General features: G+C 28.9%; 44 protein-coding genes, 1 tRNA gene, 2 rRNA genes, 1 pseudogene and 2 riboswitches (1 of these 50 running past the window's edge). Of the genes and pseudogenes, 40 read left to right on the top strand and 8 right to left on the bottom strand.

From position 1 onward, the window contains the following. Both T483_RS0103185 and rrf read left to right on the top strand, forming a co-directional pair. Positions 1 to 136: ribosomal RNA gene (locus T483_RS0103185) — 23S ribosomal RNA — on the top strand; the annotation flags it as partial. A 135-nt stretch (positions 137 to 271) separates the two neighbouring features. Next, positions 272 to 388 (top strand): 5S ribosomal RNA (gene rrf, locus T483_RS0103180). A gap of 68 nt (positions 389 to 456) precedes the next feature. Here the strand turns inward: rrf and T483_RS0103175 are convergent. Then, a complete protein-coding gene (locus tag T483_RS0103175) occupies positions 457 to 924 on the bottom strand; it encodes a peroxiredoxin (protein ID WP_026885532.1) in 468 nt (155 codons plus the stop codon). A gap of 232 nt (positions 925 to 1156) precedes the next feature. Further along, positions 1157 to 1271, top strand: a riboswitch (SAM riboswitch). A gap of 196 nt (positions 1272 to 1467) precedes the next feature. Between T483_RS0103175 and T483_RS0103170 the strand changes: the two genes are divergently transcribed. Beyond that, complete coding sequence (locus tag T483_RS0103170) at positions 1468 to 2757, top strand: O-acetylhomoserine aminocarboxypropyltransferase/cysteine synthase family protein (RefSeq protein WP_026885531.1); 1290 nt, start codon at positions 1468 to 1470, stop codon at positions 2755 to 2757. Between the two features lie 201 nt (positions 2758 to 2958). On the opposite strand, the gene T483_RS0103165 is transcribed toward T483_RS0103170, so the two are convergent. Beyond that, on the bottom strand, positions 2959 to 3729 hold the full coding sequence (locus T483_RS0103165) for a response regulator transcription factor (RefSeq protein ID WP_026885530.1): 771 nt from the start codon (positions 3727 to 3729) through the stop codon (positions 2959 to 2961). After that, positions 3707 to 5584 carry a cache domain-containing sensor histidine kinase gene (locus T483_RS0103160; protein ID WP_026885529.1) on the bottom strand — a complete coding sequence of 626 codons (1878 nt, stop codon included), beginning with the start codon at positions 5582 to 5584 and terminating at the stop codon, positions 3707 to 3709. Before T483_RS0103160 ends, T483_RS0103165 begins: the two co-directional genes overlap by 23 nt. Before the next feature lie 171 nt (positions 5585 to 5755). On the opposite strand from T483_RS0103160, the gene T483_RS0103155 reads away from it, so the two are divergent. The 19 genes from T483_RS0103155 (at position 5756) to T483_RS0103060 (ending at position 27604) form a co-directional block, all read left to right on the top strand. After that, positions 5756 to 7084, top strand: coding sequence for an ABC transporter substrate-binding protein (locus T483_RS0103155; protein WP_026885528.1), 1329 nt, complete (start codon positions 5756 to 5758; stop codon positions 7082 to 7084). A 66-nt stretch (positions 7085 to 7150) separates the two neighbouring features. After that, positions 7151 to 8029: a carbohydrate ABC transporter permease gene (locus T483_RS0103150; protein ID WP_026885527.1), complete on the top strand. Its 879-nt coding sequence runs from the start codon at positions 7151 to 7153 to the stop codon at positions 8027 to 8029. Continuing rightward, positions 8029 to 8856 (top strand): carbohydrate ABC transporter permease, encoded by an 828-nt coding sequence (locus T483_RS0103145; protein WP_011968115.1) that lies wholly within the window; start codon positions 8029 to 8031, stop codon positions 8854 to 8856. Before T483_RS0103150 ends, T483_RS0103145 begins: the two co-directional genes overlap by 1 nt. 129 nt (positions 8857 to 8985) lie before the next feature. After that, on the top strand, positions 8986 to 11343 hold the full coding sequence (gene yicI / locus T483_RS0103140; protein ID WP_026885526.1) for an alpha-xylosidase: 2358 nt from the start codon (positions 8986 to 8988) through the stop codon (positions 11341 to 11343). A 178-nt stretch (positions 11344 to 11521) separates the two neighbouring features. After that, positions 11522 to 13297, top strand: a complete 1776-nt coding sequence (locus T483_RS0103135) for a M3 family oligoendopeptidase (RefSeq protein WP_026885525.1) — start codon at positions 11522 to 11524, stop codon at positions 13295 to 13297. Between the two features lie 88 nt (positions 13298 to 13385). Then, positions 13386 to 14144: an EFR1 family ferrodoxin gene (locus T483_RS0103130; RefSeq protein WP_026885524.1), complete on the top strand. Its 759-nt coding sequence runs from the start codon at positions 13386 to 13388 to the stop codon at positions 14142 to 14144. Positions 14145 to 14342: 198 nt separating this feature from the next. Further along, a complete protein-coding gene (locus T483_RS0103125) occupies positions 14343 to 15110 on the top strand; it encodes a hypothetical protein (RefSeq protein ID WP_026885523.1) in 768 nt (255 codons plus the stop codon). A 272-nt stretch (positions 15111 to 15382) separates the two neighbouring features. After that, positions 15383 to 15691, top strand: a complete 309-nt coding sequence (gene trxA / locus T483_RS0103120; protein ID WP_026885522.1) for a thioredoxin — start codon at positions 15383 to 15385, stop codon at positions 15689 to 15691. Positions 15692 to 15822: 131 nt separating this feature from the next. Further along, positions 15823 to 16302, top strand: a complete 480-nt coding sequence (locus tag T483_RS0103115) for a glutathione peroxidase (protein WP_026885521.1) — start codon at positions 15823 to 15825, stop codon at positions 16300 to 16302. A gap of 126 nt (positions 16303 to 16428) precedes the next feature. Next, the gene (locus tag T483_RS0103110; protein ID WP_026885520.1) at positions 16429 to 17295 is read left to right on the top strand and encodes an NAD(P)/FAD-dependent oxidoreductase; all 867 of its coding nucleotides are present in this window, start codon (positions 16429 to 16431) and stop codon (positions 17293 to 17295) included. A 173-nt stretch (positions 17296 to 17468) separates the two neighbouring features. Further along, positions 17469 to 17909 carry a MarR family winged helix-turn-helix transcriptional regulator gene (locus T483_RS0103105; protein ID WP_026885519.1) on the top strand — a complete coding sequence of 147 codons (441 nt, stop codon included), beginning with the start codon at positions 17469 to 17471 and terminating at the stop codon, positions 17907 to 17909. 54 nt (positions 17910 to 17963) lie between these two features. Further along, entirely contained in the window at positions 17964 to 18644 is a 681-nt protein-coding gene (locus T483_RS0103100) for a Crp/Fnr family transcriptional regulator (protein WP_026885518.1), read from the top strand. Between the two features lie 147 nt (positions 18645 to 18791). Beyond that, positions 18792 to 19484: a Crp/Fnr family transcriptional regulator gene (locus T483_RS0103095; protein ID WP_026885517.1), complete on the top strand. Its 693-nt coding sequence runs from the start codon at positions 18792 to 18794 to the stop codon at positions 19482 to 19484. A gap of 80 nt (positions 19485 to 19564) precedes the next feature. Beyond that, complete coding sequence (locus T483_RS0103090; RefSeq protein WP_026885516.1) at positions 19565 to 20332, top strand: formate/nitrite transporter family protein; 768 nt, start codon at positions 19565 to 19567, stop codon at positions 20330 to 20332. A 12-nt stretch (positions 20333 to 20344) separates the two neighbouring features. Beyond that, positions 20345 to 21355, top strand: a complete 1011-nt coding sequence (asrA, locus tag T483_RS0103085) for an anaerobic sulfite reductase subunit AsrA (RefSeq protein ID WP_026885515.1) — start codon at positions 20345 to 20347, stop codon at positions 21353 to 21355. Further along, complete coding sequence (asrB, locus tag T483_RS0103080) at positions 21348 to 22142, top strand: anaerobic sulfite reductase subunit AsrB (RefSeq protein WP_026885514.1); 795 nt, start codon at positions 21348 to 21350, stop codon at positions 22140 to 22142. The genes asrA and asrB overlap by 8 nt, the downstream gene beginning before the upstream one ends. Before the next feature lie 12 nt (positions 22143 to 22154). Continuing rightward, the gene (gene asrC / locus T483_RS0103075) at positions 22155 to 23120 is read left to right on the top strand and encodes a sulfite reductase subunit C (RefSeq protein ID WP_026885513.1); all 966 of its coding nucleotides are present in this window, start codon (positions 22155 to 22157) and stop codon (positions 23118 to 23120) included. A gap of 712 nt (positions 23121 to 23832) precedes the next feature. Then, positions 23833 to 25470 (top strand): hydroxylamine reductase, encoded by a 1638-nt coding sequence (gene hcp / locus T483_RS0103065; RefSeq protein ID WP_026885511.1) that lies wholly within the window; start codon positions 23833 to 23835, stop codon positions 25468 to 25470. Positions 25471 to 25765: 295 nt separating this feature from the next. Next, a complete protein-coding gene (locus T483_RS0103060; protein WP_026885510.1) occupies positions 25766 to 27604 on the top strand; it encodes an APC family permease in 1839 nt (612 codons plus the stop codon). 137 nt (positions 27605 to 27741) lie between these two features. Here the strand turns inward: T483_RS0103060 and T483_RS0103055 are convergent, their stop codons facing one another. From T483_RS0103055 to T483_RS0103040, 4 genes are all read right to left on the bottom strand, one after another. After that, positions 27742 to 29166 (bottom strand): amino acid permease, encoded by a 1425-nt coding sequence (locus T483_RS0103055; RefSeq protein WP_035789953.1) that lies wholly within the window; start codon positions 29164 to 29166, stop codon positions 27742 to 27744. 150 nt (positions 29167 to 29316) lie between these two features. Then, positions 29317 to 29490: riboswitch (Lysine riboswitch) on the bottom strand. Between the two features lie 256 nt (positions 29491 to 29746). Beyond that, positions 29747 to 30550: a hypothetical protein gene (locus T483_RS0103050; RefSeq protein WP_026885508.1), complete on the bottom strand. Its 804-nt coding sequence runs from the start codon at positions 30548 to 30550 to the stop codon at positions 29747 to 29749. Then, positions 30544 to 31323, bottom strand: coding sequence for an ABC transporter ATP-binding protein (locus tag T483_RS0103045; protein WP_035789950.1), 780 nt, complete (start codon positions 31321 to 31323; stop codon positions 30544 to 30546). The genes T483_RS0103050 and T483_RS0103045 overlap by 7 nt, the downstream gene beginning before the upstream one ends. Beyond that, positions 31323 to 31691: a GntR family transcriptional regulator gene (locus T483_RS0103040; protein WP_026885506.1), complete on the bottom strand. Its 369-nt coding sequence runs from the start codon at positions 31689 to 31691 to the stop codon at positions 31323 to 31325. The genes T483_RS0103045 and T483_RS0103040 overlap by 1 nt, the downstream gene beginning before the upstream one ends. 217 nt (positions 31692 to 31908) lie before the next feature. Between T483_RS0103040 and nadA the strand changes: the two genes are divergently transcribed. From nadA to T483_RS0103000, 8 genes are all read left to right on the top strand, one after another. After that, entirely contained in the window at positions 31909 to 32853 is a 945-nt protein-coding gene (gene nadA / locus T483_RS0103035) for a quinolinate synthase NadA (RefSeq protein WP_026885505.1), read from the top strand. After that, positions 32846 to 34153, top strand: a complete 1308-nt coding sequence (locus tag T483_RS0103030; protein WP_026885504.1) for an L-aspartate oxidase — start codon at positions 32846 to 32848, stop codon at positions 34151 to 34153. Before nadA ends, T483_RS0103030 begins: the two co-directional genes overlap by 8 nt. Continuing rightward, positions 34131 to 34973: a carboxylating nicotinate-nucleotide diphosphorylase gene (gene nadC, locus T483_RS0103025; RefSeq protein ID WP_026885503.1), complete on the top strand. Its 843-nt coding sequence runs from the start codon at positions 34131 to 34133 to the stop codon at positions 34971 to 34973. Before T483_RS0103030 ends, nadC begins: the two co-directional genes overlap by 23 nt. A 362-nt stretch (positions 34974 to 35335) precedes the next feature. Continuing rightward, complete coding sequence (locus T483_RS0103020; RefSeq protein ID WP_026885502.1) at positions 35336 to 36070, top strand: ATP-binding protein; 735 nt, start codon at positions 35336 to 35338, stop codon at positions 36068 to 36070. Between the two features lie 214 nt (positions 36071 to 36284). Then, a complete protein-coding gene (locus T483_RS0103015; RefSeq protein WP_026885501.1) occupies positions 36285 to 36719 on the top strand; it encodes a universal stress protein in 435 nt (144 codons plus the stop codon). A gap of 312 nt (positions 36720 to 37031) precedes the next feature. Continuing rightward, a complete protein-coding gene (locus T483_RS0103010) occupies positions 37032 to 37280 on the top strand; it encodes a TIGR04540 family protein (RefSeq protein WP_026885500.1) in 249 nt (82 codons plus the stop codon). A 30-nt stretch (positions 37281 to 37310) separates the two neighbouring features. Then, positions 37311 to 38330 carry a tryptophan--tRNA ligase gene (gene trpS, locus T483_RS0103005; RefSeq protein ID WP_026885499.1) on the top strand — a complete coding sequence of 340 codons (1020 nt, stop codon included), beginning with the start codon at positions 37311 to 37313 and terminating at the stop codon, positions 38328 to 38330. 31 nt (positions 38331 to 38361) lie between these two features. Further along, entirely contained in the window at positions 38362 to 38817 is a 456-nt protein-coding gene (locus T483_RS0103000; protein ID WP_026885498.1) for a DUF3284 domain-containing protein, read from the top strand. 40 nt (positions 38818 to 38857) lie between these two features. Here the strand turns inward: T483_RS0103000 and T483_RS28675 are convergent. Further along, positions 38858 to 40096, bottom strand: a pseudogene (locus tag T483_RS28675) (aminopeptidase). 311 nt (positions 40097 to 40407) lie between these two features. Here T483_RS28675 and polA point away from each other — a divergent pair. From polA to T483_RS0102945, 10 genes are all read left to right on the top strand, one after another. Then, complete coding sequence (gene polA, locus T483_RS0102990) at positions 40408 to 43011, top strand: DNA polymerase I (protein WP_026885497.1); 2604 nt, start codon at positions 40408 to 40410, stop codon at positions 43009 to 43011. A 35-nt stretch (positions 43012 to 43046) separates the two neighbouring features. After that, positions 43047 to 43646, top strand: a complete 600-nt coding sequence (gene coaE / locus T483_RS0102985) for a dephospho-CoA kinase (protein WP_026885496.1) — start codon at positions 43047 to 43049, stop codon at positions 43644 to 43646. Positions 43647 to 43660: 14 nt separating this feature from the next. Next, a complete protein-coding gene (locus T483_RS0102980) occupies positions 43661 to 44296 on the top strand; it encodes a lytic transglycosylase domain-containing protein (protein WP_026885495.1) in 636 nt (211 codons plus the stop codon). Between the two features lie 97 nt (positions 44297 to 44393). Beyond that, a tRNA-Leu gene (locus tag T483_RS0102975) sits at positions 44394 to 44479 on the top strand. Positions 44480 to 44820: 341 nt separating this feature from the next. Continuing rightward, complete coding sequence (locus tag T483_RS0102970; RefSeq protein WP_026885494.1) at positions 44821 to 47118, top strand: YhgE/Pip domain-containing protein; 2298 nt, start codon at positions 44821 to 44823, stop codon at positions 47116 to 47118. Between the two features lie 34 nt (positions 47119 to 47152). Further along, positions 47153 to 49444, top strand: coding sequence for a YhgE/Pip domain-containing protein (locus T483_RS0102965; RefSeq protein ID WP_026885493.1), 2292 nt, complete (start codon positions 47153 to 47155; stop codon positions 49442 to 49444). A 171-nt stretch (positions 49445 to 49615) separates the two neighbouring features. Beyond that, a complete protein-coding gene (locus T483_RS0102960) occupies positions 49616 to 51541 on the top strand; it encodes a sensor histidine kinase (protein WP_026885492.1) in 1926 nt (641 codons plus the stop codon). A 118-nt stretch (positions 51542 to 51659) separates the two neighbouring features. After that, on the top strand, positions 51660 to 53546 hold the full coding sequence (locus T483_RS0102955) for a sensor histidine kinase (RefSeq protein ID WP_242841790.1): 1887 nt from the start codon (positions 51660 to 51662) through the stop codon (positions 53544 to 53546). 140 nt (positions 53547 to 53686) lie between these two features. Next, complete coding sequence (locus T483_RS0102950; protein ID WP_026885490.1) at positions 53687 to 54187, top strand: TspO/MBR family protein; 501 nt, start codon at positions 53687 to 53689, stop codon at positions 54185 to 54187. A 412-nt stretch (positions 54188 to 54599) separates the two neighbouring features. Further along, on the top strand, positions 54600 to 55688 hold the 5' portion of the coding sequence (locus T483_RS0102945; protein ID WP_026885489.1) for an AAA family ATPase. Its footprint extends 1218 nt past the window's final position; the window shows 1089 of its 2307 coding nt (coding positions 1-1089); its start codon is at positions 54600 to 54602; the stop codon falls past the right edge of the window.

Raw genomic sequence — 55688 nt, 5'->3', positions numbered from 1 at the left:
AAGCCCACCTCAAGATGAGATTTCCCATAGCATAAGCTAGTAAGACCCCTTGAAGACTACAAGGTTGATAGGTCAGAGGTGTAAGTATGGTAACATATTTAGCTGACTGATACTAATAGGTCGAGGGCTTGACCAATATAGTCAAGTTGTAATACATTAAAAAAACTGTGTGCAATTTTGAAAGAACAAAGTTTTTTCAAAGGAAACTCGCTCAACGAAGTTGAGGAGTACAGTTCATGAGGCCAAATCAAAGATTTGGAATGAACTAGCATCTCGTGATGATGGCATAGAGGTAACACTCCTTCCCATTCCGAACAGGAAAGTTAAGGTCTATAGCGCCGATGGTACTGCATGGGAGACTGTGTGGCAGAGTAGGACGTTGCGAGGTAAGCAAAAAAGATAGTTGTAATAACTATCTTTTTTATTTATTATCATAAAATATTTTAAATAATTAAATTATTGTATAGAACATTTTAATTGCTCTATATGTCCTGCAACTTTAACTTTCCTATAAATCTTTGATATAATCCCATTTTCATCTATTACGAATGTACTTCTTTCAATACCTATGGATTTTTTCCCAAACATATTTTTTTCCTTTAATACGCCGTAGAGATTACATACCTCCTCTTTTTCATCTGAAAGAAGAATGAAGGGCAATTCATATTTGGCAATAAATTTATCATGAGATGCTAGAGAATCTCTGCTTATACCTAAAATAACAGCATTTTTCATTTCAAAATCATCCAAACCATCTTTAAAATCTTGTGCTTCTTGTGAACAGCCAGGAGTATTATCTTTAGGGTAAAAGTACAAGATGACTTTTTTATTTAAATAATCACTTAATTTATGTTCTTTTTTATCAGATCCTACTAATGTAAAATCAGGAGCTTTCATTCCTTCTTCTAAAGTTAAACTTTCCATTTTATTACCTCCATGTCTTTTATAATAATTATTATCTATCAAGATTAAATATTTGTAAAGTAGAAAAGAAATATTGCGACTGGGTTTATTTAGAATATATGACTGTGAATTCTAGATAAAATAACTAATTGATAAAAAATACACATAAAATTTAAAATACTGTTGACATATATGGCAATAAAATGTATACTTTATATCATAGTAAACAACTAAGAATAATATAATATAATAATTTTTATCAAGAAAGGCGGAGGGACTGGCCCTATGATGCCTAGCAACCTGAATTAAAAGTTCTATTTTAATTTAAGGTGCTAATTCCTGCAGATATTTTATCTGAAAGATAAGAATGTACATATTTTTTGCTACTTTCTTATCTAGAAAGTAGCTTTTTTATTCTCTAAACGTCTAATTATTTGTATATTTCTCTAGGATTATGATAAAATTCAAAGCTAAGTATTGATATCTAAAAAATTAGGGTAACGTACAAATCATAGTAAATATATTAGAAAAAATAAAAATTATATAAAATGGGGGCAACAAATTATGAGTAATCAAGAAAGAAAATTAAAATTTGAAACACTTCAACTTCATGTAGGGCAAGAACAACCAGATTCAGCAACAGATTCTAGAGCAGTGCCAATTTATCAAACAACTTCATATGTATTTAAAAATTCTGCACATGCAGCAGCAAGATTTGGACTAGCTGATGCTGGAAATATATATGGCCGTTTAACAAACTCTACACAAGATGTTTTTGAAAAACGTGTTGCAGCGTTAGAAGGTGGAGTAGCAGCTCTTGCAGTAGCATCTGGAGCAGCGGCAATAACATATTCATTGCAAAATATAACTAAAGCTGGTGATCACATAGTTGCAGAAAAAACTATATATGGAGGATCTTATAATTTGTTAGCACATACATTTCCTACAAACGGTGTTACAACAACATTTGTAGATCCATCTGACCTATCAAATTTTGAAAATGCAATTCAAGATAATACGAAAGCAATTTTAATTGAATCACTTGGAAATCCAAACTCAAATATTTTAGATGTTCAAGCATTAGCAGAAATTGCACATAAGCATAAAATACCACTAATAGTGGACAACACATTTGGAACACCATACTTATTTAGACCAATTGAACATGGGGCAGATATAGTTGTTCATTCAGCAACTAAATTTATAGGTGGACATGGTACATCATTAGGTGGAGTTATCGTAGATTCGGGAAAATTTGATTGGATAGGTTCAGGAAAGTTTTCACAATTATCAGAAGCAGACCCAAGTTATCATGGAATTAAGTTTGCAGAAGCAGTTGGAGCTGCAGCATATGTGACAAGAATTCGTGCTATTTTATTAAGAGATACAGGTGCATGCATAAGTCCATTTAATGCATTTATATTATTACAAGGTTTAGAAACTCTTTCACTTAGAGTTGAACGTCATGTTGAGAATGCTCTAAAAGTTGTAGAATTTTTAAAGAATCATCCGAAGGTTGAAAGTGTTAATCACCCATCACTACCAGAGAGTGCTGATAATGCTTTATATAAAAAGTATTTTCCTAAAGGAGCAGGTTCTATATTTACTTTTGAAATTAAGGGTGGAGCAAAAGAAGCACAGGAATTTATTGATAAACTACAAATATTCTCACTACTTGCAAATGTAGCTGATGTTAAATCATTAGTAATTCACCCAGCGAGTACAACACATTCACAAATGAATGAAACTGAATTAGCTGAATCAGGAATTAAACCAAATACAATCCGTCTTTCCATTGGAACAGAACATATTGATGATATAATTTATGATTTATCTCAAGCATTTGAAAGTTAGAAGTTATAATGAAGAAAATATGAACGTAATTTAATTCTAGGAAAAGTTTTTGATAGATTAAGAGTATAGTTCAATTACTTAAGAATAGAAGGTAAACAATTAATATAATAGTTTGCCTTCTATTTTTTATTTGGAGTGATAAATTCATGATAGTAATTAATATGGTGTAAAACAAAATATTATGAAAAAAATATGGAATTATTAATTAGAATTTAAATGTTTTATTCTGTAATCACTAGGATACACACCTACATTAGATTTAAATACTCTACTAAAATAAAAGGCATCTCTATAGCCAATTAATTCGCCAACTTTTTTTATTTCCAAGTCAGGTTGATTAATTAAAAGTTGTTTGGCTTCATTAATACGAATCCTAGTTATATATTTTATAGGAGTTACTCCAGTATATTTCTTAAAAATTTTACTTATATATTCATTTGTGAATCCAAATTTCTCAGAAATTTCAGTTATAGATGTTACAGAAGCATAGTTATTAAGTAAATAATTCTCAAGCAGTTGGCTTAAGCTTTCGGGCTTTAGGCTGTGGTGATCAATTGAAAATGAAGAGAATTCTTTATTTTCAGATTCAAGCATAACAAGAATACTTTGTAAAGCAGTGCTAAGTTCCTCAATTTTCACTGGTTTTAATAAAAAATCCTTAACACCATATTTTAATGCAGTCTGAGCATATTTAAAATCATTGTATCCGCTTAATACTATAGTCTTTATATGAGGATGATTTTTGTAGAGATATTTAATTAATTCTAATCCATCATATTGAGGCATTCTTATGTCGGTAATAACTAGAGAGGGACATAGTTGCTCTATGAGGGGAAGGGCAATTTCTCCATTGCTAGCTTCGCCCACTAATTCAAAAGGAATAGATAAAGAATTAATTTTTTTTATTATATTTTGTCGTATAAGATGCTCATCTTCAACGACAATAAGTTTATATGTGTGTGTATTGCTCATAAAAATCCTCCTTATTTAGATGTATGGGCCCACCGATTATAAAAATTGTTTTATTTTTTTGAGAATTATCAATCGAAAATATAGCTTCATTACCATATAAAAGTTGTAATCTTAGATATACATTTTTAAGTCCCATTCCACCAATTCTTAATGATTTTAGTTCTTTAGTTCTGTTTAAATTATAGAGATTAGATAATAATTTCTTTTTATCTTCATCACTTAAACAACCACCATTATCTTCGATATATATAAGCCACTTTTTATCATTTGCTATAGAAGATTTGATATCTAAAATCCAAGGTGGTGAGGAGCTAAAGCCATATTTAAAAGCATTTTCTACTATAGGTTGTATTATTAGTTTAGGAATTAAAATGTTCTTTGTTGATTCATCAATATTTGAAGTATATATAAAATCACTTCCATATCGCATCTTCATACATTCAATATACTTTTCTGTATATGATATTTCTAAAGATAAAGGAACAGCAGTTTCATCGCATGTTGTAATATAACGGAAATAATCACACAATGCATGACATATATTAATTATTTCGCTATTCATATCTTCTTCAGCCATGATACTTATATTTGTTAAACTGTTATATAAAAAGTGTGGATTAATAAGAGATTGGGTCGCTTGTAGTTTTGCACGAGTTTCTTCTGATTTTAATAATAAAATTTCATGAGAAGAATCTCTTAATTTTTCATACATATCACAAAACGATTGATAGAGCTCAGAAATTTCAAGTATATTACTATTAATTGGAACTAATAGAGTTTCATTTTCATTTAATACTCTGTCTATAGTGACCATCTTCGTAGAATTGGTTAAAGTACTTAAAGGTTGTGTTAATCTACTTGAAATTATAAAACATAAAAATAATGTAAAAGCGATTGAAATTATAGCTATAATAATAAAACTTTCTTTAAACGAGTGTAATGACCTAAAAACAACATCCTTAGGTTCAACGGCAATGATTGTCCAATTGTATGAATCAATTTTTTGATAAGACATTAGTACATCATGTTTATCATCTATGTTAATAAAATATCCAACTGATGGACTTAAACTATGTTCTTGTATAGTGGTGGTATAGTTTATATTATCTTCTGGAACAGTTGAATAAGGGTAAACCAATTCATTATGTTCATTGTATATATAGAACGATGTTGAAGGATTTTTTTTCTTTAACTCTGAGATTAGAGAGAATACAGTATTGCAATCCTGTACTACTTCAACAATACCTTCTGGTTCATTATTCCTATTAAAGAATACACGTGAAAGTGAAAGATAGTGGTGGTTTGACATATTTTCAATCTTAGTAGGGGAGTACGATAATTTATCAGTAAGGAAAATATTTTTTTCACCATTCTTATCCAATGTATCCTTATACCATGGTACAGTATTCAAATCTACATTTATTACTCCTTGAAAGAAACCTGATCCTATACATATTCCATTTTGTGTATAAAGATTAACTTGACTGGCTGATTGAAAGGGACCGATTATAGCAGTAATAATATCATATATAGCTAAAACGTTTTCTCTAGATTGAGTAAAATGTTCGAGATTTATTGTATCTGTGTTATTATGTGTAAAACTAGTAAAATTCTTTTTTATAGCATTTGAGTAAACAATATTCATGGATATTGTGGACATATTATTTAATTCGGTTGATACTGATTTATGAATAGAGGCACTAATAGTTTCAGATTTCGTTTTGGCTGTTTTGTAAATATTATCACTATAAAAGTAATAAAAACAAAGAAAGAATAAAAACAATAATAAGGCTACTAGTAACCCATAAATAGAAAATAAGTATGTCTTTTGAGAATAACGTAATTTATAATTCATTATAATCCTCCTCTCCAAAACACATTATATAATAATGTTCAAAAAAGTGCAAAACGGAGTTCTTTTTTATCTATGTCTAATTAATATACTTAGTGATATTATAAGCATGTAGCCAATGTAAAGCATATCAGAAATATGCACCAAATATTTATATTAATGGGGGTATAGTTAATGAGTAAACGTTTATTAAAATTAGTCAGTACGGTTTGTATGACAGTACTGATAGGGAGTGCTTTTGTAGGGTGTGGAAGCAGCAGTGGAGATGGAAGTAAAAGTGCATCGGGAAGTGGAGATTCAGTTACATTAACATTTGGATCTCATCAATCAGGGCTTCCAACATCTGGTGTTGTACAAGACTTGGCAAAAGATTTTGAAAAAGAAACAGGAATTAAAATTGATTTTCAAATTTCTCCGGATGCTCAATGGCGTGATTTACTTAAAGTAAAATTGGATTCTGGTGAGGCTCCAGATATTTTCTGCGCGGATGCCGATCCTTTAAATCTAGTAACAAGAGTTAATCCTGAAAAATATGTATTAGATGTATCAAGTGAAGAATGGGTAAAGAGAATGGACCCTAATGTTCTTCCTTCAATCTCATACAATAGCAAAGTTTATGGTATTACCTTCCCAGGTAAAAAAATGTATTTCTATGTTTACAATAAAGAGATATTTGAAAAATTAGGTTTGAAAATACCAACTAATTATCAAGAATTCAAAAATGTATGTCAAAAAATAAAAGACTCAGGAGTTACCCCAATTTATGAAGGAACTCAAAATGGATGGCATCAAGTACTTCCATTATTTGAAACAGGAGCAATGTATCAACAAAAGCATCCAGACTTATATAATAAGCTTAATAAGAATGAAGTTGATTTAGATTCTATACCTGAATTACAAACTATAATCAATGAATTAAAAGAATGTGCTGATTTAGGTTTTTATGGAGATAATTACTTAAGTAATTCAGTAGAAAATGCAAAAGAAGCAATGGCAAAAGGAAAAGCTGCAATGTTTATAGCAGAATCAGCATGGAGAAATGAAGTGAAATCGGATTTCCCTGATTTTGACGTTAATAAGTTAGGTATATTTGCAATGCCTTGGGGAGATAACCAAACAATTGGTGTGAATCCTGCAAGTAATGCATATTTTATAAATAAAAATGGAAAGCATGTAGAAGAAGCAAAGAAATTCTTTGATTTCCTAGCAAGACCTGAGAATTTACAAAAGCGTTTAGATGGACAACCAGGATTATCAGAATTATGCTGGCCTGAAGTAAAATCAAAATATTCAAAAGAGGACCAAGCATACATTGATTCATTGCAAAAAGGAATGGTTATGCAAGCTGGCGTTAAATATATTGACAGCCAATGGATGGATATTGGAAAAGACTTAGAGGCTATGTATAGTGGTTCATCAACTCCAAAGCAAGTATTAGAAACAATTATGAATAGAAGAACAGAACAAGCTAAATTACAAAAAGATCCTGATTGGGATAAATAATTACGGTTATATGAAAATAAGGTTTCTCCTTTTGAAACCTTATTTTATTAAAATGGAGGGATTTGAATGGACAGAAAAAAATTATATCCGTGGTACTTTACAAGCGGGGCTCTATTAATATTTTTCTTACTTTGCTTTTTACCAGGAATTATAGGTATATTTTATTCATTTACAGATTGGAACAATTTTACGGACAAGATCAATTTTATAGGATTCAAAAATTATGCTGAAGTATTTAAGGGGAAACCGGAATACCGTGCATATTTGTGGAATACGGTATTATTTACTACAGTTACAACAATCATGAAAACTGTAGTTGGCCTAGCTTTAGCTCTACTATTAACACAAAAATTTATCAAACTAAAAAACTTTCATAGAATGGTTATCTTTTCTCCTCAAGTAATGTCTTATTTAGTAGTAGGACTTGTTTTCAAAAGTATGCTACATCCAGATACAGGATTTGTAAATATTTTTCTTAAATCTGTAGGAATGGATTTCTTGGCTATGAACTGGCTGACTGATTTAAAAATTGTTTTTGCAACTGTCATGTCTGTAGATACTTGGAAGGGTATGGGGTACATAATGGTTGTAATTATTGCAGGATTGATGTCTATTTCTCCTGATTATTATGAAGCGGCAAATATTGATGGTGCTAGTTTCTGGCAAAAGTTCCGTTTAATAACCTTGCCATTATTAAAACCAATTATTATAAATGTAACAATATTAAATGTAACATATGGATTTAGAGTATTTGATATGATTTATTCATTAACAAATGGAGGGCCAGGTAATGCAACAGGGGTAATTAACACAGCAGTGTATAAGGAATTTTCTAAAGGAAATTATGCAATGGGTACTACATTATCGAGTATATTATTCTTTGGATTATTGCTATTAGTATATTTCATTATTAAATCCATGGAAAATAAGGAGGTAGATGCATAATGGTCACTTTAAAGAAGTCAATTGGAAGTGTAGCAGCCAATATAGTAACAATTTTTATAAGTTTATTAGTACTAATACCAATGGTAGTTTTATTCCTTAATTCTTTTAAGACTCAAGGTGAATCCAATAAAATGTCCCTTTCTCTGCCTAAAGAATGGGTATTTGCAAACTATAAAACAGTAATCGAACAGGGAAAATTGGTCTCATCGTTTTTAAACAGCCTTTTATATGCTACTTGTAGTGTTTTAATAATTGTAATTGTAGTAGCAGCAGCAGCGTTTGTTATTGCAAGAAATCGTAAAGGTATTAATAATTTTATATATTACTTTATCCTTTCTGGTATAGCTATACCTATTAACAACGTTGCGTTAATGAAAGTTTTGCAAGCATTAAATCTTGTAAATACTAGGTTAGGTATTATTCTTGTTTATGCAGCAATTAATATTCCTCTTAGCTTGTTTTTATCATATGGATTTATCTCAACAATTCCTAGAGAGATTGATGAAGCAGCTGTTATTGATGGGTGTGGACCAATTAGATTATTTATAAAAATAATACTTCCATTATTAAAACCGATTATTTCAACTTTATTTGTTTTGAATTTTATGGTTGTTTGGAATGACTTTACAATGCCTTTATATTATTTAAATAATTCTGCAAAATGGCCGATGACATTAGCTGTTTATAATTTCTTCGGAGCATTTGAAAATTCATGGAATTTAGTTAGTGCTGATATAATATTAACATTGTTACCTGTATTAATTATATTTATATTAGGGCAAAAATATATAGTTGGTGGTGTTTCAGCAGGATCTGTAAAAGGCTAATAGAACAGGAATGTTATAGTTAGATAATTTAGCATAGTTTAAATAGAAAGAATAAATAAAATAATAGAATTTATAAAGTTCCTAAAGACAAAAGCTTATTTAGGAAACAGAGTAGGAGCGTGTATTAATATGAAATTTAGCAATGGCTGCTGGCTAGACAAGCCGGGATATCAGATATTTAGCCCTCAAGAAGTTTATAGTACTAAAATAGAAGAGGATGTTTTAACTCTTTATACACCATGCAATAAGATAAACCAACGAGGAGATACATTAAAAGGGCCAGTTATAACATATAAAATCTCTTCGCCAATGAAAAATGTAATAAGAGTTAGGGCATATCATTTTATGGGACAACAAAAAAAGTCTCCAAACTTTGAAATTTATAAAGATGAAGAGGTTAATAGTTTAATAGAAGAAAATGAAAAAAATATAATATTTAAATCAGGAGATCTTAAAGCTGTAATAGATAAAGATGTATTTCAAATGAGCTTTTATAAAAGGGATAAAAAGCTAACGTCTAGTATGCCAAGAGGACTAGCATATGTTAATACTGCTGAAGAAAGAGTCTTTATGAAGGTTCCAGAAGAAGGAGTCTTCATGAAGGAAGAATTACAATTATCCGTAGGGGAATTGGTTTATGGACTTGGAGAAAGGTTTACCCCTCTAGTAAAGAATGGTCAAAGCATAGATATATGGAATGAAGATGGAGGAACAAGTACAGAGCAGTCATATAAAAACATACCATTTTATATGACTAATAAAGGATATGGGGTATTTGTAAATCATCCTGAAAGGGTATCTTTTGAAGTTGGTTCAGAAAAAGTCACTAAAGTTCAATTTAGCGTTCCTGGAGAATATCTAGATTACTTCATAATTGGTGGAGAATCAATGAAAGAAGTAGTTGAAAATTATACAACACTAACAGGTAAACCAGCACTTCCACCAGCGTGGTCATTTGGATTATGGTTAACAACATCTTTCACTACAAATTATGATGAAGAAACGGTTAATAGTTTTGTTGATGGCATGGCAGATAGAGATCTGCCACTTAGAGTATTTCATTTTGATTGCTTTTGGATGAAAGATTTTAATTGGTGTAATTTTGAATGGGATAGCAGAGTATTCCCAGATCCAAAGGGAATGCTTACAAGATTAAAGGAAAAAGGATTAAAAATATGTGTTTGGATAAATCCATATATTGCTCAAGAGTCAAAGTTATTTGATGAAGGCATGGAACACGGATATTTGATAAAGAAACCTAATGGTGACGTGTGGCAATGGGATTTATGGCAGCCTGCAATGGGAATTGTAGATTTTACAAATCCAGATGCATGCAAATGGTATTCAGGTAAGCTTAAAGAATTAATCGATATGGGAGTAGACTGCTTTAAGACTGATTTTGGTGAACGTATACCAACAGAGGTTGAATATTTCGATGGATCAGATCCATATAAAATGCACAATTATTATACTCAAATATATAATAAGGTGGTATTTGAGACTTTAAAAGAAAATTTAGGAGACGATGAGGCAGCAGTATTTGCAAGATCAGCTACTGTTGGAGGACAACAATTTCCAGTACATTGGGGAGGAGATTGTGAAGCAAATTATGAATCAATGGCAGAAAGCTTAAGAGGTGGATTATCACTTTGCCTGTCTGGTTTTGGATTTTGGAGTCATGATATAGGAGGCTTTGAGAGTACTGCAACAGCTGATGTTTATAAGAGATGGGTTGCATTTGGATTGCTATCTTCCCATAGTAGATTACATGGAAGCAGTTCTTATAGAGTACCATGGCTTTATGATGAGGAAGCTTGCGATGTAGTTAGATTTTTTACTAAACTTAAATGCAGCATAATGCCTTATTTATATAATATATCATATAATGCATCAAAAAAAGGAATTCCAGTTATGAGAGCTATGGTGTTAGAATTCCAAGACGATTTATCTTGCAATTACTTAGATAAACAATATATGCTTGGAGATTCTATTTTAGTTGCACCGATATTTAATGATGAAGGAGAAGCAAATTACTATTTACCAGAAGGAATTTGGACTAACTTCATAAGCGGAAAGAAATATAAGGGTGGAAGATGGATTAGAGAAAGACATGATTACTTAAGTGTACCTATGATGGTTAAAGAAAATAGTTTGATTGCTGTTGGAAATGAAAGTTCTAAGCCGGACTACAATTATAGAGAGTGTGTATCAATTTTGGCCTATGAATTGAAAGAAAATAAGAAAACAGCCACAAGTGTCATAGACATGAAAGGTAACAAAGTTCTTGAAGTGGAAGTCACCAAAAATGAAAAAAGTATTATTATTGAATCTATAGGCACTGAAGGAGAATGGTCTTTAGTACTTAAGAAACTTTCTAATATAGAAAATGTTGATAATGGAGTACTTATTCATCAAGGAGAGGATACAATAATTAAATTTACAGATGGAAATTGCAAATGTAATTGTAAATTAGAATTTACCATATAACAATTTCAATATAAAGCACATATAGTATCAGTGAAAATCTAGAGGGTAAACTAAAATTATTATTAGTTAACTTCTAGATTTTTATTATATAATGAATATTTTATAGCCTATAATTGATATTATAATGGTATATAATAAAATTAGGAAAAATATAAATACAGACTTGGAGTGAATATTTATGGAATTAAATTGGAGTTTAAAAGAAGTATATCCATCTTTTGATAGTGATGAATTTAAACAAGACTTAAATAAATTAACAGATATTATTGAAGAAATCAATAAATGGGCATCAGAAGTAACTAAAAATAAAGATAACTTAGTAGAAAAATTAGAAGACTATATAAATAAATTTACAAAAGTAACAGACTTATCTAGTAGAATTAGCATTTTTATCAATCTAAGCTTAAGTGTAAATACAAAAGATAAGAATGCATTGAGGTATTCAGATATTTTAGAAAAGAAATTAACAAATCTAATTGGAAGTTCAGTTAAGTTTGAAAGATATATTAGTAGTATAGATAGCTTGGAGGAAATAATAAGTAAATCTAAACTGCTTAAAGAACATGAATTTATGTTAAAAAATATAGTTGAACAAAGTCAATATTTGCTCAGCGATAAGGAAGAAAGTATAATTGCTAATATGAAAAATACAGGTTCAAATGCATGGGTGAAACTTAAGGATAATTTGATTTCCACATTATTAGTAGAAATTGAAGAAGATAATGAAATTAAGCATATACCATTAACAATGGTTTTAAATATGGCCTATGATAAGGATGCAACTGTAAGAAAAAAAGCATATGAAGCAGAAATAAAATCTTATAAAAAAATAGAAGAAGGTGTAGCTGCAGCATTAAATGGAATAAAGGGTGAAGTGTTAACAGTTTGTGATTTTAGGGGATATAAATCTCCACTTGAAAAAACACTTATAGACTCAAGAATGAGTGAAGAGTCTTTAGAGGCAATGTTTTTAGCTATGAAAGAAAGTCTTCCGGTATTTAGAAAATACTTGAGAAGAAAAGGTGAAATGTTAGGTCATAAAAACGGACTACCATTTTATGATTTATATGCACCTGTTTGCGAAGCAGATATGAAGTTTACATACGAAGAAGGTACTAAATTTGTTGAAAAAAACTTCAGAACATTTAGTGACAACCTAGGAGATTTTGCAAGGAAAGCAATTGATAATCATTGGATAGATGTGAAACCAAAGGAAGGAAAAGTAGGTGGAGCTTTTTGCGAGAATCTACATTTCAATGGAGAGAGTAGAATACTCCTAAACTATGGCGATAATTTTGGAGATGTAGTAACTCTTGCCCATGAATTAGGTCATGGTTTTCACGGAGAGTGTTTAAATAATGAGACTACGTTAAATTCAGATTATCCAATGCCGATAGCAGAAACCGCATCTACATTTTGTGAAACAATAATAAAAAAGGCAGCAATAAAAGATGCTTCTAAGAATGAAGCCTTAGCAATCCTTGAAACTGAAATTAGCGATTGCACTCAAGTTATTGTTGATATATACTCTAGATTCCTATTTGAAAAATCACTTTTTGAAGCTAGAAAAGAGAGTTCATTAAGTGTTGATGAAATAAAGGGTCTTATGCTGAATGCTCAAAGAGAAGCATATGGAGATGGATTAGATCCTGATTTTTTACATCCATACATGTGGACTTGGAAACCTCATTATTATGATGCGGAGTATAATTATTATAATTTTCCTTATGCGTTTGGATTATTATTTGCAAAAGGATTATATGCTGAATATTTAAAAAAGGGAAAAACTTTTTCAAAAGATTATGAAAAATTGCTTTCAATTACAGGAAAAAATAAAATAGCCGATGTAGCAAAAGTTATGGGCATAGATATAAATGATACAGAATTCTGGAGAAATTCTTTAAAAACTATAGAAGAGGATATAGAAGAATTTATAGATCTTAGTAATAAATAAGAAAAGTTTTCATGGAATTATTCATCAAATAAATATATTTTTATTTGATGAACAATAGATATAGTAGGGGTTAGAGGAGTAATATTAAATGAAGATATTTTATAATACATCTACTGGTAATTCGTTGTATGTAGCAAAAATAATAAAAGAAAGTTTTGAAAATTGCGAATTGGTGTCTATGAGTAAGGCATTAAAAGAAAACAAGCTTGAAATTTGCGAAGATATTATTGGATTTATATATCCAATCCACTGTTCAGGACTACCGATTGTTGTTAATGAATTTATCTCAAAGTTAAAGATAAATCAAGATGCATATATTTTTGCAATTGGAGTTACAGGAGGAGGCGGAGCAAATACTAGCTTTATTCAAATTAATAAATTATTAAAAAGTAATGTTAAAATAAGTAGTTATTGCACACTTAGGTACATTTCTAATTATATACGAGCAGGTAGAAATCCTACTAAAGTTAGAGCTGAGGAAACTATAAAAGAAAATGAAAGTAAGATAGCCGATTTTATAGAGTCAATCAAGAGAAGAGATACTAAAGAAATTAACTTTAAAGCTGGAATTGGAAATTTGACATATAAGATATGGAAAGATTTTTATAGAAATAAAGACAAAAACTTTAATGTAAATGAGAAATGCATTAGCTGTAATATGTGTAAAAAAGTCTGCCCAGTAGATAATATTTTGATGGAAGATAATAGACCAAAATGGTTAGGTAAATGCACAGATTGTATGGCATGTATAAATATATGTCCTAAAGAAGCGATAAATATAGGAAAATCTACAATTAAAAAGAACAGATATTTAAATCCATATATAAAGAAGGAAGAATTAATATAAATATATGATATTAAAAGAATATAGTGTAAGGAAAGGTGAGTTGATTATAACACCAGTATAATATACTATACTCTTTAAATTATATCGAATAGTAGAAATTACAAAAAAATAATATAAAAGAATCCTAAAATTGATACATAAATGTAATAATATGGTAAAATATTTATATAAATAATATATGAATGGGGTTGTCAAGTAATGGGTTTTTTTAAAAAAGATGATATTCAAGAAAAAGAAGTTCAAGTGACTAGTGAAACTAAAATTGAGAATTTAGGAATTGATAAAAGAATTTCTAAAAAGAAAAATTTATCACTTTTTGATGTAGACACGATTCAGTATTTAATTAAAAACTTTCCATCTATGTCCATTGAAATTCAAAGTGGTCTGAGTAACTTGGCAAGCATATTAGAAAATACAATAGATCACATTGAAGATAAATCAAGTGAAATCATTAAAAAAGATAGAGATTTTAAATTAAGTAAAGCTCATAGAGATACATCTATAGCTATATATGGTGTTGTTGAAAATATAAATGAATATATTAAATGGATGCAAGATGAGTATGAGAAAAACATGCAATCTAGTGAAGAAAGTATTTGCAAAGTAAGCAAAGAATTCATAGAGATTAAGAAAGAAGCATCTATAGATGAAGAAAAAAAAGAATTAAAAGATATTTTAATTAATGAAGATGCAATAGAAATATATAAGGATTTTTCATTAAAGGAACCAAAAGCAATAAAATTAGATAATAATATTATAGAAGTTGAAAATTGGGATGACTTACTTGTAAAAACAGCTGAAGTTCTAACAAAAAAATATAAAAAAAATAAAAATATTAATAAGGTAATGAAAGAAATTAAACCAGTTGAAAAAAAGTCTCCACAAAATTCTTTTAGGGATACTGTTATAGATATGTTAACAGAATATAAGATAAACTTTGATGAATTTAAAGTTATAGTGAAATAGAGTATTTAGATTAATCTTCATATTTTAAATAAGTCGGCTTAAATGTAAAGAAATATTTGCATTTTAAGCCGATTTTTTATATAGTTAAATAATAATAAAAATATTGACAATGAATATTATAAAAAGTACAATATGATTATAAAAGGTTGAGTTAAATTTAATTTATATAAATTAAATTTGTGTGATGAATAGTAAATATAAAAAAAGTTTAAAATAGCTAAAGATATGTTTTAGAAAACTTTAGTTTAATTTATAAGATGGAGGAATAGAATATGAAAATAGTAGATACTAATGAATTTAAAAATGAAATAGAGAGTGGAGTTACAGTTGTAGATTTTTTTGCAACTTGGTGTGGACCTTGTAAAATGTTATCTCCAGTGCTTGAAGGATTATCAAGCGAAATGGAAGGAAAGGCTAAATTTATTAAAGTTGACATAGATCAAAGTTTAGATTTAGCAAATGAGTTTCAAATTTCAAGTGTTCCAACAATGATAATATTCAAAGATGGGCAAAAAGTAGAACAACTTATAGGATTTCTACCAAAAGAAAAAATTCAAGAAGCAATTACAAGTAATCTATAAAAAAATTTTTATATTAAAAACATAGTGCAGCAGCAAAATGTACTATGTTTTAATTTTAAGAATATAAGTTGTATAAAATTTAATTTTGTAAAGTTTATTTTAACATTATAATTATATAAGGAGAGATAAGTATGGAGTTTTATAATTTTTTTGCAAATAAAATGAATGGTCAAGAAGTAAAAATGGAAGAATATAAAGGAAAAGTAGTTTTAATAGTAAACACTGCGAGTAAGTGCGGATTAACACCACAATTTGAAGAGTTAGAAGATATTTATAAGGAATATAAAGATCAGGGATTAGAAATATTGGGTTTCCCATGTAATCAGTTTGCCAAACAAGATCCATCAAGCAATGAGGAAATACATTCATTTTGTAAATTAAATTATGGAGTTACTTTTACAATGTTTGAGAAAATTGATGTAAATGGAACTAATACACATCCGTTATATGAATTTTTGAAAAGTAAAAAAAGAGGGTTATTCAATAAAGATATAAAATGGAACTTTACTAAGTTTTTAGTTAATAAAGATGGAGAAGTTATTGAAAGATACTCGCCAACAACAAAACCGCTAAAAATTAAAGAAGATATTATAAAATTGCTAAATTGTTAAATTATTATGTTTTTGAAATGGACATTAAGCAATGTAGAAGATATATTATAATTATATAGTTTAAATACAGGGATTTATAAAAGGGAATGGAAGTCTAATTAAATATACGTAAATGGAGGAAAAAAGATGAGCGAAAGATATGATATTGCAATAATAGGAAGTGGGCCTGCAGGTTTGTCAGCTGCATTGAATGCGAGAATAAGAAAGAAAAAGTTTATAGTATTTGGCAATAAGGAACTTACTAGTAAGCTTGCAAAAGCTCATGAAATAAATAACTATCTAGGTTTTTATAAAAAAAGTGGTAAAGAATTGCAAGAAGAATTTAATAAACATTTAGAAGAAATGGATATAAGTATAACTGAAGAGCGAATTAACAATGTATATGCCATGGGAGACTATTTTGCTTTAATGGTAAATGAAAAAATGTATGAAGCTACATCAGTAATATTAGCCACAGGTGTTGAATATGGAAAATTATTTGATGGAGAAGAAAGACTTCTTGGAAAAGGAGTAGGATATTGCGCAACTTGTGATGCTCCATTATATAGAGGAAAAGTAGTTACAATAGTTTCTTATAATAAGCATGAGGAAGAAGAGGCTAATTTTATTGCATCAATAGCATCTAAGGTAAATTACATTCCTATGTATAAGGAAAAAGTTGAGGTAGATCCTTCTATAGAAATTATAAATGATATGCCAGTTGGAATTATAGGAGAGGATAAAGTAAGCAAACTGAAGTTAAAAAATTCTGAAATTGAAACAGACGGTATTTTTATACTTAGAGATAGTATTTCTCCAGGGCAATTAGTACCAGGATTAAAGATAGTTGATAACCATATTGAGGTAGATAGATTAATGAGAACAAGTATTAAAGGATGTTTTGCGGCTGGTGATATTGTTGGAAAGCCATATCAATATATAAAGTCAGCTGGAGAAGGAAATATAGCAGCTTTGTCAGCAGTAAGTTATGTAGATTCCATTGCTAAAAAATAGTAAAGCTATGTAGATAAGATATGTATCTATAATATTGCGTCTAAGTAAGCTTTATGTATTGGACGAAAAGTGCTATATTAAAATTGACATACTAAAGTAAAAAAGTTAAACTTACTTTGGTTTGTTAAAATTAAATTTATATAAATGATATGGCGGTTATAGGAGAAAGAATTATGAATAAATCAAAAAAATATGAAAGTATCAAATTAGACAATCAAGTTTGCTTTTCTTTATATGCAGCATCAAGGGAAATAATAAAATTATATAAACCAATTCTAGATAAATTCAATCTAACATATACACAATATATTGCAATGCTTGTATTATGGGAAGATGAAAAGAGTACGGTTAAGGATATAGGAAGAAGATTGCACTTAGATTCTGGTACATTAACGCCACTATTAAAGAAAATTGAAGGCATGGGACTAATAACAAGATATAGAGATTCAAATGATGATAGAGTAGTAGTTGTTGAATTAACTGAAAAAGGAAGGCTTCTAAAGGATGACATATTAGAAGTACCACGTCAAATAGTATGTAAATCTAACATATCAAGTGAAACTGCTATTGAATTAAAAAGGTATTTAGATGAGCTACTAAAATCTTTGGAATAATTTTGGACTATTTTGTTCACGGTTTGATTCGATATTTTTTGGAGGAATTTCTGAATGGAAGATGTACTTAATAAATTAAAGGGAAATGAATTTTTTCAAGATTTAAGTGGTGAGGAAATTAAAAAGCTTATTTCAAATATTGGATATCACTTAAGATCATATAAAAAAGGAGAAATTATTGCAAATGAAGAAGACGAATGCAATAGTTTAGGATTTGTATTAGAGGGTGTAGTTGAAATTCAAAGAATATACCTTAGCGGAAAACAAATAATTTTAAAAAGACTAAATAATGGAGATGTATTTGGTGAAGCATTGGTATTCTCCAAAAAATCAAGATATCCATCTACAGTGATAGCTCTTAGTGAATGTAACATACTTTATATAAGCAGAGCAGATATATTGAAATTATGTACAAGTGATGAAAGAGTATTGGGAAACTTTATGTCCGCATTGAGCAATAAAATATTTATGCTAAATTCTAAAATAAAAAGTATAGCTTTTAAAAGTATCAAACACAAAGTGATAAACTACATATTGGAACAGGCAAAGGCTCAAAAAAGCGAAATAGTTAAATTGAAAGAAAATAAAGAAGAAATTGCCTCATCATTAGGTATTCCTAGGCCATCTTTATCTAGAGAATTAATGAATCTTAGAGATTTAAATTATATTGAGTTTGATAGAAATGTAATTAAAATTTTAAATATTGAAGAGCTAGAAGCAGAATTATTTGATTAAAATTAGGACATATTGATATTTTATAAAGTAGAGATATACATAGAAATCATTAATATAAAATAATTGTATCATGATAGAATTATTAAGTTAGCTTACTATAATAAATATTATTTTATTAATTTTATGGTAAGTAATTAGGAGTTATTTATGAAAAATATTTCTGAAGAACAGTTAGATGAGTTAGAAATATTTAATGGTGTTTCTAAAGCATCCCTAAAAAAGCTTAAGGATTTTGGAGAGGTTAAAAAGTATCAGACTGGAAATCATCTTTTTAGAGATAAGGAAGAAGTATCTACTTTATACGTAGTATTAAGTGGAAGTGTATCTCTATATAAACTGAATGAAAATGGAAATAAACGTGTGATATTCATTTTGGGTAAAGGTAAAATGATTAATGATGTAATAATACAGGACTTGCCATCATCTATAAATTGTGAGATATTTGAGGAATCCTACATATTAAGTTATGATAAAGCTACATTCTTAAAAATTATGGAGGAAGATTTTATTCTTACTAAGAATATTATGAGCTCTTTAGCAATGAAAGTAAGAAGATTATATAGGCAGCTAAAGAATGCAACAGGGGTAGTGAGAATGGAAAAGAAACTTGCGGCAAAACTTTGGAAGCTTAGCAGAGATTATGGTGTTAAGTGTGATGATGGAGTAATCATTAATATGAATATAAGTGTAACATATCTAGCAGATTTACTAGGCTCAAAAAGAGAAACTGTATCCAGATCATTAAAAATACTTTTGGATAATAAATTAATTAAGTATGATAATAAAAAAATTAAAATAACTGATCAAGATGAATTATCAAAATTTTTTAAAGCACCGTGATTTATATCACGGTGCTTTAATTAATAATAACTTATAATTGATTTATAAGTAAACGTATATATGAAAGGGGAATTTATAGGATGTTTTGTGAAGAATTTAACAGTGTAATTATGGCAGCGAAGGCAAAAGTTAATTTATTAAAGACAAATAAACTAGGATATTTCATAAGTTCAATGCTTGCAGGTCTTTATGTAGGTATGGGAATTATGCTTATATTCACAATAGGAGGATTATTAGGCGGTAGTGGATCACCCGCTACAAAAATAGTCATGGGAGTATCCTTTGGAGTTGCCCTTAGTTTAGTAATTATGGCAGGATCAGAACTTTTTACAGGAAATAACTTTATTATGACAGCTGCTTCTTTAAGAAAAGAAGTAAAGTGGGCAGACACTATTAACATATGGATAGTTTGTTTTATAGGAAATTTAGTTGGTTCCATTATTGCAGGATATTTATTTTATGCTACAGGACTTACAGCTGGACCTGTTGGAGAATTTATTGCAAAAACATCAGCAGCTAAAATGAGTATACCATTTCTACCATTATTAGTACGCGGAATTTTTTGTAATATACTAGTATGCTTAGCTACATGGTGTAGTTTTAAATTAAAAAGTGAATCAGCTAAGCTTATTATGATATTTTGGTGCTTATTTGCATTTATAACAGCAGGTTTTGAACATAGTGTTGCTAATATGACTCTTTTGACAATTGGGTTACTTAATCCGGGGGCTGCAAGTGTAAGCGTTATGGGTTATGTGTATAACATAGGTGTAGTAACACTTGGAAATATGATTGGTGGAGCAGTATTTCTAGCATTACCTTATTATATAATTTCAAAAAAGAAGTAAAGGAGTAAGCTGATGGGATATAAATTAAGCAAAAATGATATTAATAAAGTATTCGAAGATTTATCAAAAGAATATGTAGTATATGCGCCAAAATTATTTGAAGGTGAAGGTAGTTTCTCTGATACTGATAGAGTACGTTATGGTGAAATAAAAACAATAGATGATATAGTTTTTGATCAAAAGGCCCAATATTCATATAAAGAAGTATTACTTCCTATATCTCAAACACTTTTCTATTTCACAGAAGATTCCATAAAGGAAGCAGATGCTCCTAAAAAAGGTGCTATCATTTTCTTAAGAAGCTGTGACTTACATGCGGTAAAACGTATGGATGACATTTATTTAAGAAATGGACAAGAAGATTATTATTATAAGAGAATAAGAGAAAATGCAAAATTTATTTTAATGGGATGTGAAAACTCATTTGAAAATTGTTTTTGTGTAAGTATGGAAACAAATAAAAATGATGAATATAATGCATACCTAAAAGTAAATGGAGATAATGTATATGTAGATGTTAAAGATGAGGAGTTAGGAAAGCTATTTAAGGCTGATGAAACTTTAGATGTTAAACCAGACTTTGTAACGGAAAATAGTGTAAAGGTTTCGATACCAGATAATCTTTCTTTAGATGTTATGAAATCAGATATGTGGAAAGAGTACAGTGCTCGTTGTATTGCTTGCGGAAGATGTAATTTTGTTTGCCCTACATGTACTTGTTTTACAATGCAGGATGTCTTCTATACTGATAATGGTAAAGCAGGGGAAAGACGAAGAGTATGGGCATCTTGCCACGTAGATGGATATACAAATATGGCTGGAGGACATAGTTTTAGGTTAGATAAAGGACAACGTATGCGTTTTAAAGTGCTACACAAAGTATATGACTATAAAAAGAAATGGGGATATCATATGTGCGTGGGATGTGGAAGATGTGATGATATCTGCCCAGAATATATATCATTCTCTAACTGTGTGAACAAATTAAAAGATGGTATGAAAGAGGTGGCAGACAATGAGTAAAAATGAATATATTCCTTTTTTATCGGAAATTAAAGAAGTAATTAAACATACGGAAATAGAATATACTTTTCGAATGGAGTTTAATGGTGATGTAAAACCAGGACAGTTCTTTGAAGTTTCATTACCAAAGTTTGGTGAAGCGCCTATTTCAGTAAGTGGTATTGGAGAGGGCACTGTTGACTTAACTATAAGACGTGTTGGAAAAGTAACTAATGAAATATTTAATAATTATGTTGGCGATAAATTATTTCTAAGAGGACCTTATGGTAATGGCTTTGATATTGAAAATTACAAAGGAAAAGAATTAATAGTTGTTGCAGGGGGGACTGGCCTTTCTCCAGTAAGAGGAGTTGTAGATTACTTTGCAAAAAATGCAGGTGAAGCAGAAAGTTTTACTCTGATTGCAGGATTTAAATCTCCTAATGACGTTTTATTCAAAGATGATATTAAAATGTGGAAAAGTAATATAAATCTTATTCTAACTGTTGATAATGCAGAAGAAGGATACAATGGCAATGTTGGAATGGTCACAAAATATATTCCTGATCTACGAATAAAGGATATTAATAATGCGGTAGCTATTGCAGTAGGACCTCCTATTATGATGAAGTTTACTGTTGCAGAGTTTTTAAAACGTGGTATAGATGAAAATAATGTTTGGATTTCACAAGAAAGAAAAATGTGTTGTGGAATAGGAAAGTGTGGACACTGTAAAATAGATGATACTTATATTTGTTTAGATGGTCCTGTTTTCAATTATTCAAAAGGCAAATTCTTAATAGATTAGGAGGGGTTAGTTGTGGATTTAAATACAAAGGCAATCAAGAAAAATGCTTTTAGAGTCACTAAAAAAAGAGGGATAACTGCCTCTAGAATTAGAGTTCCTGGAGGGCATTTAGATGCAGAATTATTAGGAATGATACAAGAAATATCACAAAAGTATGGTGATGGAACTGTTCATATAACAACACGTCAAGGTTTTGAAGTACCAGGTATAAGCTTTGAGGACATGGATAAAGTAAATGAATTGTTACAACCAATTATTGAAAAATTAGAAATAAATCAAGAAATACCAGGCAAAGGATATACTGCTGCAGGAACTAGAAATGTATCAGCATGTGTTGGAAACAATGTTTGTCCGTTTGCTAATTATAATACAACTAATTTTGCAAAGAAAATAGAAAAAGCTATTTTCCCAAATGATTTACATTTTAAAATCGCATTAACAGGATGTCCTAATGATTGTATTAAAGCAAGAACACATGACTTTGGGATAATTGGAATGACAGAACCACAATATAATATTGATAGATGTGTAAGCTGCATGGCATGTGTGAAAGCCTGCAAGAAAAAATCAGTAGGAGCACTTGAGGCAGTTAACTATAAAATCATAAGAAATAAAGAAAAATGTATTGGTTGTGGTGAATGTGCAAATGCATGTCCTACAGGAGCATGGACAAGAAGTAAAGAAAAATATTATAAGTTAGTTCTTATGGGAAGATCAGGTAAGAAGAACCCTCGTCTTGCTGAAGATTTCTTAATTTGGGCTGATGAACAAAGTATAATTAAAATAATATTAAATACTTATAAATTTGTTGAAGAATATATAGACAAAGATGCTCCAGGTGGAAAAGAACATATAGGGTATATTATTGATAGAGTTGGATTTGAAGAATATAAAAAGTGGGCATTAAAAGATATAGAATTCCCAGAGAAAACTATTATCAAAGAACGTATTTACTGGAGCGGAATACATTTCTGCTAGAATTAAATGTACTACAAATAACTTAAAATGAGGAAATGAACAATCGAAATAGAATACATATATGTTCCTCAGGACTATGAAAAATATCGCTGATAATATATCTAAATGGAAGGCTGAATCACTTCTGCATGCTCCTGTGGCAAGCACAGGACAAGCGAAAGTGGAACAACCTCCAATTAAGATATTCCAACAGCTTATTTTTCAATGCCTGCTCCACATATATATATTCTATTTCTTTGTATTACTATCATTTTAAGTATTTCACAGATAACCTAATTAAATATTTTATTAAAGAGCATAAATATATGTAGTTAAAGGTATTGCTAACTTGAGAAATATGAAAATACTTGTATAGATATCTGATACTTTAAATTTACATTCACAAAAATCTGGAGCAAACGCATATACTCACTTTCGGTTATATTGGAAGTAAATTTAAATTATTATAAGACTACAAGTATTTTTATATTTCAAATCATTCACAATAACTTTAATTTATGATGACTTGGATTATATATGAATTCTAAGTTATTTTTATGTATTTATAAAGATAGTTCCAAAAAATTTATTACTCGTAACAAATGAAACAGAGTATTTTCTGATTTCAATGTAAAATAAATTCATAAGGTGATTCGAGGGAATGTACCTAACTGATATAGAAATTTATAAAAATTTATTTGATAAAAATTAAGTGTGTGGAGGAGATTTTAATATGGATAATAAAATGTTTTGTTTTCAATGTCAAGAAGCAGCAGGATGTACAGGCTGTACTGTAAAAGGTGTGTGTGGTAAGACTCCAGACCTTGCTAAGATGCAAGATCTATTAATATATGTAACTAGAGGTTTATCAGAAGTAGCTACAAAAGCTAGAGAAGAAGGAATTTCTGTATCACAAGCTATTAATACTACAGTAACTATGAACCTTTTTACTACTATAACTAATGCTAACTTTGATAAAGAAGTATTTTACGGAAGAGTAAAAGATACTTTAAAAATAAAAGAAGAATTATTAGCAAAATTAACTAATAAAGAAAACTTAAGTGCAGCTGCTTTATATAATGCAGAAACAAGAACTGATCTTGAAGCTAAAGCAGAAACAGTTGGAGTATTAGCTACTGAAAATGAAGATATTAGAAGCTTAAGAGAGCTTATTACTTATGGATTAAAAGGATTATCAGCATACATGAAACATGCTAATGCTTTAGGATACGAAGATGAAAACATATGTGCATTTATGCAAAAAGCTTTATCATTAACTGCTGATAACAATGTAACAATAGATGAATATATAGCATTAACTTTAGAAACAGGAAAAGTTGGTGTTGATGGAATGGCTTTATTAGATAAAGCTAATACAGAAAGCTATGGTAACCCAGAAATAACAAAAGTAAATATCGGAGTTGGAACAAATCCAGGAATATTAATTTCAGGACATGACTTAAAGGACTTAGAACAATTATTAATTCAAACTGAGGGAACAGGTGTAGATGTTTATACTCATTCAGAAATGTTACCAGCTCACTATTATCCACATTTAAAGAAATACTCACACTTAGTAGGTAACTACGGAAATGCATGGTGGAAACAACCAGAAGAATTTGAAAGTTTTAATGGACCAATACTTATGACTACAAACTGTATAGTTCCTCCAAAGGATAGTTACAAAGGAAGATTATATACTACAGGGTCAGCAGGTTATGAAGGATGTACTCATATTGCAGCGGATGAGAATGGAAAGAAAGATTTCTCAGCAATTATTGAACAAGCTAAAAAATGTCCATCACCTACTCAAATTGAAGAAGGGGAAATCGTTGGTGGATTTGCTCATAATCAAGTGTTAGCTTTAGCTGATAAAGTAGTAGAAGCAGTAAAGACTGGAGCTATAAAGAAATTCTTTGTTATGGCTGGTTGTGATGGTAGACAAAAAGCTAGATCATACTACACAGACTTTGCAGCAGCGCTTCCAAAGGATACTGTTATATTAACAGCTGGTTGTGCAAAATATAAATACAACAAATTGGATTTAGGAGACATAGGTGGAATTCCAAGAGTTTTAGATGCAGGACAATGTAATGATTCTTACTCATTAGCAGTAATTGCATTAAAACTCAAAGAAGTATTTGGTCTTGAAGATATAAATGAGTTACCAATAGCATTTAACATTGCATGGTATGAACAAAAGGCAGTAATAGTATTATTATCTCTATTACACTTAGGGGTAAAGAATATTCACTTAGGACCAACTCTTCCTGCATTCCTTTCACCAAATGTAGCTAATGTTTTAGTAGAAAGCTTTGGTATAGGTGGAATCACAAATGTTGAAGATGATATAGAAATGTTTTTAAGATAAATTAACACAATATCAATTAAGGAAGAAGATAACGAGCATAAAGCTAGTTATCTTCTTCCTTTTTAGTTATAATATAGTCAACTATAAAGATAATATGCATTGTCGAAAAATATTTAAGAATAAAATTATATTGAAAACGTATTTATAAAAATAAATATATTTACAGCAATAATATATAGATATATAATCTGTATATTGTAATAACGAGTAATAAAAAGGAATGGACAGTCCTTTTAAATGGTTGTTGCATAAGCTTGGAAATACATAATAGTTTTTACAATATGGGGGAAGAATTATGTTAAAAAAAATTCAATCGTTCTTGATTGGAAAAGCTCTTAAGACTACAGAATTATCAGAAGAAAAGTTTAGTGTTCTTTGGGGATTACCAATATTATCAAGTGATGCTATTTCATCAGTAGCTTATGCAAGCGAAGAAATACTATTAGTTCTTATACCTATTCTTGGCATGCGTGCATATGGATCAATGATAGAAATAGCAATAGCAATTACAGTGTTATTAGGAATAATAGTATTTTCATATAGACAAATAATTGATAATTTTCCGCATGGAGGCGGATCATATATTGTTGCAAGTGAAAATATAGGCAAGCTTCCAGGATTGGTAGCAGCATCATCATTAATAATAGATTATTTATTAACTGTTGCGGTTAGTACCTGCGCAGGGGCAGCTGCAATAACATCAGCAATTCCGGCTTTGCTGCCATATCAGCCATTAATAGCTATCTTTGTAATAGGATTGATAACATTAGGGAATCTTAGAGGAATAAGAGACTCATCTAAGTTATTTGGAATACCAACATATTTATTTATATTATCAATAATAATAATGATAATAACAGGAATATTTAAAGTATTAGTATTGAAAGAAAGTCCAGAGCAAATATATGCAGTTCCACAAGCTACTGGAGACTTAACGTTACTATTATTCCTAAAGGCTTTTTCTTCAGGATGTACTGCTTTAACAGGTATTGAAGCGGTAAGTGATGGAATACCTAATTTTAAAAATCCAGCGCAAAAAAATGCAAAAATAGTATTAGCTACATTGGCTTGCATTGTTTTTATTATATTTGGTGGGATATCATATCTCTCAACAATGTATAAAGCAGCTCCAGGTCAAGATATTACGGTGATAGCACAAATAGCAATCCAAGTTTTCGGGCCAAATAGTTTAATGTTTTTTATAGTACAAGCTACGACAGCTATTATTCTTACACTTGCAGCTAATACTGCATTCTCAGATCTACCTTTATTATTATCAATATTGGCTAAGGATGGATATGTTCCAAGGCAACTAGGGAAAAGAGGAACTAGATTAAGTTTTTCAAATGGAATAGTATTGCTATTTTTAGCATCCTCACTTTTGGTTTATATTGCAGATGGTAGTACGCATATGTTGTTATCTTTATATGCAGTTGGTGTATTTATATCATTCACACTATCACAATTTGGAATGTTTAGAAAATGGACTAAGAGTAAGGAAGGTCATTGGAGGCATAAAGCTTTTATAAATGGTTTAGGAGCAGTTGTTACAGCAGCAACTTGTATCATAATAGGAGTAGAAAAGTTTACTCATGGTGCGTGGATTGTGCTTGTATGTATACCAATACTTGTGACAGGAATGCTAAGAGTTAGAAGACACTATACTAAAGTTAGAGAGAACTTAAAAATTGAAACAGACTTAGAGAGTTTAATTGTAAGAGAAGCAATAACCAAACATGTTATTGTACCAGTTCAAACAATTAATAAATCTTTTATCAAGAGTTTAAATTGTGCGTTAACTCTTGGAGACAACATAGAAGTTTACCATGTTAGTACAGATGAAGAAGTAACAAAGAAGTTAATAGAAAAGTATAATAAGCTTGGAATAGCAGCACAATTAATTATAGAAAATGCACCATACAGAAATGTTAATGAGAAACTTCTAGCTTATGTGGAAGAGAAACATAAGCAATTAAAAAAGCACGAAGTGATAACAATAGTAATGCCTCAATTTATCATACATAAATGGTGGCATCAGACACTTCATAATCAAACGTCAATACTTTTAAGAAGATCTATACTTAAGATGAGAAATGTAGTTATTGTAACTGTGCCTTATATAATTAATGAATAGGTTCATATAAAATAATGAGAGCATCTCAAATGTTTTTGAGATGCTCTCATTATTTTTAGGGAAATATAGGATTTTAGGTTAAAATAGAAAGTGCAAGTAAAAGTTAAACTTAAAAAGTATGATCTTAGCTTGTGTCACTATTTATCAGAGAAGTCTAAATCAACTTTATCTAAAGGAATAACTTTAGTCTTATTCTTTATTTTATAACCTATGTATAAGATCAAGAATAATGGAAGACCTATATAAGCTGCAATTAATCCATTCCAATCAATCGCCTCAGGGGTAATGTATGAATATCCTTGACCTATTATTATAATAATACACATTAATAATGCTAATATAGGGCCAAATGGATATAAACTAGCCTTATATTTCAATTCGTTTAAATCTTTACCTTGATGAACATATGCCTTTCTAAATCTGTAGTGACATATTGCGATACCTACCCAAGCAATAAAGCCAGCAAGACCAGATGCAGCAACTAACCAAACATAAACGGTACTTTCTGCGTATATACCAGTTAAAAAGCAAGCAGAGGCAACTAATGTAGTTAAAAGTACAGCGTTTATAGGTACACCTCTTTTGTTTATTTTAGCAAAAGCCTTAGGTGCCATACCTTCTTTAGCCATTGCATAAAGCATTCTACTTGATGCATACATACCAGAGTTACCAGCAGATAATACAGAAGTTAATATAATTGCATTTATCAATGAAGCAGCGCCAGCTATACCAGCTCTTTCAAATACCATTGTAAATGGGCTTGTATCAAGTCCGGCTTCGGTAAATGGTATAATTGCTCCTAATACAATAATTGTACCTAGGTAAAATATTAATATTCTCCAAAATATTGATTTTATAGCTTTGGGAATATTTTTTTCGGAATCTTCACTTTCACCTGCAGCAATTCCAATAAGTTCAGTGCCTTGAAATGAAAAACCTGCGATTAAGAAAATAGAAAATATTGATTTGATTCCTCCATGAAAAGGTCCATCTTCAATGGTGAAATTATGAAATCCTACTTTATTTCCACCCATTATTCCTACAATCATTAAAACACCAATTACTATGAATATAAGAACGGTAACAACCTTAATTCCAGCAAACCAATATTCTGATTCACCATATGCCCTAGATGATAGAACATTTAGTCCCACTATAATTGCTAAAAATAAAATACTCCAATATAGGGCATTTACATCTGGAAACCAATATTTCATTAACAGAGCACCGGCAACCATTTCTGCTGCGATTGTTATAGCCCAGTTATACCAATAGTTCCATCCAAGTGCAAATCCAAGTGCAGGATCTATAAACTTATTAGCATAGGAACTGAAAGAGCCTGATATTGGCATATGAGTTGCCATTTCTCCTAAGCTTGTCATTAAAAAATATACCATGATTCCGACTAAAGCATAAGCCACTAATGCACCACCAGGTCCAGCTTGATGTAAGGTATCCCCCATAGCAAGAAAGATACCAGTACCAATGGATCCACCTATGGCTATCATGTTTAAGTGTCTTGCTTTTAAACTTCTCTTTAATTCGTGATTTTCTTCACTCATTTTTCTATCCTCCATTATGGTTTTAAATTTCCATAAGTAAAGTAACTAAGATAATATAAATTAAAACAATAAAAAAAGCCATGAGAGCATACTCATGACATAAATACGAAAATTACACATTTAAAAAATATGACGAATATCGACATTTACATTAAAAATAGCTCTCCACAAATGAGTTGTGGCAGTCTTGTATATATTTTACACAAGCCCAGCAAATAGTATTAAAGCAATAAACTATTTACTTCGGCGAAATTTCCTTTCTTATTACTTCACTGAGCTTACCTCCATAATAATACTCTTAAATTTCGCGCCTCTATCTTAGTTATTCACCTATTAAGTTATATGTAATTATGTAATAAAATACGAAATAAGTCAATATAAAATATTTAACAATTTATAAAAATGTATAGAAAGTAGTTAAATATTTTGCAAATTAAAAGCGACTATTTAAAATTATTTCAATAGTCGCTTTTTTAATTTTTATGAAGAAATATATTATCTTAGTAATGATTAGTATTTATATTTAAGATTTTCATGTAGGTTGGTATATGGTAAAATCATATATTTAAAATGACATTTTCTATTCTAAATTTAATTTATTTTTTAATACATAGCTTGTTATTATGAAATACGCTATTATAAAGATTATATTAAATACGGTAATAGATATTAAAAATAAATTAATAGGCCAAAGAGATTCAATATTTCTTAGTAAATCAGGTATGCTAGAGGATGAAAAAGCTATTCCAATAGATGCTGATATTGCACCTGCAATTAAATTTAATGCTATAAATGCTCCGAAAGATAAAAGAATTCTATGCTTACTAAATATATGTCCAATTGATATAGAAGCATAAATCATACTAATAAATTTTACAAACTGAAGAATCATAGCAATTAATACTTCTATAATAACTACATAAATTTGTATTCCTATTTTAGTATAACCTTCTGAAAGAGCCCTGAAAGTTTCGGAAAAAAATTGTCCAAAAGCTGTGGGGTCAAATGCCATAATAATTATTGAAAGTATAGCTACAATTCCACTTATTATAGTCCAAAAAGTAGCAATTGAAAGCTTGCTTGTAATGTTTGTGATGGTGCTCACTGGAAGAGTGTTCATTAAATATCCTTCATCAGCAAGCAGATTTTTATAAAACCTCTGGATAATTACAAAAAGGGTAACTATAAATACAGCGGCCATAGTGCATCCGTATCCAAAGATGCTTAATATAAATGGAATTGAACCAAATCCTTGAAGTTTATGGGATAGACCAGTTCCGATAAAAATTTTATTAATAATAGCAAATGCTAATAATACTAAATAAAGCGGTATAAGGGTTCTGCCAGTTGCTTTTACCTCATACTTCATTAATTTTCCTAACATCTAAATACCTCCCTAAATAGAGTATCAACACTCTTGCCTTCATTTTCTCTTATTTCATCAACACTTTTAGTTAAGAATATACTTCCATATGATATAAATACTACATCATCTAATATTCGTTCAATATCAGAAATAAGGTGAGTAGATATAATTATAGTAGCATTCTCATTGTAATTAGTGATTATTGTGTTCAAAATGTAATCTCTGGCAGCAGGATCAACGCCTGCGATAGGTTCGTCTAATAAATATAAATCAGCCTCTCTACTCATAACTAAAATAAGTTGTACTTTCTCTTTTGTACCCTTTGACATAGTTTTTAATTTATCGTTAGGGTTAATATTAAGTTTCGATAACATATTGAAAGCTTTCTCAGGATTGAAATTATCGTAGAAGTCCTGAAAGAAATTAATAATGTCTGAAACTTTCATCCAATCATTAAGATAAGTTCTTTCTGGAAGGTACGAAACAATTTTTTTCGTTTCAATTCCAGGTTTATTTCCAGCTATTAATATTTCTCCGCTTGATGGGGTTAAGAGACCATTTGCTAACTTTATCAATGTGCTCTTACCACTACCATTTGGACCTAAAAGGCCAACAATCCTTCCTCTATTAATCTTTAAATTTATACCTTTTAATGCTTCAGTATTAGAATAAGTCTTAAATAGATTTCTACATTCTAGAATAGGGACATTATTGACGTTGCTATTTGTAAAATCAGATACTGTATCAGTTTCAGTAGAGTTATACAATATTTTATTATCATCATTACTCATTATTTCATCTCCTTCGATATAATTTCTATAAGTTGAATTGTCTCTTGCTTTGTATAGCCGATCCTTTCCATGTTGTGAAGAAACTTTTCAATTTGATCTCTTGCTAAACCATTTCTAATATTTTTAATCATATTAATGTCCTCCGTGATAAATCTTCCACTTGTTCTTTGAGTAAATACTAAACCTGTTCTCTCAAGTTCTGTTAATGCTTTCTGCATTGTATTAGGATTAACAGCTGCATCACCTGCCATATCCCTAACTGATGGCAATTTTTCGCCAGCTTTGTATATGCCAGAAACGATTCTAAGTTGTATTTGTTCCATTAGCTGCATGTAAATTGGTCTATCGTCATTAAAATCCCATGACATAGTCTCACTCCTTCATAAATTGTACCACTGTATTGTTGTACTAAGTTGTTAATACAATAATACAACTATAACTTTTAGCTGTCAAGAAAAATAAAATGATTTTTTATAGATTAATTGAGGTAATAAAATCTGTTGAATATTGAAAATTGTGGTGATATAATTATTTTCGATGGTGTATATACACCTGTAAAAATATTTAAAAGAGGTGTAAATAAACATGACGATAGATTTAGTAAAAGAAATATTAAAGTTAAAGAAAGAAAAGAATGCACTCATTCTTGCGCACTATTATCAACCAGGAGTTATACAGGATTTAGCAGATTATGTAGGAGATTCTTATTATTTAAGTGAAATAGCTAGAGATTGCAAAGAGGAAGTTATAATGTTTTGCGGGGTAAGATTTATGGCGGAAAGTGCAAAAATTTTATCACCGAATAAGACTATTTTAATGCCATGCGCTAGTGCAGGATGTTCTATGGCAGATATGGCAAGCGGTAAGGCTTTATTAGAATTAAAGGCAGAACATCCGGATGCTTTTGTAGTTTGCTATATAAATTCAACATGTAATGTGAAAGCTCACTGTGATGTAGCTGTAACATCTTCAAGTGCATTGAAAATATTAAAAAAGATACCTAATAAAAAGATTATGTTTTTACCTGATAGAAATCTAGGTGAATATATAGCAGAGTTTTTTCCGGAAAAAGAGTTCATACTATGGGATGGATTTTGCAGATGTCATAATAAGATCAGTAGGGAAGATATATTGAGCGAAAAAGAAAAGCATAGAAATGCAAAAGTATTAGTTCATCCTGAATGTACAAAGGAAATTAGAGATATTGCAGATTATATAGGAAGTACAAGCGGAATAATAGATTATGCAACTAGAGATGAAGGAGACGAGTTTATAATAGCAACCGAGGAGGGAATTTTGCATGAATTAAAGAAAAAGAATCCTAATAAAAATTTCTTTATACCAGGAGATAGAATATGTTGCCAAGACATGAAAAAGACAACCCTTGAAAATTTATATGATGCCTTATTAAATATGAAAAATGAAATGATTCTAGAAGAAAATATTAGAAAAAAAGCGTTAAGATCTTTGGAAAATATGCATTTACTTGCATCACAAGATGTTAGAAGTAATTGGGAAAAACATGAATAAGTTTGTTGATGTTTTAATAATAGGTTCAGGGGTATCAGGTCTTTATTGTGGATTAAATTTAAGGAAAGATTTAAATGTATTAATTGTGTGTAAAGATAAGATTACTTGCAGCAACACTTATCTAGCACAAGGGGGAATATCTGTTGCAAAGGGAGTTAATGATATTCCATTGTATATAGAGGATACGTTAAAAGCAGGAAGGTATAAAAATGATTTGGAGGCTGTTGAGACTTTAGCTCATGAATCTATGGTTAACATAGAATCTTTGATTGAAATGGGACTTGCTTTTGATAGAAATGAAGATGGAAGTTTAAACTTCACAAAAGAAGGTGCTCATTCTATAAATAGGATAGTACATACAAAGGATAATACAGGAGAAAGTACGGCGAAAATTTTAATTGATAAAGTAAAACAAAAAGAAAATATAAGCTTTTATGAAAATACTTATTTTGCAGATATTATAGAAAAAGAAAATAAATGCATTGGAGCCGTGTTAATAAGGGAAGATGAGCAAATAAATGTTTATGCAAAAGCTGTTGTATTAGCAACTGGAGGTATAGGTGGATTATTTAATAATTCAACTAATCAGAGAATATTGACGGGAGATGGAATAGCATCAGCAATAAGACATGATGTGGAGTTAAAGGATATGGATTATATTCAAATTCATCCGACAGCATTTTATGAAGAAGGCGAAAATAAGAGGAAGTTTTTAATATCAGAATCTCTAAGAGGGGAAGGAGGAATTCTTACAAATATAAAAGGGGAAAGATTCATAAATGAGCTCTTGCCGAGAGATGTGGTATCAGAAGCAGTATATAATCAGATAAAAGAGACAGAAGTGCCTTATGTAAATTTAGATATAAGATTTTTGGGAAAAGATTATATCATAAATAGATTTTCAACTATTTATGAGGAATGTTTAAAAAGAGGAACTGATATAACAAAAGAATGCATTAAAGTTTCTCCTGCCCAGCATTTTTTTATGGGAGGAATAAAAGTAGATTTGGATTCTAAAACATCTATGAAAAATCTGTATGCAGTCGGAGAGACAAGCTGTACGGGAATACATGGTGCTAATAGACTCGCAAGTAATTCATTACTTGAAGGACTTGTATTTTCGAGAAGAGCTGCAACATCAATTAACAATGTTGTGGATAATTTGGAAAATAAAGTTTTTCCCGTGGATAGATTAAACAAATCATGGAATGAAGTGGAACAAGAAAATAAAGAACTAACTGCAAGAGTTATAAAAGAAAAAGGTGGGAAGTTAGATGATAAATTATTTAGTTATAGATAAAATAATAAAAAATGCACTTATTGAAGATTGTCCTAGTGAAGACATAACCACTAATTCAATTATAGGTGAAACAAGTATCTCCACAGTAGAGTTGATTTGCAAGGAAGAAGGTATAGTTGCTGGTCTTGAAGTATTTAAAAGAGTATTTGATTTATTAGGAAATGTGGAAATTGAATTTTATAAGCGTGATGGAGACAATGTACATGTAAAAGATAGAATTGCTTTTCTCAAAGGTAATACAAGAAACTTATTAGTTGGTGAAAGGATTGCATTAAATTTACTTCAAAGAATGAGTGGAATAGCTACATTAACTAATAAATTTGTACAAGAAATAAAGCATACAAAGGCAAAATTATTAGATACAAGAAAAACAACCCCAAACTTAAGGATATTAGAAAAATATTCTGTAAAAATTGGAGGTGGGTGTAACCATAGATTTAATTTATCTGATGGTGTAATGATTAAAGATAACCACATTAGTGCAGCCGGCGGTATAAAAAATGCTATAGATCTGATTAGAAAGAATTCTTCATTCGTTAGAAAAATAGAAGTAGAAACTGAAAATTTAGAAATGGTGGAGGAAGCATTATCTGTAGGAGTAGATATAATAATGCTTGATAATATGAGCTTAGATATAGCTAAAGAAGCAGTTGAAATAATAGATAAAAGAGCTTTAATTGAATTTTCAGGAAATGTTGAGCTGAATAATATTAAAGAAATAGCTGAAATAGGTGTCGATTATATATCGGTAGGAGCATTGACACATTCAGCTAAAATATTAGATTTCAGTTTGAAAAATTTAACATTGTTAAAAGATTAATTATGTAACTTCTATGCATGAAGTGAATTATGTATTTATAATACACATGTTATATAAGAATATAAATTAAACAAAGTGAAGGTAATATTAAAAATTTGATATAATGATTTTATAGAAAAATAAAATGTAGAAAGTTGCTTCAGATAGATGACTATGTTGAAGCAGCTTCTTTATTATAGATAATTAAGAACATATAATTAATATTTCTGTATCAAATGAAACGGATTTGATAAGAACATTCTATTATAATAATTCTATAAGATAATTGATTTATTTAAACAATATATTTCAATTAGTAGTGTATGGTCAAAAATTAGAGATTAATCAATTTAAATGAGTATAAAATGTAGGAGGAGAATTTTATGATAAGAAGAGTTATTAAAATAGATGAAGAGAAGTGTAACGGATGTGGTCTTTGTGCAAATGCTTGCCATGAGGGAGCAATAGGTATAGTAGATGGAAAGGCAAAATTATTGAGAGATGATTATTGTGATGGCCTTGGGGACTGCCTTCCTTCATGCGCAACTGATGCTATTTCTTTTGAAGAGCGGGAAGCAGACGCCTATGATGAGGAAGCAGTAAAGATAAACATGGAGAAAAGAAAGATGGAGCAAAAGAAAATGGAGTTAAGCAGAAATCAAACAATTCAATTTGGATGTCCAGGTTCACAATCTAGAATGTTAAACCATAAGAAAATTGAAGTAAAAAATGCAGAAGATGAAAGTGAGATAGTATCGCAATTAAATCAATGGCCTGTGCAAATTAAACTCGTTTCGCCAAATGCACCATACTTTAACAATGCTAATTTACTTATAGCAGCAGATTGTACAGCCTATGCATATGCAGACTTTCATAATAAGTTTATTAGGAATAAAATTACATTAATAGGATGTCCAAAATTAGATGAAGTAGATTACTCAGAAAAATTAATGACAATTTTAAAGATGAATGATATAAAAAGTGTTACTGTTGTAAGAATGGAAGTTCCATGCTGTGGGGGAATAGAAAATGCTGTGAAAAATGCATTAAAAGCAAGTGATAAAATGATTCCTTGGCAGGTAGTAACTATTTCAACTAATGGAGAAATTATTGAATAAAAGTATTAATATAGGTATATTTGCATACATAAAAACTTTTAGATGCAGATATACCTATAAATTTATAAAAATAATTATTTTTAGGTATATTTAAATTAGAAATGGGAATTTATACAGATAAGTAAAAAATTATATATTCATTATGGCAAAATAGAGGATATTATTGCAAATGTGTAGAATACTATAATATCGAGATATTTAAGGGGGAGTATATATGAATAAAAGGAAAGTGTTAATACCAATAGATGGAACAGAAAGAAGTATGCATTCTTTAGAATTTGTAAAAGAGATATTTCCCGACAAAGATTCAATTGAAATTATAATAATGAATGTTAAAGAATTAGTACTGATAAATGAAATGATAGTTGCTGATGAAATAAAGTTTGCACAAGAATTGGGTGAAGAAATATTACAAGCAGCTAAAGAAAAAATGAAAGATTATAATACAGAAACTTATTTTACTTTTGGGTATCCAGGAGATGAAATAATAAAGAAAGCAAATGAAGAAAACATAGGCGTGATTGTTATGACTAAATCTACTAAAAGAGGCTTAAATCGTATGATCGGTTCAGTAACGACTAATGTTGTCAAACGTGCTAAATGTATTGTAATGATAGTTCCTAATGATTTTACAATTAGTATTAAATAACTAATTGTTTAGTAGTTTGAAAATTAGAATTTTATAGGCTATCTTAAAAATTATATTTTAAGGTAGTCTTTGTTTTTGAATATAGAATTTTACTATGTATAATGATATAATAAAACGAAACTTATTTGATATAATACACGTATTTATGGAATATCAATTAAAGTATTTTTACAAAATAATAAGTCCAATCTGAAGTTTATCTTAAATTATATTCACATATGTAGCTCATTCAGAATTTTCAGATAAGGGATGAGAATTTTGAGTTGATATAAATTATATAAAAATTATTTTGTTATATTTAAGGAGTAAGAAATGAGAGCAGTTTATAGAAATCCAAGAGAATTAGCAACATGTTTAAAGGATATTGTAGATACATATTATGATGATCTAATTTCATATGAAAAGATGGAAGAAAGAATTATAAAGATTGTTGATGCTAATAGAGAGGCTATATATAAAGAAAAAAGTATGTCAGTTAAGATAGCAAATATCTTAGGGGACAAAAGAGTAGATATAATTAATAAAGTAGTTGAGAGTAAAACTAAGGCAGAAGAAGTTTAATTAGTTTTGCAGTTTAGGAGTGAGTTTGGAATGGGTAAGAAAACAATATTAACAGGAGATAGACCAACAGGGAAATTACATATAGGACATTATATAGGTTCTTTAAAAAATAGAGTTATGCTTCAAGAATCAGGCTTATATGAGAGTTTCATAATGATTGCAGATCAACAAGCGTTAACAGATAACGCAAGAAATCCTGAAAAGATAAGAAATAGCTTAATAGAAGTTGCATTAGATTATTTAGCGGTTGGAATTGATCCAAATAAATCAAATATATTTGTACAATCACAGATACCAGAACTAAATGAATTGACAATGCATTACTTAAATCTTGTTACTTTATCAAGGTTAGAAAGAAATCCAACAGTTAAACAAGAAATAAAACAGAAAAATTTTGAAAATAGTATTCCAGCAGGGTTTCTTATCTACCCAGTAAGCCAAGCAGCTGATATTACAGCATTTAAAGCAGACACGGTGCCAGTTGGAGAAGATCAACTACCTATGATTGAGCAAACGAGGGAAATCGTTAGAAGTTTTAACTCTTTATATGGAGAAGTTTTAGTTGAACCAGAAGCAGTACTTCCAAGTTCTAATGCGGGAAGATTGCCTGGTACGGACGGAAAAGCTAAAATGAGTAAATCAATAGGAAATTGTATATATCTATCTGATGATGCTGATACAATTAAGAAGAAAGTAATGTCAATGTATACTGATCCTAATCACATAAGAGTAGAAGATCCAGGGCAGATAGAAGGAAATACTGTATTCACTTACTTAGATGTATTTGCAACTGATAAAAATACTGTTGAAGAAATGAAAGAGCACTATAAACGTGGCGGTCTTGGCGATGTAAAAGTTAAAAGATATTTAAATGAAGTTTTACAGGCTGAATTAGAACCAATAAGAAATAGAAGAATTGAGTTTGAAAAAGATATAGATGTAGTATATAAAATGCTAAAGGATGGTAGCAACAAAGCTAGGGAAGTGGCAGCAAATACCTTAAGAGAAGTTCGTGAAGCAATAGGTATAGAATATTTTACAGAAAAATAGTAAAGTAAATTCATTAGAGGAGGAAACCAAAATGAAGGCTGTTGGGATATTAAACTATCCAGTAGAAGATGTGTTTCATATATTTATAAAAAACGCAAAAAAAGATTTTTCGGATTTTAATGAAGAAGATGCTACAGGATGTAAGATTCAAAAGAGTATAAATACTGGTAGACCCAATCCAGTAGAATGTACGGTTGAAATAACTGGTTATGAAAAAAATGAAAAATATCAAATTACTACTTCAACTGATTTTTCAAAATGTGTATCGACATATAATTTCAAAGGACAAAAAGATGGCACAACTAAATTAGTATTTGAAGAAGAACAGACAACAGATAAATTTTTTGGATATATGTCATTATGGATTCAAAGATTTATGGCTAGGCGCGCCTTTAAGGCAAAATATAATAATATTGTTGAGGCTCTCAATAATGAATTAAAGATATATACTAATAATAAAGAACGAAGCAAGCCTAAAAATAAATAATAAAAATACAGGATTGCTTTGACAATCCTGTATTTTTATTTTATTGCAAAGTATTAACCCAATTACCATTATTAAAAATTTTGATTTCTTCACCAGTTGATGTAATACCAGTTATATTTGTATCTTTAGTTCCTATCATAAAATCAACATGTATCAACGATACATTTGAACCAGATAGTATTGATTCTTCTTTCGTCATCTTTTCTCCATTTTTTATACAGCAAGGATATGAAGAACCAAGAGCTAAATGACATGAAGCATTTTCGTCATACAATGTATTATAAAAAATTATATTTGAATTTGAAATTGGAGAATTATATGGAACCAAGGCAACTTCACCTAAATATCTTGAACCTTCATCAGTATTAAGAAGTTCGTTTAAAATATCTAATCCAGTTTCAGCGGAACAATCTATAACTTTACCATTTTTAAATGTTAAGGAAAAATTGTTTATTAAATTCCCACAATAACTTAAAGGTTTTGAACTAAAAACAATTCCGTTTACGTCATCCAATTTAGGTGTAGTATAAACTTCTTCAGTAGGCATATTAGCAATAAATCTCAGACCATCTTGAGTAATATCCTCACCACCACACCAAATATGTTCTTTAACTAATCCTACTTTTAAATCAGTTCCAAGAGAGTTTGTGAAATGAAGGTATTTAAATTCATAAGAATTTAATTCTAATACCTTATCATGAAGAAGGTTAGTATGCTTGTTTCAAGCATCTATAGGATCTGATTCTTTAAGTCTCATAACATTAAAAATTGCATCCCATAATTTTTCAATTGCTTCACAAGAGTCAGATTCACTAAAGACTTTTTTGGCCCAGTTTTCAGTTGGAATTGAAACTATACACCAAGCATTTTTATTAGAAGTACATGCACTATGATATTTCTCCAAGGCTACACGTCTGCCTTTTTGGTATGCAGATATTTTATTAGAATCTACATCTTTGAAAATATCTGGATCAGATGCGGAAATACTTAAAAATGATGCCTTATTTTCTACATAATAGTCGTATTTATCTTTTTCAAATTTTGGCGTAATAGAAAGAACTTCTTTTGTAGAATTATTAAATCTTATTTTATTGAATTTTTCATCATTATAATTTATAACTACATCAGAAGCACCAGCTTTATAGGCTTCATCTGCAAGTATTCGTGCAAAGTTATTGCACTCAATAGGGCTATTTATAACTAAAAGTCCATCTTTTTGTATATTTACACCTTTGATAATAGCAAGTTTAGCATATTTAGATAAAAAATTATCTAACAATTATATCACCTCATTACATAGTAGATTTTTATAATGCTGGTAAATTTAAAATACTTTGCATTTAAATTTACAATCTATAATAAACTATAGCAATCTTTGCTGGATATCTGCTATAGTAAAATAAAGAATACACAAAATAAGAATTATTACTAATAATTATGGAAATAATATGAGATAAATTCGCAACACAACAAGATACATGTATACTTTAAGTTATACAATATAGTATAATGATTTTAAATAATGACTTGAAGTAGATAAGAATATTTCAAGTTAAGTAAATTTTTATGTTAAATTTCAGGAGGTTTTTAATGAAAAAATTATTGATTTTAGACTCAAATTCACTTATGAATAGGGCTTTTTATGCTTTGCCTCCTCTTACAAATAGTGATGGAATAAATACTAATGCCATTTATGGTTTTATAAATATGTTACTTAAAATGAAGGATGAAATTAATCCTGATAGTATAATTGCTACTTTTGATTTAAAAGCACCAACTTTTAGACATAAAGAGTATTCTGATTATAAAGCAGGACGGAATAAGATGCCGCCAGAACTTGCAGAACAATTTCCAATTATTAAAGAATTATTTAAGTTAATGGGAATTAAAATATTTGAAGTGGAAGGCTTTGAGGCAGATGATTTGATTGGGACAGTATCAAAATTTGCTGAGGATCATGATACAGAAGTGTTTATAGTTACAGGAGATAAAGATGCACTTCAGTTGGCATCAGAAAAAACTAAAATTGTAATTACTAAAAAGGGTGTTAGTGAAACAGCCATTTATGATAAAAAAAGTTTTATGGATGAATTTGAAGTAACTCCAAATCAATTTATAGATGTAAAAGGATTAATGGGAGATAAGTCGGATAATATACCGGGTGTTCCAGGGATTGGAGAAAAAACTGCTTTTAAACTTATAAAGGAATATGGGTCTGTTGAAGAAGTTATTAAGAATATAGATAAAATTTCAGGGAAAAAAATTAAGGAAAATTTAGAAAATAACGTTGAACAAGCAATATTTTCTAAGAGACTAGCTACAATTATGAGAGCAGTGCCAATTGAATTAAATTTAGAAGACATAAATTCTAGTAATAAAGAGAATACATTAGAAATTAAAAAGATGCTTATTAAACTTGAGATGAAATCAATACTACCTAAATTTAATGATGATACAGTTCATGAAGAATCTAATATCGAAGTGAGAAATATTAGTACAATTGAAGAGATGAAATCATTATTTTTAGAAAAACGAAATAGAATTTATATAGATTATACTTTAATAGGTGCATCTAGATATTCTAAACTAGAACTTGAGTATTTAATATTTGGAGAAGAAAATAAAGGTACTATTATAAATTTTAAAGACATAAATTCTAAAGATAGTGAAGAAGCTTTAAAATCTTTAAAAAACCTTATGGAAGATGAGAATGTTAAAAAAGTTATTCATGATGGGAAAAACTTCGTTACATTCTTGAATAAAAATAAAATTGAGATAAAAGGATTTGATTTTGATACTGCGATAGCAGCTTATTTAATTGATTCATCAAAGAGTAAATATGAAATTTTAGAGCTTATCAATCATTATATAGGAGAGAATCCAAACAGCGAAGATAGTAATATTAAAGGAATTCTTTGCAGTTACTTACCAGTAATTTATGAAAAACTAAAAGAAAATCTTCATGAAGAAAATATGGATAAACTTTATTATGAAGTTGAGCATCCATTAATTTACGTGCTTTCATCTATGGAGAGTATTGGATTTAACATAAATCAAGGTATGTTAGATGAATTACAAGTTAAGTTTAAAAAAGAAATTGATAGGACACAAAAAGAAATATATGGCTTAGCAGATGAAGAATTTAATATTAGTTCTCCTAAGCAATTAGGAAAAATATTATTTGAAAAATTGGATTTACCAGTTATTAAGAAAACAAAAACTGGATATTCAACGAATCAAGAAGTTTTAGAAAAGCTAATGAATAAGCATGAGATAATACCTAAGATAATGTATTATAGGCAAATCACAAAGATAAATTCTACATATGTGGAAGGTTTAAAAAATGTAGTTGATGAAGATGGTCGTATCCACTCTAACTTTAATCAAACTGTAACTACAACAGGAAGATTATCAAGTACAGAACCTAATTTGCAGAATATTCCTATAAAATATGAAATGGGTAGAGAAATAAGAAAGGTATTTATACCAATGGAAGAAACTGATATACTAGTTTCTTGTGATTATTCTCAAATAGAATTAAGAGTATTAGCTCATATCGCTGGAGATGAAAATATGATAGATGCATTTGAACATCATAGCGATATTCATACAAAAACGGCTTCGGAAGTATTTAAGGTTCCGATAGAAGAGGTTACTTCTCTTATAAGAAGTAGAGCAAAAGCAGTTAATTTTGGAATAGTCTATGGGATAAGTGCATTTAGTCTTGCAGAAGATTTAAAGATTACAAAGAAAGAAGCAGAAGAATATATGACTATATATTTAGAGAGATATCCTAAGATAAAAGAATATCTAGAAAATGTTATAGGGGAAGCTAAAGAAAAGGGATATGTATTAACAATTTTAAATAGAAGAAGATTTATTCCAGAGATAAAATCTTCCAATAAGATAGTTAAGGCTTTAGGCGATAGATTAGCAATGAATGCACCAATTCAAGGAAGTGCAGCTGATATAATAAAGCTTGCAATGGTTAATGTTTATAAAAAATTAAATGAAAAAAATTTAAAAAGTGAATTAATCCTTCAAGTACACGATGAGCTTATTTTAAATGTGAAAAAAGATGAATTTGAAGAAGTTAAAAATTTAGTTGCTTATGAAATGGAGAATGCAATTAAATTAAAAGTAGCACTTGATGTGGATGTTAATTTTGGAGATACATGGTATGATGCCAAATAATGTATTGTGGAATTAAAAAAGGTGGTTTTTATAAAATGGTTAAAATTGGTTTGACAGGTGGAATCGGCACCGGAAAGAGTACTGTATCAAGCATTTTAGATAAAGAAGGACTAAAAATTATAGATGCAGATGCTATAGCTAAAGAGGTACTTGAAAATAATCCAAGGATACTAGAAATGGTCCGTACACAATTTGGAGCAGGTTTCTTTGACTGGAGAGGTGAATTCAGAAGGAAAGAATTTGGAAACCACATATTCAGATTTCCAAAACAAAGAATAAAATATGAGAGTATAATAATGCCGTATATCAAACAGTCAATTGAAGAAAAGATAAAATTATATGAACAAAAGAATGAAAAAATAGTGATAATAGATGCGCCGACTTTAATTGAAAATAATATGCATGAGGAAATGGATTATATTGTACTTGTATATGCTGATAATTCAATTCAAATTCAAAGGGTTATGAGTAGAGATAAATTAACTAAAGTTGAAGCAGTCAGTAGAATAAATTCTCAAATGTCTATGGAGGAAAAGAAAGAGTTTGCGAATATTATTATTGACAATAATACTGATTTGATTGAATTACAGAAGCAAGTTTATGATTTTATTGATTTTATAAAACTAATATGCTAAGTAAGGAGAATATAATGAAGTTTCTAAGAAAAACCTTTTGTACAATAGTATTCTTAGTAGTAATCATAATAGCAATTGGCATAGGTTCGCGATATATTATAAAAGAAAAATTTTTTCCTTATAAGTACCAGCAGTATGTGGATGTGTACAGTTCACAGTATAATCTGGATCCGTTGCTAGTACTAGCAGTTATAAAAACTGAAAGTAAATTTGATGATGATGCACATTCACACAAAAATGCTGTTGGTCTCATGCAAATAACAGTTGATACTGGCCAATGGGCAGCAAAAGAGATGGGATATAATACATTCTCTAAGGAAGATCTATATAATGAAGAATATAATATTAGAATGGGATGCTGGTATCTTAGGCGTTTGAATGATACTTTTGATAAAGATATGGATTTAACAATTGCAGCATACAATGCAGGACCAACTAATGTGCAATCATGGCTTGATAATAGAAAATACTCTTCAGATGGAAAAAGTGTAGATTATATACCTTTTGGAGAAACAAAAAAATATGTTGATAAGGTAAACACATATTATCATATATATCAATATCTTTACGATAAAAAAGACGATTATTTTGAGGCAGATAAGGTAGTTGATCTGATGAAAAGCTTCCTAAGTGTACATTTTTTAAGTTAATTATTAGTCTCTGCCTAATAATTAACTTAAATATTTTATGAAAATTACTTGAATTTTAAATAAGAATAGATTATCATTAAATGAGTAATTTATATTTGCAGGTGTGGTGGAATGGCAGACACGCTATCTTGAGGGGGTAGTGTTCACATGGACGTACGGGTTCAAGTCCCGTCACCTGCACCAAAATTTTAATTAAAAGCTTCGTTAATTTCTCTATTTTGGGGAACTTAACGCATGAATTATATATAACACACGTTTAGTTATAAAAAATAGCTAGACGTGTGTTATTTTTTTATAACTAAACGTGTGTTAGGAGATTTTAAAGTAATAAAGAAGAGTGTTTGTTAAATAAAATTATCATACATTTTATCTAAATTGAATAGGTAAATGTATAATGGTTATTTTGTACAAGATGGAAATTAAGTTTTAAGTATAGAAAATAATTATTGAAGAAAAATGACTTTTAGTCATTTCTGTGTGATATAATTTATATAAAGAAATATTTTCTGACAGGAGCATTGAATATGAAGAATACAATAAATATTTTTAAAAGGGATATGAAGAATATATTTACAAACTGGGTAGCAGCGCTTGTTGTAGTAGTTTTAATGATAATACCATCTTTATATTCATTAATAAATATAAAGGCATCCTGGGATCCATATTCTAATACGAAGGGAATAGAAGTTGCAATTGTTAATGAAGATAAGGGAACGGTATACAAAGAGCATAGTATAAATTTAGGTGATGAACTTGTTGATAAGCTTAAGGAAAATGATCAATTAGGATGGGTATTTGTAGACAAAGAAACTGCAAAAGATGGCTTAACAAATGAAAAGTATTATGCAATGATTGAAATACCACAAGATTTTTCAGAGGATGTTACAACTATAGTTAAGAAAGATGTTACAAAACCAAAGCTAATATATACTGTAAATGAAAAGAAAAATGTTATTGCATCTAAAATAACTGATGCAGGTGTAAAAAGTGTTAGAACTCAATTAGATGAGAATATAACAAAGAGTATATCTGGAATAATGTTCAGATTATGTGATGAGATTGGTATAGATATACAAAACAATAGATCTGAGCTTAGAAATATAATAGATTCAGTATATAAATTAGATGATAATATGCCAGAACTTGAGAAAATGCTAGATGAAGCAATTAATGGAACAATAAGTGCTTCTGAATTAATGATAAAAACCAATGAGCTTATACCAACTGCAGCAGACACTATTGATGAAACTGCTGAATTTTTAAATAATACACAAAGTTTTCTAAATGAAACACAAGGAGACTTGCAAAATGAATCTCCAAAAGTTAAAGAAGATCTTATTGAATGTGAAAATACACTAGATGTTATAGGGACAGATCTTAAAAATATTGATGAAAATATATCACCGGAAGTAGAAAAAAAGACATTGCTACAGATATTGGATACGTCCAAAGTAATTAGGACTAGTGCTAGCGATGCTAAGTCTAGGCTGAAGAACATAAAAAAAGCTATTGATAAGATTAGCGAAATAGAAATTCCTAAACCTTCAATTGACAACTCACTACAAAGCTATGATGAAATAAAAAAGCTTCAGCAAATTTTTGATAAACAAGCAGATGTAATTGAAAATCAAAGAGATTTGTTAAAGCAAGAGAGTAAGACAATTTCTAAAATCATAGATAGATTAGATAATATAGATAATAATCTTGATAAACTAATTGATAGAACTAATAAAGATATTGATAAATTAAATAGTGGAAATAAAATATTGGACACTCAGGATCTGACAGACACTAGAAAGGTATTAGATGATTTGCATAATTTAGTTTCTGATATAACAGATAATTATGATTCGGAAATTGTACCAACAATTAATAAGGGTTTTGACTCAATGAGAGAGATAATTGATACGGAGTTAAACTTATCGTCTCAAGGGAAAAAAACTTTGCCAGATGTTCAAGAGATGTTGAATACTTTCAAGAATACAGCAGATGTATCTAATGATGAATTAAAAAAATTAAAAGAAAAGTTTCCAGATATAAGAGATAATGTACATGAGCTTGCACAGAGACTAAAGAAAATTGATAATAAAAAAGATATTGATGAATTATTAGATATGATAACAAATGATTGGAATGCGCAAAGTGATTTTCTATCTAGTCCTGTAGAAATTCAGGATAATAGATTATTCCCATGGCCTAATTATGGATCTACAGTAACACCATTTTATACAGTTCTTTGCTTATGGATTGGTGGATACGTATTATCAGTCCTAATTGGAACAGAGTCACATTCCATAGAAAATGATAAAGAATTAAACAAGTACGAGAAGTATTTTGGTAGATTAACATTATTTTTATTTATAGGAATAGGCCAAGCTTTGGTAGCCAGCCTAGGAGCATTATTTATATTGCATTCTTATTCAGTTCATCCAGTAATGTTTGTCTTCTATTGTATATTTATAAGTGTTGTATTTAATTGCATAATTTACACAGCTGTTAGTCTTTTTGGGTATGGCGGAATAGTCATAGGTGTGGTATTGCTTGTTATACAGGTTGCTGGAACTAGTGGCAATTTCCCAATAGAAGTTAATCCGGCAGGATATCAAAAGCTATTTCCATTTCTTCCATTTACCTATGCAATAAGTGGAGTTAGACAAATTATGGCAGGAGTAATATATTCAATATTATTTAAAGATAGCATTATATTATTTATGTTTATGGTAGGATCAATTATTATTGGAGTTTTGGCTAAAGAACCGATAAATACAAAAAGAATAAATGTTGTTGAAAAATTAAAAGAAAGTTCAATAATGAGTAGTTAAAATAATCTATATTGCAATATTAGGGGAATTAATTATGAAGAATATATTTAGAATATATAAAAGAGATATCAATAAAATACGTACTAATTGGGTAGCAAGACTTATGATTATGGTAATGATAATTATTCCATCTATGTACTCGTTGATAAATATAAAGGCTTCATGGGACCCTTATTCCAATACAGCTGGAATTAAGATTGCTATTATTAATGACGATAAAGGTACAGTATTTAAGGACAAGAATATAAATTTAGGAAAAGATTTAGTCGATAAACTTAAGGACAATGATAAATTAGGATGGGTCTTTACAGATAAGGAAAGTGCGGAGCAAGGTTTGCTGCTAGAAAAGTATTATGCAACAATTGAAATTCCAGAAAACTTTTCTGAAGATATCACTACATTGCTGGAAAAAAATATTGATAAGCCAAGGTTAATTTATACAGTAAATGAAAAGAAAAATGCAATCGCTCCTAAAATGACAGATTCAGGTATAAAAACCGTAAAAAATGAGTTAGATGAAAATGTAATAAAGACTGTCTCAGGAGCACTGTTTAGGATATGCAACGAAAGAGGAGTTGATATACAAGATAATAGACCTAAGCTTAGAAAAATTGTTGATAACATATATGAGTTGGATGACAATGTGTCAGAAATCGAAACACTTTTAGATAATGCAAGCAACGGAACAGTTGATTTGGAAAATGTGTTAACTAAAACTAATGATATACTTCCAACAATATCTAACGCTCTTGACTCTTCAAGTGATTTTTTGAATAATAGCAAATCAGTTCTAGATGATACTCAAGGGCAGTTATCTGATATTTCTCCAATAATAAAGCAAGACTTAATAAGATCAGAAAATGTGCTTGATAATTCGAGTGTAGAGCTTAAAAATCTGGATGAGAATGTATTACCAGAAGTATCTAAAAAAGTATTATTAAATATAAGGGACTCTGCTAGTGCAACAGAAGAAACAATTGATAGTGTTAAATATAAACTTAGAAATATAAAGAAACTTATTGATAAATTAAGTGATATAAAAATTAAAATGCCTTCATTTGGTGATAATATTTCCAATGTAGATTCGATAAAATTAATAACAGATAAATTAGATAAACAATTAAACGCAGTAAAAGATATGCAAGATGATTTAAAAGATATAAGTAAAATAATTTCGGATAATATTGATAAACTAGATACTATTGAAGATAAATTACAAGTAGTAGCTGATAAATCAGATGAAGAAGTTAAAAAAATAGATAATGATGGATTAAATATTCAAACTCTTAAGGATATTATAAAAGTTGTAGATGAAGTACATAGTTTGGTGGCAAATATTACAGACAACTATGATTCGGAAATTGTCACAGGAGTGGAAAAGAGTATTAATTCAACTAGAAATGTTTTAGATGACAGCTTATCTATTATTGATGAGGGAAGAAATACATTGCCAGAAGTAGAAAAGTTATTAAGTGTTTCACAGGATGCTACACATTTAACTAACGATGAATTAAGTAGTTTAAAAAATAAATTACCAGATGCTAAAAATAAGATTCATGAATTAGCAGATAAAATCAAAGACATGGATGAAGAAGATAAAATTGATGAATTATTGGACATGATGACAAGCAATTGGGAAAATCAAAGTGATTTTGTAGCTAGCCCAGTTGAAATAGAAGATAATAGATTGTTCCCATGGCCTAATTATGGTACAGCTACTACTCCATTTTATACAGTACTTTGTTTATGGGTTGGAGGATTGCTAGCGTCTGCATTACTATCACTGGAAGCACCTGTATTTGATGATGGAACAAAAATTAAGCCATATGAAATGTATTTAGGAAAACTATTACTGTTTTTGACAATTGGAGTATGCCAAGCATTAGTTGCAAGTATAGGCAGCTTAATTATGCTCAAGGTTTATTCAGTTCATCCTATAATGTATATTTTTTATAGTATATTTGTAAGTATTATATTTGTAGTTGTTATATATACTGCGGCAAGTATACTAGATGATGTAGGAAAAGCAGCAATTGTTATAATATTGGTACTTCAGATGGCAGGTGCAAGTGGAAACTTTCCTATCGAAGTTGCACCGACATTTTTTCAAAAGTTATTTCCGTTTTTGCCGTTCACATATGCAATTAGTGGAATGAGACAGATTATGGCAGGAATAGTGTATTCAATATTATTTAAAGATATAGCAATTTTATGTATATATATGTTTGTTTCATTAATTGCTGGAATGTTATTAAAGGGATTTATGAATAGTATTACAATTAAGTTTATGAAGAAATTAAAGATGAGTGGAATATTGAGGCATTAATAATTTTCCAAATATAATTATTATAATTTGGAATAAATAGCTAGCTAAACTGATTGCTGGCTATTTTTTTCTGTAAAAAATTAATTGTATACATTTATTTATAAAAAGTAAGGCGGCATAATATAAGAAAATGATATAATAAATTTATAATTTTATAAAATAGGGGGAAAAATGGAAGAACATAAAAGACTATCTAATGATTTTGTTATTAATAAATCTATAATTTTACATATTTATATTGTAAGTATATTCTTATATTTTATATTAAGATTTATTGTTAATGACCCTGATATACATATACCTTTAATTTTTAGAATTTATTACATAAGTTTAAGTATAATTTTATTTGTATTATTAAAGCAAGTGAGAAGATTTTATAAGAGATATGTTTCGAAGATAGTAATAATATTTTTTTCACTAATGATTTTTATATCAATTTTTGGATTTATAATGAAAATCTATGATGCAAATAATTTAACCGAAATTAAGAATTATATAAATTTAAGTAGAGAAAGCATATTACTAATAGAAACATTTACTAGTTATGTATTAACTGAATATTATTTAGAGAGAAGAAAAATAAAGATAGAGAGTTACGGAATACTAATTTTAATTGCTACATGTACTTTATTGAGTCATTTTTCTAATTTAACTGTACTCTTCGTGAAAATTATATATACTGCTATTGAGATACCAGCATTTATAAAAATAGTTATGAATTTAAAAAAATCAAATTATTTAAGAGAACATGGATGGAGTATTATAAAAATTTACATATCTTCAACGGTTCTGATATTTTTTGTAAATATATATGCATTTAATGATAATCAATATATAAAAGATGCATTAATTGAAGTTATACATTTTGCAAACTTTACAATGCTTTGGAATTTTATTATATCTAGGTTAGTGAAAGATCCATATAAGGCTTTATCACTTTCATTAAATGATAAAAATAGGGAATTAGATGAATTAAATCATGAAATAGAATTAGGAAATATTAAATTGGAAAGTTCAATAAATTTATTAAAAAGTAAAGAGTATCTATATTCAACATTATTCAAGTTCATGCCTCATCCAATTATGATTTTGAATGCAGATAATGACAGAATATTATTTGTGAATAAGCAATTTTTGAAGGTTTCAGGAATTTCAAGAAAACGAAGAATAATAAATAAGAAGATAAGTAATTATATTGAATTTGTAAATAATAATGTAGAAAATAAAGAGTATAATGCAATTCTTTATATAGGGAATCAGAAAAAATTTATAAAAGCAGAATTTTTGCCTTACTATGGGGACTTATCATGGAAATTGCTACTGATTAAAGATAGAACTTCTAAGGTTCTTGTAGATGAAATAAGAAAGGAAGTTGAGAATAAAAAAATCGAGGAAAATATTAGGAGGGAATTTCTTTCAAATATAAGTCATGATTTAAAAACACCAATAAATGTAATATATTCGGCAATGCAGGTAGAAAAAATATATGTTCAAAAAGAAGACTTTAACATTTTAAAGAAATATAATGATATATCTAAGCAAAACTGTATTTCTTTAATTAAATTAACTAATAATTTAATAGATAATTCAAAAATAAACTCTCACTATTTAGCGCCAAGATTAGAGAATATGAATATAGTTGAGGTTATAGAGGAGAATGTGATGTCATTAGTAGAGTATGTGAAGTTAAATAATATAGATTTAATCTTTGATACTAATACTGAAGAATGTTACTTGGATATTGATCGTGAATTTATGTATAGAATAATTCTAAACTTAGTTTCTAATGCTGTGAAGTTTACCAAAGATGGTGGCAAAATATGCGTGGTGGTAAGCGAGTTTGATGACAAAGTTAATATATCAGTAGAAGATGATGGAATTGGAATAGATGAAGAATTTATATACGAAGCGTTTAATAGATATTCAATTGGAGTAAATTGTAACCCTGATAGAAAAAGTGGGACGGGCATAGGACTTTTTGTAGTAAAACAGTTAATTGAATTACAAGGCGGAAAAATCGAAATAAAAAGGAATAGTAATTTAGGGACAACTGTAAGTATTGAATTTAGGAAAGGGATATATATAGATGCATCATGATTTCTTAGCATTGAATAAAATAAAGATAAAAATTAAAAACATACCAAAGTATGCTTTTATAACGGTACTAATAATTTTATGCTCTATTCTTACGGATAATGTTAACTTTTATTTGTTATTGAATAATATAATTGCAATATCTATGATTGTGGCGTTCGTTTATGTATATATGATAAGAGGGAAGTTTGGCGGTAAAGGTTTTGTAACAAGATTTAAAGTGATATATTTAATATTTATTATGATACTAGGGATAAATATTATTGAGATAATAACGTTATTTAATGATATTCCTAAAAGGTACTTCATACTCCTTTATAGCATGCACGCTACTTTAGAATATTGCATAATAAAAATAGGACTTATGGTTAAAAATAGCGATAGAAAAAGTCTTTTAATATGCATAGTAGAAATAGTAATTATTACAATGCTTGGTATTAGTTTTAATGGGGGAGATGAAATATATAATCCATATAAAATATCACTTTTTATATGGAGCATTGCTACAAGTGTTTTGTTAAGCATAGGTTTATGTATATCTACGGTAGAAGATACGTTATCTAAAAGAAAACAATTTACCACTGATGAATTTAGGCAAATAATATTTTATATTTTTTTTATATTATTTAATTATTTAGGTTTCATATGTTTTTATATGAATTATGTGAAAATTTCTGAATTTGTATTAATTGTTAAATGTATGACTCTATATAAATTTTATAATTACATAATAAGTAAAGTAGTTGATAGTTCATTAAAAGAACTTAATAATAATATAGGAAATGCAACTAAAACCAAAAAAGAACTTAACTCTATCTTAAGAAAAAGGAACTCTATTTTAAATGAAATAAGTGTAATGATAAAAAAAAGTGGAGATAGGAATAATGAACTAATTGATTCTATTTATGGTGGTGTGTTTCTATTTTATCTAGATAGACTTAGATACATAAATAAGAAGACATTAAAAACTTTAAACATAACTAATGATGAGGTCTTAGGAATAGAAATTAATGATTTTATAAAAATGTATTTTGATATAACGCTTGATGATATTAAAAGATCAGGAAATTATATTCCATGCATAAAAATGAAACATACTGATTTTGAAGTTGAAATATTTTTGGCTTCTATAGATGAAATAAGTAAAATTCTTTACATACATGATATAAGTGAAGTTAACGAAAATAAAAAGATGAGGGAAATCCTTGAAGAATATTTGCAAGAGGATGAAATAAAAAAAGAATTTTTCTCCAATATTTCTCATGAATTAAAAACGCCTATAAATCTTATATTTTCTGCATTACAGGTTAATCAAATTTATTTTAATGAAAATAATATGGATGGAGTAAATAAGAATAGGAAGATTATAAAACAAAATTGCTTAAGGCTTATACGAACGATTAATAATTTTATAGATGCTAATAAAATTTCAGAGGGATATTTAATTCCAAATTTAAAAGCGCATAATATAGTTAACATTGTAGAGGAAGTTTCAATGGCGTCTAATAAATATATAAAATTAATAAATAATACATTGACATTTGATGCACAGGAAGAAGAAATCTATGTTAACTGTGATAAGGAAATGGTAACGAGAATTATGTTAAATATTCTTTCTAATTCTGTTAAATATGGAAAGCAAGGCGGAAAAATAAATGTTAGTGTAGAGCTTGATATAGACAACAAAGTTGCTATAAAAGTTAAAAATGATGGCTTGAAAATCGATAAAGAGACTATTCCATATATTTTTGATAAATTCACTAAACTGAATAAAACTTTTAATAGATTAAAAGAAGGAAGCGGCTTAGGTTTATTTTTGACTAAAGCATTAGTTGAACTTCAAGGAGGAACTATACGACTTACATCCAATAGCAGAGGAAATAAATTTACAATAATTATGCCTAGGGCAGAACAACTGTATGATGATAAATTTGCTAATGAAGATTGGGAAACAAATCTATTAGAAGAAAAAATAGATATAGAGTTCTCGGATATATATATTGAGTAGGATTATTTAGTGGAAAATGAAAAGAATAAGTAGAAGTAAATTTATAAGCACTAAAAATAATTAATCATAGTTCTACATAAATAAACATATATTAAATTAGTTATGTTAAACTAATTACTTAAATTTGAGGTGTATAATCTATGTCAGAAAAGCAAGTGAATAAAAAAAAGATAAGGATCATTCCGCTGTTTGTATCAATAATTATTCCACTTTTAATAGGTGGTCTTTCAACATTATTAGCCCCTAACATGGGATCAATATATGAAAGCTTAATTAAACCACCTTTTTCGCCTCCTGCAATGGTTTTCCCGATTGTGTGGACTATACTTTATATAATTATGGGAATATGTTCATATAAAGTATATATTCTAAAATATGATAATATCGATGTAAGCTCTGCAATATTTGTTTACGCTATACAATTATTATTAAATTTTTTATGGACTATAATTTTCTTCGGATTTAAGCTTTATGCGTTAGCATTTTTAGAACTTATTATTTTGATTATCTTTGTAATTTTAACTATAAAGAGGTTTTATGGAAAAATTGGAAATAAGGCGTTTCTGCTAATTCTTTATTTGACTTGGTTGATATATGCAGGTGTGTTGAACTTTTTTATTTGGATGTTAAATGAAATGTAAAATGTTTATATATATCATATAATTAATGCTTTTAAGATGGTTGCTAAGATTAATATCTAGGCAATCATTTTTTATTCTCTAGGAACTTATATTAAAGTCAAGACTATGTATAAATTATGAAAAAAATTAATTCAGAAAGTTACGTTCTGAGAGAAAATAAAAAAAGAAAATATATTATCCTGCTATATTTTTCTCATATGAGTTGGAAAAGATATATGCGTAAAAAATCTTAGTTTTCACAGTTGCATTTGATTTTGTTCTGATTTTTAGTATTATTTATGTTTTAGTTTATAAAAAAATATATCTATTTTGCCATTTAAAGAATATTAATATTATATACTATCAATTTAGGGAGGGGTCTGCTTTGAAATATTTTAATTAATTATATAATAGCTTCAAAGTGGGATAAGATATGATGAAGGAATTAACTCCAAATGAAATTATTTTTTGTACTTCTTGTACAGATAACATTGAAGAAAGTAATATGAATAGAGTACCTGAATTTACATCTACTTTAAATAAAATTAGAAAGAGCTTAAGTGTTGAAAAAGAAGGATACAATATATATTACGTAGATTCATTTTCAAAAGAAAAACTAGAGAATTTAATAGAGTGCGTTGAAGATATATATGAAAAAATTCCTGCACCAAAAGATATTTGCTATGTAACATCACAAGAACAACTAAATCCTACTGTATTGCTTTTACCAAATGGTAAAGGAAATATATTAAAAGAAATGATTGATGATATAAAAGAGAAATACTTTGAATGCATAGTAGAGTTTTATAGCAGTTCTTCAGATGATGAAAAGGAAGAGATTATTGAAGAAATAAGTGAAAAAAGGAATAATTATATAACAAAGCTTATGGATTCAGCAAAAAATAAGAATTTTGATGTTAAAGCAACTAGCGGAGGATTTGTGTTTATTCCTTTGAAAGATGAAGGTAATGAAATGACTCAAAATGAATATGATAGTCTTGAAAGTAACACTCAAGAAACTATCGAAAAACAAGCATCAAAATTAAAAAAAGAAGCAGAAGAAATCCTAGAGACATTAAAGGATATTGAAATAAAATCGATTAAGAAACTTAAAAGTATTTACAAAGATTTTATAAAAAAGAATATGCAGAGTTATAAAGATGATCTATTATTACAATTTATTTCCCAAGATGTTGTTTATAAATATCTTCTTCAAATGTATGAGGATATAGAAGAAAGGGTAGTTGAATGCTACACTATCAATTTGGAAGATGATGAAGAGTATTTAAAAGATATATTCTCTAAGTATGATGTGAATGTAATTGTTGATAATTCTAGCATAGATCATCCGAGAGTTATATATGAGGAAGATCCTACTATTGGAAATTTAATTGGTACTATCGAATATAGAAACAATAATGGGGGATATAGTACTGATATATCATTGATTTCTGCTGGCAGCTTGTTAAAGGCTAATGAAGGATGTCTTATACTAAGGTTAAGTTCGTTAGTAAGTAGTGGA

Source organism: Clostridium beijerinckii HUN142 (assembly GCF_000621745.1).
Taxonomy (GTDB): Bacteria; Bacillota; Clostridia; order Clostridiales; family Clostridiaceae; genus Clostridium; species Clostridium beijerinckii_A.
The sequence above is the reverse complement of the archived record's forward strand: the minus strand, read 5'-3'. Positions and strand labels throughout refer to the sequence as shown.

Bases quoted from the DNA above. Each gene is read 5' to 3' on its own strand.
- T483_RS0103040 (WP_026885506.1), bottom strand. From the start codon at position 31,691: ATGTCATGGGATTTTAATGACGATAGACCAATTTACATGCAGCTAATG.
- T483_RS0102950 (WP_026885490.1), top strand. From the start codon at position 53,687: ATGTCAGAAAAGCAAGTGAATAAAAAAAAGATAAGGATCATTCCGCTG.
- nadA (WP_026885505.1), top strand. From the start codon at position 31,909: ATGACGATAGATTTAGTAAAAGAAATATTAAAGTTAAAGAAAGAAAAG.
- coaE (WP_026885496.1), top strand. From the start codon at position 43,047: ATGGTTAAAATTGGTTTGACAGGTGGAATCGGCACCGGAAAGAGTACT.
- T483_RS0102960 (WP_026885492.1), top strand. From the start codon at position 49,616: ATGGAAGAACATAAAAGACTATCTAATGATTTTGTTATTAATAAATCT.
- T483_RS0103170 (WP_026885531.1), top strand. From the start codon at position 1,468: ATGAGTAATCAAGAAAGAAAATTAAAATTTGAAACACTTCAACTTCAT.
- T483_RS0103050 (WP_026885508.1), bottom strand. From the start codon at position 30,550: ATGTTAGGAAAATTAATGAAGTATGAGGTAAAAGCAACTGGCAGAACC.
- T483_RS0103095 (WP_026885517.1), top strand. From the start codon at position 18,792: ATGAAAAATATTTCTGAAGAACAGTTAGATGAGTTAGAAATATTTAAT.
- T483_RS0103175 (WP_026885532.1), bottom strand. From the start codon at position 924: ATGGAAAGTTTAACTTTAGAAGAAGGAATGAAAGCTCCTGATTTTACA.
- T483_RS0103105 (WP_026885519.1), top strand. From the start codon at position 17,469: ATGAATAAATCAAAAAAATATGAAAGTATCAAATTAGACAATCAAGTT.
- T483_RS0103125 (WP_026885523.1), top strand. From the start codon at position 14,343: ATGGGTTTTTTTAAAAAAGATGATATTCAAGAAAAAGAAGTTCAAGTG.
- asrA (WP_026885515.1), top strand. From the start codon at position 20,345: ATGGGATATAAATTAAGCAAAAATGATATTAATAAAGTATTCGAAGAT.
- T483_RS0103145 (WP_011968115.1), top strand. From the start codon at position 8,029: ATGGTCACTTTAAAGAAGTCAATTGGAAGTGTAGCAGCCAATATAGTA.
- T483_RS0103045 (WP_035789950.1), bottom strand. From the start codon at position 31,323: ATGAGTAATGATGATAATAAAATATTGTATAACTCTACTGAAACTGAT.
- T483_RS0103100 (WP_026885518.1), top strand. From the start codon at position 17,964: ATGGAAGATGTACTTAATAAATTAAAGGGAAATGAATTTTTTCAAGAT.
- polA (WP_026885497.1), top strand. From the start codon at position 40,408: ATGAAAAAATTATTGATTTTAGACTCAAATTCACTTATGAATAGGGCT.
- T483_RS0102970 (WP_026885494.1), top strand. From the start codon at position 44,821: ATGAAGAATACAATAAATATTTTTAAAAGGGATATGAAGAATATATTT.
- trxA (WP_026885522.1), top strand. From the start codon at position 15,383: ATGAAAATAGTAGATACTAATGAATTTAAAAATGAAATAGAGAGTGGA.
- T483_RS0103135 (WP_026885525.1), top strand. From the start codon at position 11,522: ATGGAATTAAATTGGAGTTTAAAAGAAGTATATCCATCTTTTGATAGT.
- T483_RS0103015 (WP_026885501.1), top strand. From the start codon at position 36,285: ATGAATAAAAGGAAAGTGTTAATACCAATAGATGGAACAGAAAGAAGT.
- asrB (WP_026885514.1), top strand. From the start codon at position 21,348: ATGAGTAAAAATGAATATATTCCTTTTTTATCGGAAATTAAAGAAGTA.
- T483_RS0102965 (WP_026885493.1), top strand. From the start codon at position 47,153: ATGAAGAATATATTTAGAATATATAAAAGAGATATCAATAAAATACGT.
- T483_RS0103130 (WP_026885524.1), top strand. From the start codon at position 13,386: ATGAAGATATTTTATAATACATCTACTGGTAATTCGTTGTATGTAGCA.
- T483_RS0103165 (WP_026885530.1), bottom strand. From the start codon at position 3,729: ATGAGCAATACACACACATATAAACTTATTGTCGTTGAAGATGAGCAT.
- T483_RS0103110 (WP_026885520.1), top strand. From the start codon at position 16,429: ATGAGCGAAAGATATGATATTGCAATAATAGGAAGTGGGCCTGCAGGT.
- T483_RS0103030 (WP_026885504.1), top strand. From the start codon at position 32,846: ATGAATAAGTTTGTTGATGTTTTAATAATAGGTTCAGGGGTATCAGGT.
- yicI (WP_026885526.1), top strand. From the start codon at position 8,986: ATGAAATTTAGCAATGGCTGCTGGCTAGACAAGCCGGGATATCAGATA.
- T483_RS0103090 (WP_026885516.1), top strand. From the start codon at position 19,565: ATGTTTTGTGAAGAATTTAACAGTGTAATTATGGCAGCGAAGGCAAAA.
- T483_RS0103160 (WP_026885529.1), bottom strand. From the start codon at position 5,584: ATGAATTATAAATTACGTTATTCTCAAAAGACATACTTATTTTCTATT.
- T483_RS0102980 (WP_026885495.1), top strand. From the start codon at position 43,661: ATGAAGTTTCTAAGAAAAACCTTTTGTACAATAGTATTCTTAGTAGTA.
- T483_RS0103000 (WP_026885498.1), top strand. From the start codon at position 38,362: ATGAAGGCTGTTGGGATATTAAACTATCCAGTAGAAGATGTGTTTCAT.
- T483_RS0103055 (WP_035789953.1), bottom strand. From the start codon at position 29,166: ATGAGTGAAGAAAATCACGAATTAAAGAGAAGTTTAAAAGCAAGACAC.
- hcp (WP_026885511.1), top strand. From the start codon at position 23,833: ATGGATAATAAAATGTTTTGTTTTCAATGTCAAGAAGCAGCAGGATGT.
- T483_RS0103115 (WP_026885521.1), top strand. From the start codon at position 15,823: ATGGAGTTTTATAATTTTTTTGCAAATAAAATGAATGGTCAAGAAGTA.
- trpS (WP_026885499.1), top strand. From the start codon at position 37,311: ATGGGTAAGAAAACAATATTAACAGGAGATAGACCAACAGGGAAATTA.
- T483_RS0103155 (WP_026885528.1), top strand. From the start codon at position 5,756: ATGAGTAAACGTTTATTAAAATTAGTCAGTACGGTTTGTATGACAGTA.
- T483_RS0103150 (WP_026885527.1), top strand. From the start codon at position 7,151: ATGGACAGAAAAAAATTATATCCGTGGTACTTTACAAGCGGGGCTCTA.
- T483_RS0103010 (WP_026885500.1), top strand. From the start codon at position 37,032: ATGAGAGCAGTTTATAGAAATCCAAGAGAATTAGCAACATGTTTAAAG.
- T483_RS0103020 (WP_026885502.1), top strand. From the start codon at position 35,336: ATGATAAGAAGAGTTATTAAAATAGATGAAGAGAAGTGTAACGGATGT.
- T483_RS0103060 (WP_026885510.1), top strand. From the start codon at position 25,766: ATGTTAAAAAAAATTCAATCGTTCTTGATTGGAAAAGCTCTTAAGACT.